The sequence below is a fragment of the Pseudobutyrivibrio sp. genome, from assembly GCF_015057185.1.
In the GTDB taxonomy this organism is placed as follows: Bacteria; Bacillota; Clostridia; order Lachnospirales; family Lachnospiraceae; genus Pseudobutyrivibrio.
Map to the genome: position 1 here is coordinate 1 of NZ_SVEV01000007.1, position 57,671 is coordinate 57,671.

Below are 57,671 nucleotides of genomic sequence, written 5' to 3' on the forward strand. Positions count from 1 at the left end.
CAGCTATATACTTCCTTGTTACCTAGGCGTATTCGGGACTTTCACCCGTTGGAGCGCGCCCATGGCGCGCAAACCATAAAAAAGGCGCCGAAATGGCGCCTTTTTAGACTGTATATTTATTTTGAATATGATGAAACGGTAATTGTGTATGAGCTTGTGCCTTCTACGTATACTGTGCCGTCTGTACCTACGATAGTAACTGTGTTGCCATCAGCATCTACGATTGTGCCATGGTTTGTGAGGCTTGTGAGGACTGAATCGCCTGTTACAACCCATTTACTTGTAGAATCGATAGTAAGATTTGCATAGCCGTCACCACCGTTGCCTGCAGCTGACTCATCATCGATGAATGCACCTGTAAGTACGCTACCATCTGTCATGTCAAAATCAAGTGTTGAGATTGAATCCCAGATGATGTCACCTTCCATTTCCTGGTTAATTGCTGAGAATGTACACTGAGCTCCGTTTTCTCCTGATGTACCCCAACCACGCTGGTTAGCATTACCTGTAACCTTGAGGAAGAAATCATTTTCATCAGCATATGTGATGTCCACGTTTTCAAGAACGAAGGTTGACTCTGTGTTTGTTGTATAGAACATGCCACCATTCTTTGCAGTGATTGAACCGCCTGTCATAGAGAATGTTGAGTTACCAACCTCTGAGTCACCTGACATTGACTGATAAAGAATGATGTTCCAATCGCAATCGTTCTGCTCGCTTGTTGGAATATTTCCTGTTAAATCGCAATCTGTAAGTGTAAGAGAGTTAAGACCCTCGATACATACAGCCTCAGCTCCTGTTGCTGTAAGTGTTGCATTTGAAATAGTAATATCTGCTGTACAGTAAACTGCTGGTGAACCTGAACCGTTTGATGTATATGTACCACCGTCAACTACCATTGTTCCGCCGCCTCTATCTGAACGAATTGCTGCAGAAGAACCACCGTTTGTTGTTACTGTGTTGTTTGTCGCGTAGAGTGTTCCGCCACCTGCTGCATGGATACCACCTGATGTATCCTGCTCAGTTGTGATTGTACAATTGTTTACGTATGCAACGCCATCGCCATATGCGAATACGCCAGCACCACCTGCTGAATCTGTATCAATTGTTGTGTTCTCAACTGTAAGTGTTCCGCCTGTTGTTAAAAGAGCGGCACCAACTCCGTAAAAGCTAGAATTGTCACCGCCCGTGCTGTCGTCTGAAGTTTTTGTGATTGTTGAATCAGTTACTGTCACATCACCGTCTGTTACAATGATTGCGCTCTCATCAGTGCCTGTAGAGGCGATTGTCTCGCCATCTACAGTTGCATCCTCTGAATACTCGTACATTGCAGAATATACGATATCAGCAGCTGATGTCATGTTTCCTCCTGGCTGACCCATTGCTGAGTCATTGCCACTGAGGATTTCTACAGATTCTACATTGCCATCTGCATCAAATGTTACTGCTACCTGAGTACCAACAGTAATGCTTGAAAGGGAAACCTCTGCTGCGCCTCCCATGTCTGCTGGTGCCTCACCATCTCCTGAAGGTGCTTCACCGCTTGGAGCCTCTCCGTCACCTGATGGAGCTTCGCCGCTTGGAGCCTCTCCACTTGGTGCTTCGCCGTCACCTGAAGGTGCGCCACCCTCTGGCTTGTCACCTGATGGTGCTTCGCCGTCTGGAGCTGCTGCCATTGTTACATCTTCCTCTACCATTGAAGTATCTTCTGAATCCTCTGTTGTCTCTTCGTCGGTAGTTTCCTCTGTTGTCTCTTCATCTGTAGTCTCTTCTGTTGTCTCTTCTGTTGTCTCTTCTGTTGTCTCATCTGTTGACTCTTCTGTGTTAGCATCATCTGGCTTGCTTGGGGCTTCGCCGCCTTCTCCTGACTGACCACCACCCATGCTCATTGTATAGACTGTATCATCTGTTACAGTAATTTCTGCAGTCTCATCTCCGAGAGTAAGCTCTCCGTCATCGTAGGTTCCTACTGTGATAGTAAATCCATCATCACTTGTTGCTGTTACCTCACCGTAGATTGTTTCACTTGCATAAGATGTTGTAGAGCTTGATCCACAGGCAATCAATGTGCCACAGGCCAACGCTGCTGCCATCATCAATGCAGTAACTCGTTTCTTCATTTTTTGTCCTCCATATTTTGGTTAATATTTATCGGCGCTCCAACCTCAGCGCCCTACGCATGATATTTAAACACCCCTATGTGTCAAAGCAGCGACATATTTGTGATGGGAATGTGTTGAAAAAGGGAAAGTTAAGAGCATTTGAGATGCCTAGGTTGTTTCGTCTCAAATACATCATCTAGCGAATTATCTGACAACGTGTGCTAAATATAGCGGGTTGTCAAAATACTTGACTTGTGGTAGTATGATAGTAACTATAAATATAGATATCTATGTCCCGGATTAGACAAAGGATTGTCGAAGGCTCTATATTCAAGGAAGAAAGGAGGGGCGTCTTATGTCACGCATAGATACTGCGTATAATTATTTCATGACTACCTATGGCGGAAGCATAGGTTCTAAGTATGAATCTCACAAAAAAAGTGAACTACGCGACACATACAATAAAATAATTAAGGCGAATAAAGAATCCCCTCTGTATAAGTTTAATAACACCGAGGATATTGGGCAGTTTGCCATCGACATTAAAGAGAGCGCTAATGCAGTAGCTTTGTCTATTTCTAATCTTGGAGCGGGAAAGGATGATATTTCTTCTGTTATGGAGAAACGCATCGCCAACTCATCACAGCCTGATTCTGTTGATGTTGTTTATGTTGGGGATTCGGAATCAGAAAGCGATAGCTTTACAATCGAGGTTGACGCTTTGGCTGAGCCTCAAATTAATAGAGGTAATTTCCTACCTGCAGATGGACATGATTTTGAAGAAGGTCAGTATTCTTTCGATTTGGATATTCGCAATCATTCATACGAATTCCAGTTTAATGTTAATTCTGGAGAGACTAATTTAAATGTACAGAACAAGCTTGTTAGACTTTTGAACACCTCTGACGTTGGTTTGAATGCGACGCTTCTACCAAATGGCCGCAATGGTAATGCTATTGAGATTACTTCAAAGGCTACTGGTATTTCAGAGAACGAGGATTTTTTATTTAATATATCCTCAACTATATCATGGAGAGAGTTGCATACTCTTGGCATTGACAATGTGGTTCAACAGCCTTCAAATTCCAGCTTTAAGCTTAATGGAAATCCACATGAATCATTGTCTAACACGTTCACTGTCAACAAAGCATTTGAGCTAAATCTCAAGGCTCCTAGCAATGGTATAATCGAGATTGGACTTATGAATGACACCGAGGCTCTTTCTAATGGTGTTGATCAGATGCTTAACAGCTACAACGGAATGATTGATGTTGGTCTGAGATATACGGATGCACATCAGAATCGTACATTATTTAATGAGATTTCTTCCATTGCCAAGAATATGGCAGGTAGATTGTCAGAGATTGGTATCAATGCTGATTCTCTTGGACATCTTTCTCTTGATAATGTGACACTTTCAGATGCTATTAACAATGGAAATAGAGAAAACACATTTGCCACATTAAATGAACTGAAATCGGCGATTCGTGGAGCTGCCTCAAAGGCCTCTATTAATCCAATGGCTTACGTTGATAAATCTATTGTAGAATACAAGAATCCTGGAAAGACTTTGGCGGCACCTTACGCAACCAGCCAGTACTCAGGAATGATGGTTAATTACGGATTATAAATACCAGCAACTCTTAGAGCTGAGACAACCTCAGCTCTTTTCTAATGCCTCATCAAAACTTAAATCTGTAAAACTTCTTGGGAAATGCCCACAACTTTTCGCGGCAAGACTCAGATTAAAGAATAGCAGCAGTATTTCAGCTATGGGACTGGCAAACCAGAAGGCGTCAATTCCGATTGTGTAGCCCAGAACAAGCATTAGAATTGAGTAAAGTACTACTTCCAATAAATAGTTTAGATGGGCATATTTTATAAGACCTATGGTTTCGTATAGACTACTGAACATATTGTTTATCAAGTAAAAGATAAAGTCAAAGCCGTTAATTATCAAGATTTTTAGGGCAATATCAAAAACTGCCTTACTTTCACCTTCTTCTATAAATAGATTCAAGATAGGCCAGGCTGTAAGCATCATGACAACTCCACCAATCAAGGCAATCTTAAGGATGATTTTTGCAACGGTGCTTATGTATACATGATATTTTTTCTGGTCTTTAGATCCAAAAGCCATTCCGATAGTAACAAGAACAGCGTAAAAAACAGCCGTTTGTAGAAGTTCTCCAAATTCTGCTCCTTCACTAAGAGTTACTGCAGCCAAAGCATCTTTATTGCTTATCCTAAGAATAATGCCATTCCTAAGGGCTGCAGACAGAACATAATAGCCCCAACAAAGAAGTTCTGGAAGTCCTGTTTTAAGGGCAGACTTTACCCCATCAAATCCAAACATTGGTCGAATATGGTAAAACATAGAAGCTTCATTCTTGTAGCTGATACTAAGCGCAGCAAGGATAATGGCATCTGATACAACCAAACTAATAACATAACCGCCCCAAATGCCTGCCATAGTAGGTAAAAGCCCAGATATAATAGCTGTTATAATGAACTGAACAAATATAGTAGAAATTCCCAAAATAACGGTAAATTTTCTTTTTTCATTAAAAAACATATTTGTGAGAAGGATTATAAGAGTACAAAAGAAAGGACCAGTAAGGGAACCTACAAGGAGAGCATCAGTACTTGCACTTCTAAGATATGCATATTCATCAGTTGCTCCAAGAACCGTAATCAATGGTTCATGAAATACCCAACATATCAACGTAAATATTGACAAAATGATAAATCCCCATGTAATACCCGTGCATAAGTGCTTGTGAGCGCTGACATTATCGTTATTACCAATATCCCTTGCACAAATAGCCTGCACTCCTGCTACAACCCATGCCATTAAAGCCATGACGATTGCGATGAGAGGATATGCTATTCCGAAGGCAGCAAGTCCATCACTGCCAAGATATCTTGAAATAAAGAAATCAAGCATCATTTCCTGCATAGACTGAACAATGTCTGCTATCAGCATAAATCTGAGAGCTTTATAGAATATTTTTTTGATTAGCTTTTCTTGATTGGTTGCTGTCATACTGTTCCTTTCTATTTTATTTCAAACACATTTCGGTTATAACTAAGCGCCAGAAAATGCATTTTTCTTGGAGAAATGTTTTCTGCCAGATTCGAGATTATATAGCTTCTAAGGGAGCATAATTTCATATCGCTATCTGTCAAGTCAAAGATTATTCCATCGTCCTTGATTATCAATTTTAAACTATCATCCATGAGAATTGAGCACTCTGCAAGAACGAGCTTCTCTGGGTTATTTTCTAGAATCATCATCAGCGTTTCTTCAATAAGTAACATTACTTTATTGATGATATCTTTGGTATATCCTTTCTCTTCTAAGGCCCTACCAATGTTATCCCTTGTAGTAATCACATTTTGGGGATTTAACTCCAGCTCGTAAAAGAGTGATTTTTTAGCAGCTTCTTTGCCTGCAATAAAAAGGGGGTAATTCTCCTTGCCATATCGCATCCACACATACATTACGGAAATCAGGTAGCTGAGAGGCTGAGCCAGCATAATGCCAATCACCATGCCATAAAGACCACCTATCCAGTTACCAATAATGGCCAAGGGAAGAGCCACAACAACGTCTCTAAGCGCACAGATAAGCACTCCCAAAGGAATTTTGTCCACGATTATGTAATAGGATGAGTCTAGATACAGACGGCAGGTGAATATCATACTAAGGGAAAGAATACGTATTTCCGTAACTGCAATATGTGCTGATTGTATGTCTGTAATACCAATAACTTTGATAATGTAGGGTGCAAATATCAGTATAAGGCAGGTAACAATCACGCTTTCAACGCGCTCTGTCCATTTTGCATGATGCCATATCTCGTGCACACCTTGGTAATTTTCTTCGCCAAGATAAATGCTAAGAATAGGTGAAATGGCTTCTCCAATTCCGTCAAATAGAATCTGAAGCTCTTTTACCAATATGATAACAGAAGCTAAAAATATCATGTTTGAATCATAGAAATGCATTACAAGACGATTACAGCAGATGGTAAAGATTGCTATAAACAAATAAGTGCTGGAATCTACAATGCTATATTTTACTATACTTTTAATTATTATCGGAGAATAATAAAGATTTAGATGGAGAGAATTACTCTTTTTTGTGAAATGGATAAAAAGAATGCTAAAGGTCACTATAACACTTAAAAAAGAAGCTAGTCCCAGACCTTCAATGCCTATCAAACGGCACAGAAAGATAGACAAAACAATATTACCAACACCAGATAAAAGCTCTGCTGAAGTGCTTATAACTTCGTCTCCATCAGCAAAAACCATACCTGAGATAAGAGCATCTAACGGACTTAGCATGATAACGAATTTCATCCACTTAAGATAGCCTCTGGCAAGGTCTAAAACCTCTGGTTCTGCGTTGTAGAACCTAAGATACATATCACCAAATAGAAATACCAGTAGAAACAGAGCTGCTCCTATGAATATAGTCATCAAAAGCCCTGTACCAAAGGCTCTGTCAGCTTCTTCTTTCTGGAAAGTGCCTACATGATGAGAATACAGAATGGGAACACCAATAGAAAAAATCAACGCAAAAAAGCTGGACAAGGAATACAGGGGCATAACAAGGTTGACGCCGGCAACTCCGCGTTCGCCAAGGACAACACCCGCAACAAAGGTATCTGCCATGACCACAACAGTAACAAGCAATGCAGATAATGTCCCTCCAGCTAGCATTGAATAGTATTTTGTTGAAATAAAGGTTTTATTATTTCGCATGTATTTATTATAACACTAAGAATTTGACGATTAAATACATGGCTCAAACTTCCAATATGCAGATGATTTAATCATCAAAAGCGGCAGTCCCATTTTTATTTACTGAACTTTTCTTTGATTTGTGGTCCCACAATCTGAATCATGATCACAATGATGAGGATGATTCCCTTGATTGCGTCATTAATAAGTGAATCCATTTTTAGGGCAACGATGATTTTGTCGATAACTGTGTAGGAAAGTGCACCGAAGAAGATTCCGAATACTCGGCCCTTTCCACCTGACATGCTGATACCGCCAAGTACAACGGCTGCGATGGCATACATTTCGTTGCTGTTACCTGTTGTGGCTGGGTCGCATGAACCGTTCATGGCAATCCAAAGGAATGCAGAAAGGCCAACGAGAATGCCAGTGATAACAAACACTGAAGTCTTTACAAGATTTACATTGATACCTGCCATTTTAGCACCGTTTTCATTGCTACCGATGGCATAAACTTTTTTACCGAATTTTGTGCTTGTTGTAAGGTAAACAAAAAGCGCTGTGATGGCAAGAAGAACCACACCTACTGTTGGGATTGTAGCGATTCTGCCGTTTCCAAAATCGTACAGACCTTGGTATGAATCAATGTCGCGGGACATTTTGTAAACAGAGCTTCCGCCTCCGATAAGCTCTTTATCCATTTGCTGGCAGAAATACTGGGCAAATGAGCGATAGATAAGCATTGTTGAAAGTGTAACAATGAAGGCTGGCATTTTGATGTAGCCCACTAAAAGTCCGTTGATAAGACCTGCGAAGGCTCCGAATAAAATGGCAAATAAGAATGTTAAAAATACGCTACCTGTCACGTTAAAAACAACAACTGCGAATCCTGCATCAAGCGCAAGCATTGAACCAACTGACAAATCAATTTCGCCAGTGAGACAAACAAGTCCCATACCAAATGCAATGATTCCTACGATTGCAGAATGTCTAAAGATATTCATAACACCAAGCCATGTAAGGCCATCACTGGTGATTACATATACTAAGAATATTAGTAAAAATACAATCACATAGCTGTATTTTCCGATTTGCTTCATTATATTTTTACTCATTTATAGCACCTCTTCTTTCATTGCATTTGTTGAGTAGAGCATAACCTTTGTCTCTTGGATTTCATCATGCTCTAGAATCTTTTTAATCCTACCGTCATAGAATACCACGCATTTATCTGCTACTCTCTGCAGCTCTGGTATCTCTAATGTGTTAATGATGATTGTTTTGCCTTCCTGGGCAAATTTTAAAATCAATTTGTAGATTTCCGCTTTGGCTCCTACGTCGATTCCCTGTGTTGGGTTGTCGAATAAGAGTACCTCTGCGTCTGTGTTAAGCCATCTGGCGATAAAAACTTTTTGCTGATTACCACCGCTGAGAGAAAGGATTGGAAGGTCCTCACTCTCAGCTTTTATGTTAAGCATTGCTTTGAATTTTGCGTATCTGGACTTTTCCTTGGCCTTTTTAATTGGAAGATGTCTGGCTGAAAGTGTTTGCTCTGCCAAGTACATATTCTCAAGGATTGTCATGTCTGGTATTACAGAGTTTTCTTTCCTGTTTGGTGGAAGCAATGCGATTTTGTGCTTCATGGCATCATGTATTGAGCCTGGTTTTACCTTTTTTCCATTTACGGTAAAGGTACCTGAGGTTGGAGTTAGGCATCCAAACATTGCATGAAGGAGCTCACTGCTACCGGCTCCCTGAAGTCCTGTAAGACCGATAATCTGACCCTTTTTAATATCTAAATTAATGTCCTTGAAGCCTGGTCCGCTGTATCCCTTGAGGGAAACTACTGTGTCACCAACCTGACGTGGCTCGTAGGTTTCTCCAGAAGAATATGCCTCGCCAACCATAAGCTTTGTGATGGACTCTGGGTCGGTGTCCTGTATTTTTCCTGTGGCAATGAAGCTACCATTTCGATAAACAGTGTAGCTGTCAGAGATTTTGAAAATCTCAGGCATCTTGTGGGAAATGAAAATAAATGAAATTCCCTCTGCCTTTAAGCCATTAATGATTGAAAACAGGTGGTCAACCTCGTCGTTATTAAGAGAGGTTGTTGGCTCGTCCAGAATAATGAGCTTTGCATTTTTAAATAAAGCCTTTGAAATCTCAAGGAGCTGTTTCTCACTAGGCTTGAGATTTGCAACCACCTCAGTAGGATTAATTGCAACTCCAAGGCGCTCAAACAAATCCTTTGCTTCCTTTACCATCTTTGATTTATCTAGAGTAATTTTCCCTTTTGTGTATTCTTTCCCAAGGAAAATATTGTCGTATACTGTCAAATCGTTGAAAAGATTTAGTTCCTGATGAACAAAGGCAATTCCATATTCCTCAGATTCATTTATGGTAATTTTTGTATATTCATGGCCGTCGAAGCTAATGTTTCCCTCATCGGCTACATAAACGCCTGTAAGAATATTCATAAGTGTGGATTTTCCGGCGCCATTTTCACCCAGGAGCGCGTGTACCTGGCCCTTCTCAACCTGCAAATCTACTCCATGGAGAACCTCAACCCCGTTAAAGGATTTTTTGATTCCCTGCATTTTTAGTAGGCTCATTATTCTACCTCCAAAATATTTACAGGGCTAGATTTTCATCCAGCCCTGCAATCTTCTCATTAATTGAATGAAGGATAATCATTCACGTTTTCACTAGTAACATTTTCGCATGTAATAACATGGTCCTGAGTTACATCCTTGCCATCAAGGTGATCAACCATATCCTGGATAGCTGTCTGAATCATTGATGGGCTATATGTAACTGATACTAAGCCAGAGCACTGATCAGCGATGTCTGTGTATGTCTCACCTCTGAGTACTGCGTAGAAATCCTCTAATCCGCCGCAGCCTGAGATTGCTGGGCTATTGCTTAAGAATTTTGTCTTTGTAGCTTCGTCAATTCCGCCACCGTCAAGGGCCTCAAGAATTCCCATTGCAAGCTCATCATCCTCAGCGTAAATCCACTTGATGTCTGCGTTTGAAGCGTCACCTAAAAGTGTCTCAAATGAGCTCTTTGTATCTGAACGGCTCCAGTTCATAGCACCTGAATATGTGATGCTTGAAAGGTCTGCCTCTGTCCACTTTGCGTCGTCTGCGATGTACTCACCGTTGTATGCAAGCTCGCCTGTAAGGTACTCTGTGAAGCCCTGGTCACGAAGTGTTGTAACTGAAGACGTATCGCCTTCGTAGATGTAAACTTCATCTCCTGGCTGAAGGCCAAGTGAAACGTAGTAAGCTGCACATGCTGCACCGATACCTTCGTTGTCACCCTTTACATTTGAAACTGCTGCATCTGAAACGCCATCGATAATTCTGTCAAATGCTACGTATGGGATGTCAGCATCTACAAGCTGCTGAATTGCTGACTCAACTGTGTCATCGATTGGCTGGATAACAACTGCGATATTTGACTCGCCCTTTGAAACGATGTCCTCAATATTTGTAATCTGCTCTGCTGCACTTGCTGAAGTGATAAGCTCTGCAGTGTACTTGCCACCATCGTTTACCTCTTGGATTTTTTCCTTTGCAAATGTTGCAACAGCACCTGTCCAGCCGTGATCCTCTGGAGCTGTAAGTACATAGATGTGTGTTGCATCTGAATTAGCTGCTGAATCGTTAGAGCCCTTAGAACCACAGCCCACCATTGATACAGCCATTGTTGCTGCAAGAAGTGTGCAAAGGCTCTTTCTCAATAAACCTTTTCTCATAATAAAACCTCCTAGTATATACATAAATAGCAATTTCGTTGCCTTTTCTTAACTTGCTATCATTGTACTTTTCTAGAAGGTCTTCAAATATCATCTTATTTCATTTTTTTTGTCAATTTTTGTTGCACTCTTCTTTTTTCAGTGAAGCATAGACAACAAATCATTCAACCTCTTTTCATAGGTGCAATTTACCTTCACAAATTCATAGCCCTGGGCAGCGATTTTGTTTCGCTCAGTGTCATGCTTTAGGTAGTAGTCAACTTTTTCATATAAATCACGCTGGTTATAATACCAAACCATATGCTTTTCATTTTCAAAAAACATAGGTAGCTCAGCCTGGAAATTGGTAATGCAAAAACCACCGGCTCCAAGGATATCGTATATACGAAGTGGTATACCGCTTTTGATATTTGGAATAGTCATGTTTAAATTGATTTTGGAATTTTTGAAAACAAGTGGCATTTCTTCCCAGTAGTCCACGCTTCCTCGGTAGTTTACGCGGATTAAATCCTGCACGTTTGAATTGGTGTAAATACTCACATCATGGTGCTTTGAAAGCTCTATCAGGATAGAGCGGCGCTGCTTTTCTGCGATTTTAAACCCAAGGGTTGTAACCGAGAATATGAGATTCAAATCCGATAAGGAGTCCTCTGATTTTTCCAATTCAAAGTAATTTTGTAGCTCCATGAGAATTTCCGGAGTTAGCATTCTATCGATGATGTTTATTCCCTGCAAATCCTTTTGGGCTTCCATTGTAGCCTCAAAGTAGCCACGAAGATATTCTGGCAGGGTGTATTCCATTTTGTCGTAGGAGTTTTTCTCATAGAGAGAGCCTACGAAGCTAATGTTGTTTACATATTTTTCCTGATTTGATGTGTTGGCAAAAAGATAATCCAGACGGTCTGTATCCACAGCCAACGGCAAATGAAAAATGTTATCCACACCCATGCCCTTGAATTCTTCAACATTTGTTAAATCAAACAGGAAAATGCGGTTAACATTGTTGAAAACTGATTTGTGATACATGGAAATTAGTGGATTATCGCAGCTCCAGCAGACGTAAAGCAGACCGCACTCTTGGCAAACGTTAGAAATTAAAGGGAAATAATTCACTGTAAAGAAAAAGTCGTAGGTGGTGGTTTTGATTTTCTGGCGTAGAAGCTCTGCGAACTCTTCGTCCACATCATAATTGAGGAGGTCCTGATAAACCTCCTCAACCTCAAAGCCAAGCTTGATAAATGTGTACTTTATGTCCTTGTAGTTGTAGGCTTTCCACCTATACATTAAAATTTTTTTCATACTATACTCAAATATGCAACGAATCAACTCCATATGCGTTACGTATGATTTCAACCAGCTGCTGATAGGTTGCGACGGCTTCGTCGGTTTTGCCGGCGACGTCCAGGTCTGCGATTTGTTTTAGAAGTGCTTCCTCTAGGTTGTACATCTCCTGGAATTTGACTGGATCATTTGCTTTGGCTTGCCTTACTTTGATGATGTCGGTGTAGAACTTTGAAAGATTTTTCAGCACCTCGTCCATCATCGGTCTGAGCCCCATAATATTCTTCAAAGAGGTTAGGGCTGCGGTGGCATTATCCTGAAGTTCAAAAAACTGCTTGATTCCATTTACCAGCTGAACCTCTGTTGGAGTAGCCGAATTGTCTTCCTCCTCGATCCACTGCTGGTGCAGGTCATACCAAGCGTCTACCAAATCAATATATTCGTTTAGCTTTTCCTGCAGCTCATCAATGGTAGCATATTCTTCGTAGTGGAATGCCCGCTCCATCAATCTAATATTAATGAACATGGACATTTCCTTTTTGCCGTCAGTCTGGTTAAATACAGCAAGCAAATTGTTCAGCTGCTCATCGGTTAATTGAGGCGCAGAATTGTCAATTTCTTTTTGGAGTACGTCTCTGAAACCTGGACGAATAAAGAATTTGTTCAGCACATCTCTGATTTCTCGCTTGTTGCCATACTCGCAGGCCTTGTCGATAAGTGTTATGACAAATCCGCGGTTGATTCGAACAACAAGAGAATTCCAACTGATTCTGCGGTAGTAGTGGACCAGCGGACCAAAATCATCATTTCTCATTCCACAGGTCATAATGTAGCAGTACATCAAGTTGGTGTGCAGTTCGTCGTAGGTATCATTAATGAAAATGCCGCCTTGTACAAACATCTGGCCACGATCCTTGCCAAATTTTTCATAGATGTCAAAATAATACTGAGCTGCTTTTACGCATTCCTCATTCATGTTTCGGGTGAACATAATTTTGGCTGCATAAATAGAAAATTTTGCCTTAGGGATTGGCATTATTTCATCCTTTGCCATCTGCTCATTATATAATTTTAGAATTTCATCGAATTTTTCCTTTGCTTCCAGGGCGATAACCATTCCAATCATAAATGGTCCGCGATATTGTAAGGATTCTCTTTCTTTGATATCAAAGGAATCGCAATATCCCTTGTGGCATACCTCATAGAGTCTTTCGAAATCCTTTATGGCTCTAAGCTCCTGGGCTAGCTGGTATGGCCAGCGGAGATTATCTGGCATCTCCTCCCACATCTCCTCTAGTAGTGGGATATTTCTCATGGAGTGGGCAATATTATCCTTCTCATCTTTATAAACATATCCAAAGTGTCCTGCTCTAGCATCCATAAACATGGCGTTGCCGAAGGATGGCTCGATATACTCATGAACCTTGCCAATAAAATGTGTTTCTGGAGTCACGGAGCACATGCGGACCACCTCAATGTCCTCGTATTCTTTTGCTTCGAAATCCAGATAGTTGCGCTGGAAATAACCTCCAAGATTGTATTCAAGGCATTTAGGATTTTTAAAAAATTCAATTATATATTTGGTATCCAAAAACCACTCGTCATCATCGATGAACAAAAACATTTTGCCATTGGCCTGATCAAGCTGGAAATTTCTGGCTGCTGCAAAATCCTTAATCCAGGTAAATTCAAATACCTCATCAGCGTATTTTTCAATGATTGCTCTGGTTTCTGGTTCGCAGCCTGTGTCAACAACCTGAAGCTCTGAATCTATTGCCTCGCGAATAGGCATAAGAGATTTGAGGCAGCGCTCAGTAGTTTCTGGTCTGCCACAGCAAAGTAAACCTATTGTAAGTAGTTTCGTTTTTGGCTTATTGTTCATATTGTCCCCGTCCTTTTAATCAGGAAAAGGCTCGTCATCTGACGAGCCTTACTTTTTAATTATTAATATGTTCCAACTACAAGTGGTCTGTACATTTCCTCACCCTCTGTAAGTCCAGGTACATTGCCAAGGCAGCTATCAATCAATCGATTGATTTCCTTGCTAACGATTGCCTTCTCACCTGGTGCATCAACTAATCCTCTGAAGTCGTAAATATCAATACTCTTTATTTCTATTATTTTTTCTTCGATGTCCTTAAGAATGTCGGTGAGAACTGTTTCGATATCAATCTTGTGATTAATTACTAAAACTGTGTCATCTAAGTTCTCACTTATATCGTAAATCATGTTGCAGTATTTTTCAAACTTTTCAACTATCTCTGAGTAATCCATTCCCATGGACTCGAGATATTCTCCAATTACTAAGGCTTTCTGCTGGCACTCAATCAATACTCTTAAGTCCCCTTGCATGTCGTCTGTCCCGCCATTTGCAAATCTGCTATTTGCTGAGTAAAGCTCCAAAACCATTGTTTCCAGTTTGTTTCTTGTAAAATATGCCATATGCCTTACCTCACTTTTTATATCTGAACCCTCTTTCGAGGAGCTGTATTCATTTTTAAGTTGCTATTTAGTTTTTCTTTTTAAAATCATCCCCACCCCTTTGAAGAGGTGGGGAGAATCTAATTTTTATGCTAAAAATTCTGCCAAGTAGGAATTGAAAAATGTTGATATATTTTCAATTCTACTGAAGGAGTGAAAGTACACCCTGTGTAGCCTGATTTGCCTGAGCCAGCATTGACTGTCCTGCCTGCTGTAGGATGTTGTTCTTGCTGTACTCAACCATTTCATCGGCCATATCTGTATCACGGATACGAGATTCAGCTGCCTCTGTGTTCTCAACTACGTTGTCGAGGTTCTTGATAGAGTGCTCTAATCTGTTCTGTACGGCACCAAGTTCTGCTCTCTGAGCTGAAACTCTCTGGATTGCATCTGCGATAGCATCAATTGCGTAGGTTGCAATCTTACCTGTTGCATCAGATACGTTAAGTCCTGCGATACCGATTGATTTAGCATTCATAGCTTCAAGCTTGATGTTGATCTTGTTTGACATCGCTGCGTCAGCACCAACGTGAAGGTTAAGTGTAAGTGCGTTCTGGATGTTTACATAACCCTTGCTCATTGAGAAGCTAACTGTTGTTGATGTAACTTCTTTACCATCGATAGTCTTTACAACATGTGCTGACTTCCAAATATATGCACCGTTTTCCTGTCCTGGAACTACATCGTATTTAGACTGTGGTGTTGTTGACTTTAATGTATCCATTGCAGCTGCGCCATCTGTAGCACCTACTGAAGAAGCTGCCTTAAGCTCGATTGCTACCATTCTGTATGCTGCTGTTGCCTTAATAAGAGTTACGTTAGCATCATCAATACCTGTTGACTTGTTGTATGATGTAGAGAATCTAGTTACTTCATTACCATTGTACTTAATTGTTGAACCTGCTGTGATGAGGTTGTTGAGGTATGCGTTTGTAACCTTTGCGTTAGCAACGTCTGTTGTATCTGCGATTGTGTATGTCTTTCCGTCGATGGAAATTGTATCACCTGATGTTAAATTCCATGTACCAGGATCGTCATCTGTTGCGCCCTTAGTATAAGCTGCGGTTAATAACAATGCTTTTGCTGCTTCGTAGTTGTTTGCAGCACCTATTGTGTACTGTGTTCCACCGATTGTGTACTTCTCACCAGCTTCAAGGGACTCCATAATAAATGTTGCTCTTGTTGTATTCTGTACAAGTGTTCCATCGAGACCTGCATCATGAGCGTTGATGTACATTTTTCTAAGTCCTACGTCACCTTTAAGAAGGAATGTCTCGTTGAACTTTGTTGTAGATGCGATACGATCAATTTCCTGTGTAAGCTGATTAATTTCGTTTTGGATGTCGTCACGATCTGACTCTGAGTTAGTTCCGTTAGCTGCCTGTACTGCTAACTCGTTCATTCTCTGAAGCATGTCGTGAACTTCTGTGAGGGCACCTTCAGCTGTCTGTACTGAAGATACACCGTCTGAGGCGTTTGTAGAAGCCTGGGTCAAACCACGAATCTGTTTTCTCATCTTCTCAGAAATTGAAAGTCCTGCTGCGTCATCGGCTGCTCTATTGATTTTAAATCCAGATGAAAGCTTTTCTGTACTCTTAGACTGAGAATCTGTTGTAATGTTTAGCGTTCTTGATGAGTTCGCTGCCTGCATGTTATGTTGTACTACCATAATAAATTCCTCCATGAGATTCTGCTAAATCCTTTTAGCATTTAAATCCGTTTTTTGATAGCCCAACATCCGTGTCTGGCCTTGGTTATTAAATTTGATTTTAAAATAGATTCGAATTCGATTTTGTAAGGTGAAATTGTTCCTTACACCTTATTTATCGTTTTTGTGTCCAAAAACTTTACCCCTTTTTTGAAAAAAGTTTCACAGTGTAACAATTTTCTCATTTTCTAGACAATATAAAAAACTCGCAGAACCCTTGATTTTACTGGGTTTCTGCGAGTTGAAATATTATCTGAAAATTTATCTAATTTTTTATATATTTTTATTAAAATTACTTCTTTTTGTCCAAAAATGCAGGGTCATTGGCCTTGTTATGGGCCATCATATTTCTATAATATGATGAAACTACGTCACCTGATTTTTTGATTTCTCTGACATCTTTTTTGATGTTTGCAAAACGTGTTTTGGCATACTCCTTATTTTTATATTCTGTTGCCTCCACATCTGCAGTTAGATCAGAAATCTGTCGAATTAAATCCTGCATGAGACGAATCTCATCAGCATATGTTTCTCGGTCCTCTTCGATTATGTCCTTTACACGATTGAAAAGTTGCTCGAAGCCCTCATCCAACATAATGATTCTGTCTATCAGCTCCGATTTCATATTCATGTTGCGCTCCAAATCATCTGGAGTAGTATTTGGATCCTGGAGGATGGCTGCTTGCTCCTTATTTCTTATAAGAAGTACGTTCAGCACATCAGCTTTCTTCTCCAAAGATTCTCGCAGCATTACTACATAGTCCATATTTTCCATAATAACCCCCATTTTTTAAATAATTAACTCCGCTAGTTACGGTCTCAAGCCTACATATTACTTCCGTTCGCTGACACGCTCACTTCAGTAACATGTAGAGCTTGATACCTACTAGCTCACCTAATTACCTTACCATTCAACTGAAACATGCTGACTTCAGCACTATAGAGCTTGATACCTACTAGCTCATCAAATTACTTTACTATTCATCTAAAACATGCTGGCTTTAGCATCAATAAAAAAGCTCCTCATTCGAGGAGCTTTTACGTTAGCCTGCTATGTCTGTTTGTCCATCAAGCTTTTTTCCGTTTGCGGTAAGCTTCATGACATCCTTCCAAGCATCTCGCATTGTACGAAGGTGCTTTAACACCTCCTGCAAGGTTTCTGGATCCTTATCTATCATAGCATGTCTTAAACAGCTCCTAAGATAAGAATATACTGCATGGAAGTCCTTTGCAACTGGATATTTGTCATCAAGGGTAATTTCGAACTCCTCGATGATTCTATCAGTCTTTCTTATATTGTTGTGAGCCTTTTCAATATCATGGTTCTCACAAGCTACAATTGCTATATTACAAAACTTTATCGCTCCCTCGTACAACATCAAGGTAAGCTCTGCTGGGCTCGCTGTGAGTATTCTATTTTTTGCGTAAGCATCATATCCATTCATTGGTGTCATATAAATCGCCTCCTGAAAAATCCTTTTATCCACGCCCAATACTTACTCTTTTTATCTATCATCCGCCTAACATTGACGTAATTGAAGATGAGTTGCTTTGTAATTGCGCAAGTGCTTTCTCCATTTGAGAAAACTTCTTATAATATGAGTCTTCCATTTCTGTAACTCTGTCTGCCCATGTTTGAATGAGCTTGTTGTAGTTAGAGTACTCGGAAGCCATTTCCTTATCGTTGTAAACAGTGTAAACAGATTTAACTGATGTTGACTTCATCTTTTTATCTAAGTCATTGTAAAGACCAGTTGTCATCTGCTTTAAGAATTCGATAACTGTCTCTGGATTCTCGGCAAGAGCTGCACGTAATTTTTCCTCATTGCCGGAAGTTTTCGAATCCTCAGAATCGCCGTCAATGTGATAAGCGTAGTTCTCATATTTTGCAGAATTAAGTGTTCCTAGTGTATGAATTCCAAAGGTTGACCATGAATAATCAGTACCATTAATGTTGTAGGTCTTCATCATTCCCATGGTCAGTGTGGAAATAATACTGCTAAGACTTGAATCACGTCTCAAAAGCGAATCTTTAATTTTCTGCTCCCACTTTTCAATCTCTGACTCTGACATCTCAGCCTTTTCATCATCAGTAAGAGGCTCATAGTCCTTTGCAGAATCAGCATTGTAAAGCTTTTGCATTTCATTAATCAGATTGTTGTAGCTGGTAAGGAAATCCTTTACCTTGTCATACAAGCTATCTGTATCTGACTGGACAGTTATACTAATTGGAGAATCCTCTGCCGTAACAGCCATTGCTTCAATTGTAAGACCATTTACAGTGATTGAATTAGTACTTCCTGAGTATTTAACACCATTAAGGTAAATCTCAGAGTCCTGACCATCAATTTTTTTAGCAGGATTATTTGTGGTCAAATCCACATTGTTATCTGCTACATTTGTTGCCAAATCAACTCGATAAAATACGCTATTTGCAAGCTCTAGGTTGTCACTTTGAACCCAGAAATCGCTATATTTATATTTGTCAGAATCAAGGGCGCCATCATTTTTAGCACCGAAGTTTTCTTCGATGTACGAAGCCCATTTGCTATTAGTTTCATCTGTCAAAACAGTGTCTATATCTGCCTTTGCTGCCGCAATAGCATTTTCTTTGGCAGCCTTTTCTTCGTCGGTATCCTCTGACATAGCTTGTGCTTTTGCAAGAGCTACATATTTATCTCTTACTGCATTAATTGCCGAGGTTAATTCCTGTTTTGTTGCTTCAGCAGCGGCCTCAGTATATGTAGCCTTGCCAAAAATCTCCTTGGCGTAGGTTGTGATATCGTCATCTGTAAGGGATGACCAATCAACACTCTTGGCATCCATGTATTCTGCTATTTCTTTATAAGCAGGTTCGCTGTCAATTGCATTTTGTGCAGTCGCCTTTGCATCGTCAGAAGAATCCTCGTCGTTAATAATATCCTTATATTCTTTGACCTTTTTAAGGATATTCGCAAATCCATCAAGATTGGTAACCACACTACCGTACTGCTTTTTAACTAGGTTGGTACTGGTAGATGTATTCTTTATAGAATCAATCTCCGAATCTGACAAAAGTCCCAGCTTCATAAGATCTGTAAGACCCTGAGTATTTGCTGCTGATATAGAGAAATCTCCTGCCTTACCAGATTGTTTTGCGCTGATGTAGAAACGGTGATTTTTCTCATCGAAATTAGCCTCAACCCCTGCATCCTTAAGCTTTCCTACAAACTGGTTTACGGTCATAGTCATATCCAAATCAATATTTGTGACCTTTGTGCCAGTGCGGACTGTGATTGTACCATGCTTTGCAGAGCCTGATACAATTCCAAGAGTTGAAAGATTTGACTCGCCGGTAATATTATCAGCGAGCTGTCCACCTGTGACATAAGCTGTTGTAGACAGCTTATTAATCTCAAGTGATTGTGTTCCGTTTATGGCTGTACCACTGGCTGTTGCTGTAGCCTTTGTAGAATCGCTAACTGTAGCCTTTTTCAAAGCATAGTTTGAAGAGTAACGCATGTTACCAATTTCGGTGTACATGCCGTATACCTTGCTATTCAAAGTAGACCAAGCCTCCTGTTTCCAAGAAAGCTTTGTCTGAGCCTTTGTATACTTTTCCTTTTTATAGCTATAAGCTGATACTAGCGCTCCTACGATAGCCTCAGTATCTAAGCCTGAAGACAAACCTGAAAGTCTAATAGGCATAAACTACCTCCTATTACTATCTCTTTTCATCAACCATTATTCCAGCAAGCTCCCATGCCTTTGCGATGAGGTCGAGAGTTTCCTCTGCTGGAAATTCCTTAATGACTTTTCTGGTTGTTTTATCAACCATTTTAATCATTACACGATTTGTGCCTTCGTGAATTCCGAATACTGCCTCAGCATTTCCCTGTGCAGAATTAATTTTGCTGATGGCCTCCTTTAGTGAAGAGGTTGCCTGTGCGCCGTTACCTTCCTCTTCTTCACCTTGCTGGTCAACTGTAGGGTTTTTATATTCAGACTCGCTGGCGCGAATTTCTTTTGCTGCAGTTGTAAAATCAACCGGTTTACTTTCCGATACCTGCTGTGCTGGCGCCGTCTTTACTGAACTTCCCTGTCCCTGGTAGTTGCTTACTGCACTACTTACTTCGCCTATTTTCATTTTCTTTCCTCCTTACGCCCTAGGGATTGGTCCCATTCCGTTATCCCGTCGGACAATTTACATCCTTGTAATATGGGAAATTTTCAAGTACTCAGCTGTTGTACTTGAGTGTTGTACTCAGTGTCGTTTCTTATATTTACCTTAAAAATACACATAGAAAACTTACACCTATACACTTCTATTTTGTTTATCGGATGATTGGTTTAAAAGTTTATAGGGGATTATAAAAAATTTTTTTATTTTATCGCAGCACAGGGGAGATGGTTGGGAGAATGGAGATTCTGCGATAATTTACTGGCCAATCATATTTGAAATTATCGCAACTCAACGAATTTATGCACTCTCACAGACAGTTTGCGATAGCCTATTTCACAAAATGTCTCTATTTTATCGCAAACTAACGTAACTATGCCGGATTAAAGACGTCTTGCGATAAAAAATCGCCAAAAATAGCAAATTTTTATCGCAAACCTTCTCACAGCCTGCATTCTTTCGTTCTGTTGCGATAAAATAATGCCAAATTGGTAGATTTGCTATCGCAAATCCCCTCGCAATCCGCATACTCTCGCAGGCTTGTGATACAAACCTGACTAATGCAGCTAAACTTATCGACAAATCATTAAATCACAATCACAGCTGTGGGGGATATATTTTATTTTTAGTCAAATTTAACCATGAAATTAATATTCTAAAATTAATCTTGAAAATGTATTTTTCAAATGATATATTAAATGCACTCTAATAAACATTTTTGTCTTTTTTCTAATGTGATTTCACACATTTTTCCGCTTTTGTTGATATTAATTTTATAGATTGAAGGGAGTGTCGAGTATAGAAAAATACTATAATTTGAAAATCAGAGCTATCGATAAAGAGATAAAGGAAATCGATAGAAAACTTAATAATTTGCCAGCTGGTGAGCTGATGGCGTACACCAATAATGGATCACATAGGTGGTATTATGTGAATAAAGGTGCAAGAAAATATCTATCAAGAGGAAATCGTTCGCTTGCCGAGAAGCTTGCATACAAGAAGTATTTATTACTTAGAAAAAATGAGTTACTCGAAGAAAAAAGTAATATAAATCAGCACTTGCTTTTATTTGATAAATGCGCTCATGCAGAAATTGAAAAGTTTCTAAATAACTCAAGCTACTTTGAATTATTATCAAAACACATTTGTACAGAGCATACTGGATGGATTAATGAGAAGTTTAACACAAATCCATTTTATCCCGAGCAAAGAACCGTACCATGTCCTTCTGGAAATATAGTCCGTTCTAAGTCTGAGGTTTTCATTGATATGGCTCTTACTCAGCATGGTATTCCATTTAGATATGAGTGCGAACTATTACTTGGAAAACAGGTTTATTACCCAGATTTTACTATCAAACATCCAGTCACTGGAGAAATAATATATTGGGAACATTTTGGAAAAATGGATGACCCTGAATATGCAAAAGCAGCTTTTAATAAGCTGCGCATTTATCATGAGAGTGGACTTATTTTAGGGAAAAATTTGATAGTAACATTTGAAACCAAATCAAATCCATTTACATTCAAAGAAGCTGAAGCAGCTCTAGCTATGATGAAATTATAATTACAGAACAATATAAAGGTGCGCCGGTAGGCGCACCTTTAAAAACAGAGGCTGCTAATAGCAACCTCTTAGAATATTTTCAACATCCTCTTCTGTTAATTTTACATATGCTCTTGATGATATGCCGCTGGTTCTGACAGCTTCCTTTGCCATTAGGTGGAAATTACTGTCGTCGATTCCTACTTGAGACAGCTTGGATGGCATTTCCAAATCTCCAAGGAACATTCTAAGGCATTCTATACCTTGTTTGGCAGCTAGCATATCATCCTGCTGAGCTACACCAAAGACTTCTCTAGCATATCTTGCGAAACGATGTTTGTTTTTGTCATCTAATACGTATTCCATCCAAGCTGGCGTTAATATTGCAAGACCTATTCCATGGGTGATGTCATAAAACCCACTGAGGACATGCTCTATCGGATGGACGGACCAAGCGCCTCCTTTGCCAACTGTTAATAAATGATTTAACGCTACAGTGCTGGCCCACATGAGATTAGATCTGGCCTCATAGTTTTCAGGATCATCCATAGCCACTACTGCATACTTTACAACAGTTCTCATGACTGCCTCACTGAGAACATCTGTAATAAATGCTTCATCATTAGGCTGAAAATATTGCTCCATCACATGAGACATTATGTCTACCGCACCAGCTGCTGTCTGAATTTTTGGCAATGTATATAAATATGTAGGGTCGCAAATGGAAAGCCTAGGATATAAGAGAGGCGTATTTATTTCTAGCTTTTCGTTGGTAGCTTCATTTGTAATGACAGCACCACAATTCATTTCTGAACCTGTTGCACAAATTGTAAGCACCACAGCAAATGGTAAAGCTGCCTTGACCTTGCTTCTATCTAATACCAAGTCCCAAGGATCACCGTCGTAGCAGGCGGATGCGGCAATATGTTTTGTTGCATCGATTGTGCTTCCACCGCCTACAGCTAAAATAACATCTATGTTATGGTCCTTGCAGAGCTTGGCTCCTTCTCTTACCGCAGATACTCTTGGATTTGGTGTAATGCCAGATAGCTCAAAAACTTCAAATCCACTAAGCTGCTTCATAACATCATCATATATTCCGTTTCTTTTTATGCTACCACCTCCATATACCAACAACACTCTGTTGCCATATTTATGTAGCTCTTCAGCCAGACATTCTATCTGTCCTTTTCCGAAACGTATGTCAGTAGGTATTTTAAAAGTAAAATTATTCATAATGTATCCTCGCCAATTTAGATCTTAGCTTTATATCTATCGTATCTTAATTCGTCCAGACTCACGTCAGTAACACCTGTCGTAATTAATTTTGCTAGTTGTTCACCTACTGCAGGAGCGATTCCAAATCCGTGTCCATTAAAAGCGCAAGCTACATATAAGCCTGGGATTTCATCTACTTTTCCTATGGATGGGACACCATCTGATGAAGCGTCCATCCAGCCGGCCCAAGTTCTAACTATTTTAGCATTTGCTAAATCTGGGAAATATTTCATGATACCTCGACAAATACAAGGTGCTGTCTTTGAGCTGTTTGAAACCATTCCATTATCCTTGTTATATCGCTCAAGGCCCGATGATCCTCCGAAAACAAATGAACCATGCTTTGTCTGATGACCATAGAAATCCGCTTCTGCTGTACCTAACATCTGATCAAACATATGTGGCTGAGCTTCCGTAACCAAACATTCCAGCAGAGAATTTGTCATTGGAATATCAATTCCAACACTAGTCAAAATATCTCTTGAGTCAAGCCCTGCTGCAACCAGAACATTTTCTCCTTCGTAAACATTATTTGGAGTGATTACTTTTCTAATCTTTCCTCTAACTACAGCTAAGCCTCTAACAGGCTCTCCTGAAATAAAAGTTACTCCCATTCGTCTAGCCATTTTGTAATAGCCAAGGGTTGTGGTCAGAGGATTGGCATGACCATCAGTTGGGCACCAGCTAGCACAAATCACCTCGTCGCTAAGATATGGGTTAATCTGCCTTACTTCGTCCCCGTCAATCATTCTTACATCAAGACCAACACCTCGTGCATTGTTTGCCAGCTTAGTCAGAATGTCTCTGTGCTTTTCAGTTTTTCCTAATCTAAGATTACCGTCTTGATGATATTCACAATCTACCTCAAGCTCCTCCGATAGGGTTGGCCATAGATTCTTGATTCCATACATAACAAGTGGTAGCTCTCTTACATCTCTTCCAGACTGTCTTACGCCACCGCCATTTCTCGAGGAGCCACCATTTCCAATATGGTCTGAGCCTTCAAGAACGATTACATTTCTTCCAAGCTTGGCAAGATAATATGCAGTTGCACATCCAATGATTCCGCCACCGATAATTATTACCTCTGCTGTTTTTTTCATATTTAATTCGCCTCCTTTTCTTCACATGCCTCACAGGCGAATATTTTCATTTCTATAGGTCTCATTGGAACACGGCTTGTGGCAGGCTCAAGCTCTGCTGGGCTGATACCAAGTTCTCTTGCCACAATGCCTTTCACAAGCTTGCTGCAGGTTTGTCCCTGACAAAGGCCCATTCCTGTTCTCAAATATCTTCTGATTTCTGTGAGAGTCCACATTCCATCATGAACTGCCCTTCTGATTTCACCCTTTGTGATCTCCTCGCATCTGCAAATGAGCATATCGTCGTCATCCATTGGGACAAATGGTCCGATGTCTCTGGTTCTATCGTTTACTGAATTCATATCCTAATCTCCTTTCAATTTAAGCAAACTTAATAAATCTCGCCTTCATTGCGTACTCCTTAGGCACTCTTATTGTCAAAAGATTAGTTTTGTCAAAGGCCTTGCTGGTTTTGATTGAAACAACCTCTGCCGCACAAACTGGCTTGCCGTCTCGTCCAAGTGCTGTTCCTTTTTTGCCTTCCTCTGGAAGTGGCAAAAATTCGTATGGCAATGTGACAGTTGCTGTTCCATCTCCACAGTCCTCATCCACTAGGAAAATTGCCTGTCCTGAGCAAGATGCTACGCACATGCCACAATTAATACACTGGCTTCCGTCCACTACAATAGGAAGAGAAGTAATATTGTTTCCTATAGAAATGCACCCTTTTTTACATGCATCCTGGCAAGGGTTGCAAGGAATATTCTGGGTACATTCCATTACTGGATGAATACCTACTTTATGTGTCACTCCAGGGAATCTTTCGATTTCATCATCAGCTACAAATCCCTTTTTGAGAAGATTGTTTGAAATATCGATTCCCTCTTCTGTTTTTTCTATAGCTTTGCCTCTATTCTTTGGAGCAAACATTCCCTGTCGAAGGCCATCTAAAGCCGCTGTCAATTCAGTTAGCTCTTTATCTCTTGATGTCTCATCTGTATAACCTAGGTACTCTGCTGCAACTACTCCAGCCATTCTGCCTTCGATCATTGCTGAACTGGCCTCCTCAATTCCGCTAACATCACCAGCTACAAATATTCCAGGGATTGATGTACGACCATATTCATCGCAGATTGGCACTTGTCCGCCGCGCTTTGGATTGTCTTCCATTTCACAGCCTGCCATTTTTAATAACTGACTCATAGGGGAAAGGCCAACTGCCAAGCAAATAGTGTCCACGTCAAAATGTTTTTCTGTTCCTGGAATAAATTTAAACTTATCATCAACTTTGGCAATTGCTACGCCTGTGACGTACTCATCACCTTCTGCTTCAACAATTGTGTGGGAAAGGTAAAATGGTACACCGCATCTAGCCACCTTGGCTGCATGGACACCATAACCACCTACTCTAGGTGCGGCATCTACAAGAGCCACAACATCACATCCACACTGCATTAGCTGAAACGAAACAACAAGTCCAACATTTCCAGAGCCTAGCATTAAGATCTTTTTGCCTGGCTGTATTCCGTGTAAGTTCATCATTGTTTGTGCTGCGCCGGCGCCGATTACGCCAGGAAGTGTCCAGCCCTTAAAGGTAACCATATTTTCTGCAGCACCTGTTGCAATAATGATGGAATCACCCTTGAAATGATTTACCTCTTCACCAATTTTAACAACCACTTCCTTGTCCTGATAGAGGCCAATTACTGTAGCGTTCAAAACTACCTGTACCCCAACCTTATCTGCCTCATCTAGAAGTTGCTGACCAATTACAAATCCTCTGACCTTTGCCCTGTGTTCCTTGGAACCAAAAAATTTATGTATCTGTTTAAAAAGCTGACCGCCTGGTTTCTCATTCTCATCAAAAACAACTACCTTAAGTCCTCTTTTTGCCGCCTCAATTGCTGCTGATAATCCTGAAGGACCTGCTCCAACTACTATCAAATCGTATCTTCTCATAGCCTATCTCCTTTTACATTTAATTTTCCTAAAAGGGTTTATCGCTTACGCCATATTGTGTTTTTACATCCATACCTGCCTTTAAAGGAGTGATGCATGTTCTTACATTTGGAACTCCATCTACAACCATTACGCAATCTGTACATCTACCAATGGCGCAAAAAATTCCTCTAGGCTTATGCTCCTTTGCCGTGTATCTATGAACCATCAAGCCTGCCGCCTTAAGAGCTGCTGCAATTGGTTCCCCCTCATATCCTTCAACCTTTTTTCCATCAAATGAAAAGCTAACTAACTTTCCTTTTTCCTGAACACCTAAAATTGGATGCTCTTTAATTCTCTCTGCCATATTTACGCCTCCATTAACTATGCTAAATTAGGTTTTTCCCAAAGATTAAGGGTTGTTCCAATTCCTAGCTTGATTGCCTTCTCATAACATTTCTTTCCCCATGCCACATCTTCAACTGGCATTCCACCTACCGAAAATACGATAATATCCTCATCACTTTCTCGGCCTTTTCTCTTACCGTAAATAATATCTCCCAAGTCAATCATCTCATCTTTATCAATAATTCCATCGTGAATCATATCTGTGAACTTGGAACCAATGATATTGTTTGCTCCAAATGATGGATAGGGAAACTCCTCAGCCCAGGCCTCATAAAGCATTGTGTTATCAACTACCAGCTTGCAATCCTTCATTTCATCTGAATCCATATCGAAGCAGCTAAGTCCAATAATTAAAGCACCGGGCTTTACCCATTCTTTCTTTACAAATGGATATGTGGATGGATCTGTGTTACCTGAATTTGCAAATGAGATAACATCTGTATCTCTTACTAATTCTTCAACAGTATCAACAGCCTCAACCTTTTTCACATCTGGATACTCCGCCTTTACGTATTCGACAAATTTATCTAACGAAGCTCTTCCTCTTCCTTTAACCTTAATTTCTCCAATATCCTTGCAAACTGCCATGATAGCTGCTAAGGAAGTCTTTCCCATTACTCCAGGCCCGCAGATACCACAAACCTTTGCATCCTTTCTAGCTAAGTATTTAGCTCCTACACCAGGTATTGCACCAGTTCTATATGCACTAAGTAGGTTTGCTGACATGAGAGCAAGTGGAGCTCCGGTATCTTTGTCATTTAACATTAAAGTAAGAATTGATCTAGGAAGTCCTTTTTGTCTATTTGCTGTATTGCTGCCGTACCACTTCATTCCCATTAAATCTATGGAGCCACCGATGTAGGCAGGCATAGCCATGAATCTTCTGTCATCGCCCTCATCAAGGGGCATATTAGGAAAAGGTGACTCCTTTGGAAATGAAACCTGACTGCCATGGGAATTGTGATTCTCTCCGCCCATCACGTAATCCCCAACGGATAAGCACTTCACTACTTCCTCCATGGTATCAATGCAGTTTGGCATGTCCTTCACCCCTGCTTTAATCATGTCCTCCTCAGATAAATACAAAAAATCTATTCTTGGATAATCCATGTCATCACCTCCAGCTATATAAAATAAAAAAAAGCAACGGAACTGTTTCGCAGCTCCATTGCTTTGTTGTACTTACTATAACTCCATAGTACTACTTCTACAATTACTCCTTTTTACCTTCTTTTTACTTATATTTAATTACATATACTACTTTTGGGTTATTTCATATACGGCTGGTGCCATAGATTTAAACTCTGCCCTACCCCCTTGGATAATGCCTTTTGGTAACAATCATAGCCCCATGATAAGTCCTCTAATGCCATGCCACCGATTGAACACATTACTATCTCGTCTTTGTCCTTACGTCCTGGTGCCTTCCCCATGACAATGTCACTGAGATTTACCACCTGCTCTCTTGGGATTACCCCTGTTTCCACAAGATGTACGAAGTGAATTCCCATTATCACCCATTCTCGTTTTTTTCCAAACTCATCAACAGGTCCTCTAGCCTTAAAATTGCTTAAGTATTTTTCGTACATTCCATAGTTGTCCACCACCATGGTTGTATTTAGAAAATCTTCGTATTTGCGATATAGGAATGAGCCCATGCTGAAAACTGTGGTCCCCTTTTTGAACCATTCTAGCTTGAACTCCTCCATATTTTCTTTTGTAACGGACATGGCCTCTGAAACCACATCTGCATCTCGACATGCCTCTTCTAAGCTACTACAGATTTCCACTTCCTCTATTTGTGGATATGTTTCTTCTATAAATTCTTTCATTGCCAAGGCTGTTTTAGAATGAACAGAGCTTCCTCTAAGCTTTATCTTTTTTATCTTTGGCAGCACCTCCATGTAACACATCAATGCGCATTTATTAATTACACCTGGACCAATAAGCGATAACACTTCTGAATCCTTATTGGCTAAATATGTAGCTGCCATTGCTGGCATTGCTCCTGTTCTCATGGCGGAAAGCAAATTGGCCGACATAATAGCCTTTGGTGCTCCTGTATCTACATCAGATAAAGTAACTGTCAAAATGGATCTAGGCAATCCAAGAGATGAATTGTGACTATTGGAGCCATAGTATTTCTGCCCTGCAATGTGGAACCTTCCCCCTAAGTATGCTGGCATTGCCATAAATCGTCTATCAGGACCATCATCTAGCGGAAAGCCTTCTATGTCAGATTTCTGAGGAAAATTCATTTGAAGACCATGCTCATTTGCTTTAGGTCCACCCAACAAATAATCGTGAATTCCAAATAGATACATAGTATCCCGCATTGTTTCGATACATCTAGAAGCGTCTAACACACCTGACGCGATCATATCTTCTTCATTCAAATATAAAAAATCTATATTAGGGTAACTCATAGTCTGCCTCCCTATTCCTTCAGTTTTGTCCACATATCATCATAGATAGCCAGAGTATCTGTATCTAAATAGGATAGAAATTCTCCACTGGAAATGACTTCAGCAGGAACATTTTTTGCTTCATTTGCAATATAATCGTCCCCCATCAACTCAACTGCTGATGTATTTGGACATAGATAAGGAAAATCCTGAATATTCAGCATTGCTGCATCGGTAGACAGCATGTAATTAATAAATTTCATTGCATTATCGTAGTTCTTTGCTCCCTTTGGAACGCACCAGTTATCCAAGAAAACATAGGCGCCTTCGGAAGGATAAACAAGTTCGATATCAGGATTTTCATCCATTGAAAGTGCTACCTCTGCTGACCAAATCATACCTACTGTGCAATCACCTGAAATTAATGCTGACTTTGGTGAATCCGAATCATATAGTTTAATGTTATCTTTTAGGGACAGCAGCTTTTCCTCAACCTGCGCAAGGGTTTCTGGATCAGTCTCATTCATGGAAAGTCCCATGGCTCTTTCTGTCATACCGATTACTGCACGGTAATCATCCAAAACCACAATCTGGTCCTTTAGACTCTCATCAAACAAATCCGCATATGAAGTTATTTCTTTATCAACTTTTGAGGTGTTTACTGCTATGCAGGCTACACCGCCTTCGTATGGAACTGAATATACATTTCCTGGATCAAAGGATTCATCCAGATACGCCTCATCTATATTTGATAGATTTGACAGCGCGTCTTTATCAAGTGCCTCTAATTTATCCTGCGCAATCAAGTATTCCACAGCATAATCACTAGGAAGGACTATGTCGTAGGTTCCTTCAGATTCTGATTTAAGCTTCGCAAGCATGTCTTCATTTGAAGAATATGTTGAAACGTTTACCTTGATACCATATTCTTCCTCGAAGCTTTCAATAGCTGATTCGGAAACATATTCAGTCCAGATAAAAATATTTAACTCTCCATTTTCTGCTGTTTCCTTCCCTCCGCAGCCTACAAACGAAGTAATACACAATGTCGCTGTTAATAATAATGCAAGCTTTCTTTTCATACGCCGTATCCTCCTTTTCTTCTTTTGAAAATGTTCCCCTGAGTTAACACAACAAATGCTATGGTCGCAAGTAAGATTAATGTTGATAGTGCATTAACATCTGGAGAAACTCCACTTTTTACACTTTCCATAACCTTGAGGGGATATGTCTTGGTTTGTCCATAAACAAAATAGCTTATGATTACATCATCTATTGATAATGTAAAAGCAAGAAGGGCACCTCCTAGGATTCCTGGCGCGAGAATTGGCAAAGTAATTTCAAAAAATGTTTTGAATCGATTTGCCCCAAGATCTAATGATGCCTCCTCGATGGAATTGTCATATCCAGCAAGTCTTGCTCTTACATTAAATATTACAAAGGGAATGCAAAAGGTTACATGAGCGAGAATAAGCGTAAGCATTCCCCTTGGAATATTTACATTGGAAAAAATAGTAAGTAAGGAAATACCAAGTACTATTTCCGGAATCACGACTGGAATATATAAAAGACCATCAATCAAACCTTTTCCCTTGAATTTGTATCTATACATTCCGATAGCTCCCAATGTGCCAATGATTGTTGCCAGGATTGTGCTAGTTATGGCAATTACCATGGTGTTGGAAATAGCTTCTAAAAGTGAACTGTTATCCCAGAGCTTTACATACCAGTCAAAGGTAAAACCTTTCCAGCTCATATAGGGCTTTGATGTTGTTGCGTTAAAGGAATTCACAACAATAACTGATATAGGCAGGAACAAAAACAGATATACTAATGTACAAAACCCAATTCTAAAGTTCTTTAATCTCTTCTTTTTTCTCTCCATACAAAACTCCCTTTATACTCCAAGCGCATCCATGTCTCCACCAAGTTTTTGATATATTTTTACAAGCACCAGGGTGACAATAATCAGGATAATTGATAGGGCTGCCCCCAGTGGCCAGTTGTTGCCACTTTGGAACTGTCTCTCAATCAGATTTCCAATTACGTCTGAGTTTCCACCGCCGAGAATATCTGCAACGAAGAAATATCCAAGGCATGGTATAAACACCATCAGACTTCCTGAAAAAATTCCGCTTGATGTGAGAGGCAATATTACTTTAAAAAATGTAGATACAGGTCGCGCCCCCAAATCTGCAGAAGCCTCTAATAATGTTCCATCTAATTTTTCTATTGCTGTGTACAATGGCAAAATCATAAATGGAATCAGGCAGTAGACCATACCCAGTACAGTGGTTCCGTTTTTATATAAAAGATCCAATGGCTCAGAAATGATATTTAAAGCCATAAGAGCCGAGTTGAGCCATCCACTTGTTCCAAGAAAGGTTCTCCAGCCATAAATTCTAATAAGTGAGTTGGTCCAAAAGGGAATAATGACTAGCATGTACAGAATCTTTTTCCTCTTACTTTTTGTTCTTGCTATGAAATATGAAAATGGATAGCCAATCAAAATACACATTACAGTTGTTAAGAATGCAATCAATAAAGATTGACCATAGATTTTAATGTAATCAGAATTCGCTAACCTACCATAATTAGAAAGAGTGAAATCTGAAGTGAGATTATAATATTCATCAATAGAGCAAAAACTCATAACTGCTACATAAATCAGGGGAACAGCCACAAGCAGCAGCATTATTACTGCCACAGGACCAACCATAATCATGGCCGGTAGTGCATTTGCTCTAAATTTATGATTTATCTTTCCTGCCATAATCATCCCCCTTTTTAAGCCAACTGAATATTATTTAACGCTTCGAATATGTAATAGCTTTCGTTATGAATAAGCACTGCGTCCTCTACGTTCCAATATGGGTAGCATTTGCTACCAATTTCTGGCAAATCCTGTCCTGCCAATCGCTCTATTTTTAGTTCATTACCATTAGGTAAAACCACGATGCATTTCAACACCGAGCCTACATATACGTAATCCTTTACCTGAGCTACCAACTCAAAGCCTTCAACCTTTTCCTTTGAAAACTTCATTTTCTCAGGTCTTACTGAAATTGTTGCGTATTCTAATAATTTAAAATCTGAAGGACAGCTAACAGATACTGCTCCATTTTCCAATGTTATAGTTGCTACACCATCATTTATGCTTGTGATGCATCCATCATATATATTTGTCTCACCAATAAATGTGGCAACGAACTTGGTTGTTGGATGCTCATATATTTCTGTTGGAGTAGCCAATTGATCAATTACACCATCATGCATTACTGCAATTCTGTCACTCATAGTCAATGCTTCTTCCTGGTCATGGGTTACGTAAATGAACGTAATGTTAAGCTTTTTCTGCAAGCGCTTTAGCTCCAACTGCATTTGTTTCCTAAGCTTTAAATCCAAGGCTCCCAGTGGTTCGTCTAAAAGAAGCACCTTTGGTCTATTAATCAAGGCTCTTGCTATTGCAACCCTTTGTTTTTGTCCACCTGATAATTGAGAAGGATATCTCTTTTCAAAACCATTAAGCTGCACCAGCTCCATCATTTTAAGGACTCTTTCTTTGATTTCTGCCTTAGGTACTTTTTTCATTTTTAGTCCATAGGCAATATTGTCGAAAATGGTCATATGTGGAAACAATGCATATGATTGAAATACCGTATTTACGTTCCTTTCATATGGCTCTTTATCCTCTACCTTTTCTCCTTCTACAGTTATAGTTCCTGTAGTTGGTTCCTCAAATCCGGCAATCATCCTAAGGGTGGTGGTTTTTCCGCATCCAGATGAGCCAAGCAGTGTTAAGAATTCTCCTTCATCAACTGTCAGGTTCAAATCTCTTACTACCTTATTGGAACCATATATTTTATTAACTCCCTCTATCTCAACAATTTTTCCCATAAAGCTACCTCGGTCGTTATAATGCTTTCAATCCACGTTCTCCAGTACGAATTCTTACAACGTCTACTACGTCTTTAATAAAGATCTTTCCATCTCCCACATGATCTGTCGCGCAGGTTTCTCTGACCTTTTCAATAATGGTTTCCATCTCAGTGTCTTCAACCACAACCTCTACTTTCACTTTTGGCAATAGATTGATTGTTGTTTTAAAACCCTTAAACTCATTAACTGCCCCCTCTACCGTTGTGATTCCCTTTTGTGTACCACAGCCCATAACAGTTGAAAGGGTCATACCGCCGCAATTTACTTCATCCAAAATCTGCTTAATTTCTTCAAGCTTTTCTGGTCTAATTACTATCTCTAATTCTTTCATGTATTCGCCCTCCTTAATAAATCACAAAGGGGCCTATCCGAATGGATAAGCCCCTTTGCTTGGTTTCGTCATTTATTTGTTTGTTAGAATATACTCCAAAAGTAACTCTACTTCAATTAACATTTTTTACCATAAATATTACCCAAAAGTAGTATTTATCATTCTGGAGTTCTATTCGTATTCTTTCACAAGCTTAAATAATTGTACTCTGCTATTGATACCAAGCTTTCTGTAAATATTTAATATATGTTTTTTTAACGTATTTGCGGTAATCATTTTTTCATCGCATATAACCGAATTGTCCTTACCTTCCATCAGAAGCTTTAGAATTTCTCCCTCACGCTTTGTTAATTCATATTCATTTACCGCCTCTGAGACAGTGTGTTTTCTCAGGCCTGTATCATTATTTTTCGTATATTGTTCTAGTCGGTATGCCATATGCTCCTTTAGCATGTCCAGCACAAAAATGTCGTCATAGTGAAAGTTTTCTTTGCCGATGGTCCTATAAAAGGTAATAGCCCCAAGGAATTTCTTATGTCTTGCAATTACCATCTGCAGGGCATAATGCCAATTATTAGGTTTATACACTTTTTTATAATAATCGGTTTCGATTCGAGCCTCGTCAGAAATGATGTCGGTTTCACGATAAATAAGTGTCTTTCCACTTGCAACAATTCCTCGACTGTAATCTATGTCCTCGTATTCAGCAGATAAATCCACATCACAATTATAGGTTACAGGATTACACAATAGCTTGCCTTCTTCCTGGGCGGCCATATAAAAATCTGCGCTGTCAAAATCGATTATCATTTTCAGTTCTTCCAGTAGGCTTTCACGCATTTCATTGAAATTAACCGTGGTATATATCTTGTAAATAATGTTGTTTAAAATAATCCAATCGTTAGTCTCTAGTTTTTTCATATGGTCACCTACCTCCCAAATTATGTGTCCTTATATCTCGTCCAACTCTTTAATCCATAGGGATACTGCTGCATCACTTGGCATTCTAAAATCTCCCCTTGGCGACAGTGTAACTGTACCTACTTTTGGCCCATCCGGCATGCAACTACGTTTAAATTGTTGCGTAAAGAATCTCCAATAAAATTTCTTGAGCCATTTTAGTATTGTCTCTGAACTATAGTCTTCTTTAAAGCTGTTTTCAGCCAAACGATATATCTTTCTCGGCGAAAATCCAAATCTTAGCATGTAATACAAGAAATAATCATGAAGCTCATATGGTCCTACCAAAGCTTCTGTTTTTTGTGAGATACTACCATCTTCTTCAGGCGGCAATAGCTCTGGGCTCACTGGTGTATCAAGTATATCTTTCAGCGTATCGCTGAGAATTCCTTTGGTTTTGTTTGCTTCATAATTTACAAGCCATCTAACCAAAGTCTTTGGAATTGATGCATTCACTGCATACATTGACATATGGTCCCCATTATATGTGGCCCAACCAAGAGCCAATTCTGATAAGTCACCAGTTCCAATGACTATTCCGCCAAGCATATTTGCCTTGTCCATGAGAATCTGAGTACGTTCCCTGGCTTGACCATTTTCATATGTTACATCATGATTGCTGATGTCTTGTCCAATATCTTCAAAATGCTGACTTACACTAGCTTTAATATTTATTTCTTCTAGTGTTGCTCCGTAAGCCTCAGCCAACCTGCAGGCATTTGTATATGTCCTGTCAGTAGTTCCAAAGCAAGGCATAGTGATGCAATGAATTCCACTTTTATCAAGTTCCAAATGCTCAAAGGCATGCACCGTAACTATAAGTGCCAGGGTGGAGTCCAAACCGCCAGACAATCCAATAACCACATTTTTGCAGCCAATGTGCTTTAATCTTGTAACAAGACCTATAGCCTGCATTGTAAGTATTTCCTCGCAGCGCTCATTTAAATCGCTTTTTTCCAATGGAACAAAGGGCGTTTTGGATGGAATGTAATCCAGACATGTATTTTCTATCTTTAGAGAAAAACAAGACTCAGTGGTTTTGCAATCCGTATTTACGGTAAATGTATTCATTCTTCTTCGCTCATGGGCAAGTTTATCTACATCGACGTCCGCAATTATCAAATCATTTTTAAAGGCCTTTGATTCGTTTATTATTGCACCATTTTCTGCAATAATATTATGTCCCGCAAACACCATGTCCTGTGTTGATTCCCCAACACCTGCATCTGCATATGCATATGCGCAAAGCAAGCTACCGGATTTTACTCTGATGAGATTTCTTCTATAGCTGGCTTTGCCTATCACTTCGTCACTTGCTGACAGGTTAAATATAATAGTGGCCCCTCTTTTTGCCAGCCCAACGGAAGGTGTATCTGGCACCCACAAGTCCTCACATATTTCTATTCCAAATTTTAAATTCTGTAATTCTTCACAAGCAAATAAGTGATTTAGTAATAGTTTTGTACTTCCAGCTCTTCCAAAGCTGATTTCTTCATCCAGCTCCTTATCCGCCGGAGTGAAATGTCTCAGTTCATAGAATTCACTATAATTAGGAATATATTTTTTTGCTGTGGCTCCAATAACCTTTCCGTCCTTAATTACAGCTGCTATATTGTACAGTTTATTTTTTACTTGGTAGGGCAGCCCAACAATGGAAACAATATCTAAAAGTGCTGTATCTTCTGCTATTTTTTCTACTGCCTCTATTGCACCGTTTAACAGAATATCCTGTAAAAATAAGTCTCCGCATGTATACCCAGTTATGGATAATTCAGGGAAACAAATTATCTTTACACCAAAGTTGTTGGCTTGTTTAATTTGTTCAATAATTTTTTTTGCGTTAAAATCCACATCTGCCACCTTCAAATCAGGTGTTGCACATGCAATTTTTATAAATCCATCCTTCATTTTTTACTTCCTATTTCGTGACTTCTTTCAAACAAAAAAGGCGCCTGCTAATAATTAGCAGACGCCTTCGTCTTTGTTAAACTTTACAACTTTTCTTTTAATAATTCAAGATTCATTACCTTAGAACTTCTTGAGGTCAAATTCAGGCTTACAGTTCAATTAATTCGTACTCAAGACTACCAACTCCCAGCTTTGCTGCAGTTTCTGGTGTGTGCTCACCGTTTCTTGTGGTAACGCGCTCTAGGAAATGGTCGCGGCCCACATCCTTTGATGCGTAAACCAAATCGAGGCAAGCTCTGTCAATAGCTACTGGGTCGAGGCTGGCAAGAATACCAATATCCTTGAGGCATGGGTCCTCTGCCACCGCACAACAATCGCAGTCAACTGACATATTTGCCATTACATTTATAAAGGCAATATTTTTTCCAAAATGGTCCACAACTGCAGATGCGGCCTCAGCCATACTTTCAAGGAAAGCGTCCTGCTCAGGCAAATCCGTCCATACAACATCCTGCTGGCTAGCCTGATCATATTTTCCTGCTGAATGGATTTTTACCTTGCCGGCACAGGAAGCACAGCCGATTGAAAGCTGCTTTAATGCTCCACCGTAGCCGCCCATTGGGTGTCCCTTGAAATGAGAAAGTACAAGCATGGAATCATAGTTAAGGAAATTCTTGCCCATGATATCTGTTTTTAAATGGGTGCCATTTTTTACTGGAATCTCAATATCAGGTCCCTCTGCATCCATCAGATCCACGTCGAAATATTCATTCCAGCCATGTCTTTTCAATAATTTAATATGTTTATCTGTGTAATTTCTCTCGCCCTCGTAGGCTGTGTTGCACTCAACAATAGTGCCATTTACATGTTCTACCATTGGTTTCCAAAAGGCTGGCTTGAGGTAATTCTGATTGCCCTCCTCGCCAGAGTGAACCTTGACAGCCACCTTGCCTGGTAGAGAAATGCCAAGTTTATCGTACATTTTTACAACTGCTTCAGCTGTAACATCTTTGATAAAGCAAACTTTAGAAGCCATAAATCCCCTCCTTTGCTATAGGTACATTGTATTATCTTTTTTATGTAAAAATCAATTAAAGAATTTTGTTTGAAAGCTGGTAACGAAAAAGTACCACGGGAATCCGCGGCACTTTTAGCTATTCATTTATTATTTAGTTGGTTCGAAATCTACATGAGACTGTGCAAAGTGCTTTGTTGTAGCGCCTTTGTCAGAGTCACTGCAGCAAGGGTCATCCTTCTTTGGTGCAGACTGCTTTGGAGCTGTGGTATCTACAGGTGTGTTGTTGCCAAATCCAAGCATCTCTGTTTTGAATGTAAGGTCTGATGCAGCACCGGCAAGCTCTGTAGGAACAACAATTTTTGTAGCACGACCATCCCCAAGCTTCTCAAGTGCTTCAAGCTTTTTAATGAGGAGAACTCGCTCGTCCATATTTGCAGCCTTGAGCATTTCGATACCCTTTGCCTCTGCCTCATATACAAGTCGGATAGACTCAGCCTGACCTGTTGCACGTGCGATAGCAGCATCTCTCTCAGCCTCAGCCTTTAAAACGAGAGCCTGCTTGTCACCCTCTGCTCTAGTGATAGAAGCCTGCTTGTGACCTTCCGCCTCGAGAAGAGTCTCTCGACGATCACGCTCAGCCTTCATCTGTTTCTCCATTGAACGCTGAATCTCTTCAGGTGGAATAATATTTTTAAGCTCCACACGGCCTACCTTGATACCCCATGGGTCAGTAGCCTCGTCAAGGATAACGCGCATCTTTGAATTGATGTTGTCGCGAGATGTAAGTGTCTGATCAAGCTCCAACTCACCAACCAAGTTACGAAGTGTAGTTGCTGTAAGATTCTCAAGTGCAAGGATTGGGCGCTCAGCACCATAAGCGTAAAGCTTTGGATCCTGAACCTTGAAGTAAACTACTGTATCGATTTTCATGATAACGTTATCCTTAGTGATAACATCCTGTGGTGGAAAATCTGCAACCTGCTCCTTCAATGAAACACGCTTTGCAACGCGATCAATAAATGGGATGATTACGTGGAAACCTGGCACTAAAGTGTTGTGATACTTTCCAAGTCTCTCAATTACGAATACGTATCCCTGAGGTACAATGCGGATACCAAATCCAATTACAACTAAAAGAATCGCTAATAAGGCAATTATAAATTCCATAAAATGTCCTCCCTTGTGTATAAAAACATCTATTACGTTTATTGTAGTCTATTAGGGATTATGTTGCATCATGTTTTTTCTTCCAAGCGTACCACCCCATTACTGGTATTCCATTAAGCTCCAACAAATAATACAAGTCTTCTTTATTAAGTATATTGTCATCAACAGATATTCTTATTTTCTTTTTCGAATCTTTAAAACATAGACTCAGAATGTCTATTCTCACACCTCGACCATGGAATTCTCTTAAAATCGCTTTATCAAATTCATGCCAGCTATATTTTTCCCTAGGGAATAATAGTCCCTGCCAAATGTATTCTTCATTTATGTAAACAAAGCTTCTGTTGAACCACCAAATAATTGCTATGGCGAGAATACTAAATATACAGTACATAATTATTTCTGAAAGCTCATATTCCGCCCTTGCCACATGATCTCTAGCGCCAAATATCACGCCAACTAAAATGATAATAGCTAGAGCAAAACAGATAAATCGAAATAGCAGCGCATACCATTTTGGTCTAACCGTAATATGCCCTTTATTTCTCATTCTTGCGAAAATAACATCATCCGAAAAATGAATGCTGTTTTCACTCAATTTTTCAACAAATGCTCTCTTACCTGTGGGAATGATAGCCTTTTTATCATCATGCTCAATTATCGTCCCTACAAAATCCACACTATAAATGCTTGTCACAGCGGATTTTTCAAATTCAGTACATCTGCCAAGCTTTTTGATAGTTATTATCTTGTCATCAGTATCCAAGCTGTAAAAGAACCATCTTGCAAACTGCAGAAGCATAAGCAGGATTACTACGGATAGGAATTTCACGTATCCAATATCGAAAAACATTCCTTTCTGGATAACATCTACACGAATATAGCTAACCACCATAGCCACCAAAAATAGTGCAATTCCAAGATATATTAAGCCAACAATTTTTCCAGTGATATGACACTTTTTATTTACTTTTTTCAAATCTAAATAACCTCTATGATTCTTTCTCTAATCATTGCTGCTACATGCTCAGAGATTGTGATCGTCTCTTCGTCCATGTTTGTTTTTACATGATTCCAGTTATTATCAGGCGTTGTGAAATCGAATGCTTTCAGGAAACTGTCGCTTGGAAGTTTGTCTGTTATTGTTTTTGTGATGGTCATTGCAACAAGGTAATCTCCGATTGGAGATGCATGGGTGCCATCCTTATAGTACAAATCAATTTCTGAGTCGTTTAGGATTTCCTTTTGAACAGCGCTCCAAATTTCACCAATTGGTGCGATTTTTACATTCTCGTCGGTGGCGATTTTTCTGTATCTGCGATTCATTTCTGCCTGATTCTCCGGTTTCTTCTTTTCAGCCCAGGTTTCGAATATTACAGGAGCTGTACCGACTTGTTTGCAGAGTTCGATAATCTCGTGAGTATACTTGATAGTGTCCTCGAAATCTGTCAGTGGGTGGGCGCATTCTTGGATGACGCAATAGTCATAATGACCATGTAGAATGTTGAATCTCTCTGAGAAGTATTCCTCTTTCATGTGCCATTTCAATGATTTCCCTGAATAGGCAAGCATGAACACCTGGGTTTGCTCGCCTGTAGCGTTTTCTATCATTTGTCTAGTGAGCTCCGGCATGTCATTCATATATGTGTGGCTGTTGCCTATAAATAATATCTTCATCAATTAATCCACCTATATTTTCTAGTGATATTTTAACTGAAATATACACGGCAGACACGAAGATTTAATGTTCTTTCATTTCTTCATGTCGATTTGTGGTCCGGCTGACACGTGAATACGCTGTTCTCTCTATTCTTCGTGTCATCTGGCGCTCCAGTGGACACGTAAATGCACTGTTTTCTCTATTCTTCGTGTCATCTGGCGTCCCAGCAGACACGTAGATTCTCTGTTTTCTCAATCTCTCGTGTTGATTTAACGCTCCCTAGGCACGCAAATGTACCGCTTCCTCATTCCTTCGTGTCTGGTTTCAGTTTAATAAACACGTAGATTCAATGTCTTCTTAATTTTACGTGTCATTTTGCAATCTAACAAGCACGATAATCCGCTGGTTTCTCATTTCTTCGTGTCAATTTGAAGTCTGGCAAACACGAAAATTCACCGCTTCCTCTATTCTTCGTGCCAAACTCCATCACAACGGACACGTAATTTTACTACATCCTCACTTCTTCGTGTCATTTAGCGCCCCGGCGGACACGTAAATGCGCTCGTCTCTCTGTTCTTCGTGTCAATTGACGCTCCAGCGGACACGTATATGCGCTGTTCTCTCTGTTCTTCGTGTCATTTACCGCTCCAGTGGACACGTAAATGCGCTCGTCTCTCTGTTCTTCGTGTCATTTGACGCCCCAGCAGACACGTAGATGCGTTGTTCTCTCTGTTCTTCGTGTCATCTGGCGCTCCGGCGGACACGTAGATTTACACTTCTCTCACTTCTTCGTGTCATTTGACACCCCAGCGGACACGTAGATGTGCTGTTCTCTCTGTTCTTCGTGTCAATCCACCATCCAGAGGCTCCTGCCTCCTCTAGAACCTGTGGCTCCCGCCACAGTCCCAGTTTCAAACCTGCTTGGCTATCCCATATCAGTAAGCTGGCGCAGAGTCAAGAGGCGAAGCGCCGCAAGGCCTTGCTCTTGACGCAAGTCAGCTGCTGATATGCTGTAGCTAGCAGGTTAAAACTGGATTCCAGTTTTTCTGAGGAAAAACAGGAATCTATGCCATACTTCACTCCCTACTTCTCTATTACCACTACCCCAGAGCAGTAGCTCTTTGGTACATACTTAATTCCTGGGAAATGTGCCTTCAATTCATCAACTACAAAATAGATTTCATCCTCATCCCAGCGCAGACCTTCGCCAACTTCGCATTGCTCAAGCATTTCACGTGTTTCAAAGGCAACATCACCAAATAGAATCTTTCCACCATCATTTAGCAAGCCAAGAAGCTCCTTTATAAACACTACCTTCTGCTCATCGTTCAAATGATGAATAGAATAAGTGCCAACGATGAAATCATATTTCTGTTCACAAAGCTCAGGCACGAGCCCTTGGGTGATATCCCCCTGATAAAGCTTGGCTTCTGGCATCTTCTCTTGTGCAAGCTCAATCATACGCGAAGAGAAATCCTGACCGTAAACATCGCACCCCTGCTCATAAAGCTTAGAGGTGAGAGTCGCTGTGCCAAAACCAATATCAAGAACTGCACTTCTATCAGTAGCATCTTTCTGCTTCGACCTAATCACTTCATAAATATATCCCAGCACATCTTTATAACCAGCAAATGGATAGACATTGCTCTCCTCTGATAATCCAACCGACTTATCATATCCATCCGCCCATAAATCAAAGCCTTTGTTATCTAACATATTCTGCCTCCTCATTGTTGTCTTTTATGTATCAAATAAACTTTATCAATTCACATTCGCAAAGTAAATCTATATTACACTATATAAATATTTTTATAACTACCTCCCTTCAAAACATGCCCTCGTAGCTCATGATTATACTAAGGACTTCGATTATCCCATAACGCAAAAAATCCCACCAGTGCCGCTCACTGATGGGATTGTCTTTTATTTATCTAAAATTGTATCAAATATAGCGTTTGCTACGTCATCCTTTGACATGATAGGTAATTCCCAGCTTTCGTCCTTCATAATCAACGTTACTACATTAGTATCCGTTCCGAACCCTGCCCCCTTAGTACGAAGATTATTCGCTACAATCATGTCTACATTCTTTCTTTCAAGCTTGGATTTGGAATTCTCAAGCATGTTCTCTGTCTCCATTGAGAAGCCACAGATGAACTGACCTTCCTTTTTGTGTGCTCCAAGATATGAAAGAATATCCTCTGTTCGCTCAAGCTCGATGCTTGATTGCTCCCCGTCCTTTTTCTTGATTTTCTCAGCTGCAACAGTCTTTGGTCGATAGTCAGCTACTGCTGCGCTCTTTATAATGATATCGCACTCCCCGGCCCTTGATTTAACAGCCTCTGCCATTTCTGCAGCGCTACGAACATTTACCACCTCAACAAACATTGGTGGCTCTATAGCAACGGGACCTGAAACTAATGTAACCTCCGCGCCTCGCTCCATAGCAGCCTTGGCAATGGCATAACCCATTTTTCCAGTGCTGTGATTGGTGATGTAGCGAACAGGGTCAATAGCTTCCTCAGTAGGTCCAGCTGTGACTAACACCCTTTTTCCATTCAAATCATGTTCGTGTGCCAACTCCCTAAGGATATATTGAAGCAATACTTCAGGCTCAGGCATCTTTCCTGCACCTGTATCCCCACATGCTAAATATCCGCTGGCAGGCTCTATTATTTCAAAGCCATATTTTTTTAAAGTTTCAAGATTGTCCTGAACAATAGGATTTGTAAACATATTTGTATTCATAGCTGGGCTAACTAGCTTTTTGCATTTAGCTGCTAGAATAGTTGTTGTGAGCATATCGTCTGCGATGCCATGGGCCATCTTGCCAATGACATTGGCGCTGGCAGGTGCCACCATAAAAATGTCTGCACGCTTTGCCAATGCTACATGCTCAACGTTAAATTGAAAATTCCTATCAAATGTATCAACAAGACACTTATTCGATGTTAATGTCTCGAAGGTAATAGGATTTATAAAATTGGTGGCGTTTTTTGTCATGATTACATTAACGTCTGCTCCAAGCTTTACCAGTGCTGACGCCAATGATGCAGTTTTATATGCTGCGATAGAGCCTGTTACTCCAAGAACTACGCATTTACCTTTTAACATAATTACCTCCGAAACCATTTTTCATATCAATTAATGATTGCTGTCATCTTATTCTCACTTACTTTAATAGGGCTTTCTTATAAAGCCATCTGTTTATCTGTATCCTGTGCTGATACTGCCTTGATTTTCATTTCATTGCCTGAATATACTCCAGCAGGCTTAATCTTATCAAGAACAATACCTACAAGATAAACGATAATTGCGCCAACTACAGCCTCAATTACACCATTAAAGCTGATAACGCCAGCAATCATTGTCATAAGTGCATCTGGATCTACACCAACAGCCTCTGCGTATGGAATTCTGTAGAATACATAGATGCTTCCCATAACAAGAAGTGTATTTGTCATAGCGCCTGAAATACCTGCTGTGACAAAAGCAAGTGTCTTTGCATTTTTATTCATAAATAAATACTCGATAGCTGCAAATACTACAACACCAAGGACTGCACCAATTACCTTTGCTACTGTTGCTGAGAATCCTACGTTTCCTTCACCAACCATCTTATTTAAAAAGGCATATACGCCAAATCCGATGATAAATGAAATCACTGCGTTTATGATTGAACCATAAACAGCTTTCTTCTCAGAAGAAATAGCCTTTTTGATTCCGATGTACACAAAGTATGGTACAACGCCAATGAGGATTCTAGGTACTACTGGAATGAATGTACTCTTGAGCACGATTGCGATTGTCTCCCCAATAGAATCATGTGGAAGCATCTGAAAAGCTGCAACTGGTGAAAATACGAATGCTGATAATGATCCGCCAGCTACAGAGCTCTTGTACAAACTAGTAAGTCCAAATACTCCGCCAAGGAATCCGCCCTTCTTTGGTCCTAAGAATAATGAACCAAGAATAACTGGGATATGAAGTGTTGTTGCATTAATAACTACGAGTGGAATATATCCGAGTGGTGTGAATGCCATAACGATAATAATGGCCATGAATAACGCTGTGAGCACGAGCTCATAGGTCTTAGAATTTTTGCTTTGCATATTGTTCCTCCTTTTGGTAGAAGCCACTATGGGTCTCCTCCTGCTAAAAACATAGCAAGCGTTAATAATTTAACAGCAATTGCATTCTATCATTAATTATCGGATTCAACAACTAATTTCTTATGCATGCACGCAAAAATATTCTACAAATTATTCCACTACCTTTAGGTAACTACTAACACAATAGAGCACCTGGCCCTCGTATTCTACTCGTGACCAGCCGTATTCGTTATTGATGCCTGTACGAGGAATGTTTGTACCAGCGTAGAGTGTGGCCACAACCACAGAATCCTCGTCTGTAACGCTTGGTTTAGAGCGAAGATTTACCATTTCTTTTGCGGTGACAGTATCGCTGACATCTGTAAACTTAGTCCTAAATCCAGAGGTTGTCGTCTCTGTAGTTTGTGTAGTGCTTTCAGTTGTCTGGGCTGGCGCACTTATGTCTGTGGTCAAATAGCTGGACACTGCATAATACGTTGCTCCATTGTAAACAACGCGAGACCAGCCGCTTGTGCTGACACCGGTGCGTGTAGCAGTCTGTCCATTCATTAGGGTGACCATTACTGTGCTGTCTGCTCCCTGGCTAGGTATGTCTCTAAGGTTAGTCTGGCTCTTGGCAGTTACTGTCTCATTCACCTCGGTGAAATTCATAAGTACCTCAATATCAGCAGTTGCATCTTCTCTCTCCGAGGTATCCTGAGCTGTGGCGGTTCCATCGTATCCAAAGTAGGCAACGTCCACATCTACCTTTTGTCTAATACCAGCTACTGTGCCCTGGTTAGTGTATTGCCACATGGCGCACTTTCCATCGTAGGCTGGACCATTTGCAATGTTGCTAGTGTCCTGATTGTACCATGCCATCCAGATTTTATAGCTTTGCTCCAGGGTGCTTGTTTTCCATTTTGCATCACCTGCCAATTCATTTTTTGATGCATAAAACATAGGAGTATAGCCCTTTGCGCTGACTTCATTTAAAAAGGCTATGGCGATGTTACTTCTTTCATCTACAGACAATCCATACTGTCTGCTGGTGCTATTCTCAAAGCCCTCGCAATTAAATCCCACTGGATATGTGATGGAATACTGAGAAATAATGTCTGCAACCCAATCAGCCTCAGCGACTGCTTCATCGGTTGTAATCGCTGTTGAGAAAAAGTAAGCCCCAACTTTTATGCCGTTTTTCTCAGCTTCCTGCATGTTGTATTTTGCATTTGAATCTTCTTTGATTTCTCCTGTGCTAGAATCTCTGTATCCCACACGAATCATTGCAAAATCAATTCCAGAGCTGGCAACCTGAGCCCAGTCTATAGTGCCCTGAAATCTTGAAACGTCGATTCCGTAGGTAACAGAAGAATTCTCTCCTGCGCCACTGGCTACCAAGTCAGAAACCTCGAGAGCCTCTCCCGATTCAACTGTCACAGTAATCTGTGGATCTGTCTGACTGTCCTCGTCATCTACGACAACTTCTATAGTGGCATCCTCGTCCGCTGTATCCTCTATAGACTCATCTGTTGTGGTTTCCTCTGCAGCTTTCGTTTCGTCACTCTTTGGTGAGACTAATTTTTTCACCAAAATAAGTCCTCCAACCAATATGACAATTACGGCTACCATCATACTGCCAAGGATTATTCGTCTCTTGATAATTTGCTTTTTTCTTCTTTTATGTCTTCTCTGAGACCTAAGTTTTTCTATATCATCATATTCCCTTTTCATATGCATTCTCCCTACAGAAATACCATTAACGTATTTACGAATAATTATAATCCTAATGCACTCAAATTAAAATAGATAGCATGGGTAAGCGTCTTTTCAAGAATGAACTTTTTTACAAAGTGTTTTTCAGTAAAAGGACACTTTGCAAAGAGCATCCGTGCCACCCTAAGGATGGTTATGCCTTAATCATATCTTTACTCATCTTTCTTTGATTACATAATTTTGAGGTAAAAAAATAGCACCCTACTTTTTAAGTGCATTTCTAAGCCTGTACAATTTTGCAAAGCTGTTTTCTGTAGGTGGACACCCTATTATTCTATAAGCTTTGTATATCACAGTGTCCACCTACCATAAAACAGCTCTGCAGTTTATTTAAAGAATTCCATTTCGTGATTCAATCTCTCAGCAACATCTCTTAAATTGCTTGCAGAATCCGCAAGACTCGTTACAGTAGCTGATAACTCCTGCACTGATGCACCAGTTGTTTCTGATGATGCTGCATTCTCTTCTGAAATTGCAGAAAGTGAAGACATTGCATCTGATACCACGTCGTTGGACTTGACACAAGTAGTTGCACCGATGGATATACGTTTAACCCCAAGAACTGTCTCCTCGATATCGGAAAGCATTCCATTTACAGAGCTAAGGGTCTCACCTAATGCCTCTTGCTGCTCGATGTTGCCTTGCTTTACAAGTCCAGCTGCTGCAACGGCTTCCTCTGCCTCCTGTAGGAGAACATCCATAACCTGTCTGATTTCCTGAGCCATATTCTCTGAATCATCTGCAAGCTTTCTGATTTCCTCGGCAACTACAGCAAATCCCTTACCAGCCTCACCTGCTCTTGCCGCCTCAATAGAAGCATTAAGAGAAAGTAAATTGGTCTGGGCAGCGATTCCTGAAATGCCTTCAACTCTTTCGTTAATATCTGATACTGCCTTTTGTGTAGCGCCAATTGTTCTAGCTATTTCCTCAATCTTGGCCGTCATCTCGCTAGATGAATCCTGAAGATTTGACAGAGACTTGCTTGATGCCTCAGATGCTTCTTTCATTTTCGCAGCCAACTCTTCCATGTCGTCTGTTGAGCTTTGAACACTACCAACTGCATCTGTGATTCGACCAACGTTTTCTGCAGCCTGCTGGATTTCGTCTGCCTGCTGAGCTGCACCAGTAGCGATTTCTTGGACAGCACTAGACACACCTTCTGTTGTAGCGGCAATTTGTGAAGCCGTATCCGATAGCTCCTCCGAAGAATCTCCAACCGTAATCGCCGATGTCTTAATATGTCCAACAATCTCATCCAGCTTCTCAATAACAGAATTTGAACTTCGTACTATCTCACCAACTTCATCTTTTCGTTTTGTATAGCCTTCTATCTTTTTAAATCCGCCATCAGCCAATTCAGCTAGAGAATCATTTACTGCATGAATAGGATTTGCAAAACTGTTTGCCAGAAGTACCGAAATGATTGCAACAATAATAAGTAATACAACACCGATGCCAATTACAATGAACGCAGATTTTCTAGCGTCCGACATAATTAATTCTTCTTTTTTTGCCACACAAATGGTAAATCCCGATACCGTATTCTTTGCATAGGAAAGATACGTTGGATATCCTGCAGCTGTTGATTGATATGATCCCTCTATATCATCACTATTCATGTAAGGTGATGCGCTAAAATTTGCAACCTCATCCCCTGCGTTAATCTCGTACTGAGAATGAGCAACCATGTCACCATTTCTGTCTACAAGGAAGCCCTCGTCACATTCTGCCTCTAAAATCAAATGAAAATCGTTAACGTTATAATTTCTATGAACAGTTCCTATAACTTTATTGGTTTCAGGATCAAAAACAGGTGCAGCCATAGAAATACTTCTAATACCTGTAGATGAGCTTTCAATAACATTTGAAATAGAAAACTGCCCGCTCATTGCCTCTTGGAAATACTCGCGTTCGCTTATATCCACTAACGCTCCATCATCATCTCTTATTTTCATCATACCATCGGCACCAGTAAGTACAAGCACATTCCCATCATCCAAATATTCATCGATGGACTGCATCTGCGCCTTTAATTCATTTAAATCTACTTCCTCGCCCTTCATATAAGCGATTACTGTTGGAGACTCAGCAAAAGACGTAATAGAAGCCTCATTATTGGTAAAAACAGCTCCTATTGCTGCTTCTACATACCATGCCTGCCACTCCAAGCTGTCTACCGCATCTGCAACTGCTTTTGTAGTGGATGTGTAATAGCTTATTGACACTGCTATAACAAGTGGTATTGCTGCAACTAAAAGCATAGCTACAATAAGCTTTGTCTTAATACTATCCTTTAAACTAATAGTACTCTTCTTTTGGCTGTTTTGCTTCTTTCCCATAATCTCTTTACCTCCTATTGCAGATATATATTTCCAATATTCCACAAATTAAAAAATTTGATGACTCCTTAATCCTAATATTAGTCTAAGGAATCATCAAATTTGTGCTAACTATGTGAAAAAAATAGTAAAAAAATGTTACTTATTCAACGCCGATACCATAAAGTAGCTTTTGCTCGTCCCCAAGCTCCTGGTCACCATAGCGTCTGTGGGCTTCTTCTAGCAGCTCCTCTGCATCCTTGTAATGGAAAATCAAAATCTCTGAGCCAGTACCGCTGATTATCAATCCCTTTTCAGGCACGAAAATTCTACCGCTGTCAATGTAAGCCAACAGTCCTACTGCATTTTCATCAATCAAATACATGTCCCTAGTAGTTGTAACAGCAAGTACTCCTGTTGCCTCGTCATAATCTGTACGTCGGATTTTTGAAGTAATGGCATCTGACACAAGAACCATTTGCTCATCTTCTATATCGTAAATACGGAAGTAATTGTTGGATGACTGGGTGTAGATATATTTCCCGTCGTCGGAAAAGCTCATATAGCCATCTACGTCCGCTATGTAATCAAAGCTGGTTTCCTCTTTTTCTGTATCAATATTGATAATTCTAAGTGTATTATCATCACAGTTAAGAGCCATGTATTTATCATCAGGGCTAACCTCAAAGGAAATAATCTCATAGTCCAAATCTATGGTTTGTTCTGTATCATCAGCAAGATTTTCTATTCGGATTGTCCCGTGCTCGTCAACTGTGTAAACCATGTCTCCCGTAGATGAAACACTGCATAGAGCAATGTCCGTTGAAAGCTCCTTATGGTGGCAAAGCTCCCTAGTCTCTAAGTCGTATACATCAACAAAATCATAGCTGAAAACTGCAACATACTTTTTGTTTTCTGAAATTGACTCACCAACTTCCTCTGCACCGTGAACGTCAATCTCCATCACGTCCTTCTTTTGTTTCTCAACAGAATAGAAAACAAATTTATAGTCTACAGTTGGGACGAATAAAGTGTCATTATCAATAAACTGAATTCCAGTGAAAAATGTGGTTTGAGTGGTAAAAGTGCCAACCTCATTATAACTATTTGTATCGTATATCGTGTAAAGAATTTCCTCTGAATCTTCCTCTGGGCTAGAGGCAATCATGTAGTATTCTCCATCAGGGCTGCACACACCGTCCTTGCTATGGCCATCGATAGTGATGCATTTGTCATAACGCTGCATGTCGTCACTGTAGTACACTCTCACCTCTGAGTCGGAATCTCCACAGACTGCAAGTCGAGTCTCGGTAAATCCAAACCTTGTCACTTCATTTGCAATAGTCTGCTCATAAAATGGATTGGTCAGCCCCTGGGAATAGGTGTAGGTACGGAAATTGCCTGATAGGGTCATCAATACAAGATTCTCTCCGCCTGTGAGAATCTGGCTGATATATGAATCTGAATTAACCTGATCTAATAATTCTCCAGTCCTATTATCAACGATATAAATTTTGCGCCCCGCTGAAATAGCTGATAATGTAAATGTCTCAGAGCTGCCATCATCAAATGGCTCTATCTGGTAGCTACCATCTATGTAGTCTGTGACGTAATAGTCCAGCTTAGTTGACCACTGGGCGGCGCCGTCCACCAGGTTGAAGTACTGTACTGTTGCTGAAATAACATCACCGTTTATATCTTCGTCTTGAGAAGCTGATGTAACCATTAATCCATAGCTATCTGTAAAGGCAAAACCCATAGAAATAGTGGCTTCTTTTTCAACAGGAAGCTTTCTGTAGTTGCTCTCTTCAAGTGGGCAATAAACAGATACGTAATTGTCAACGTCAGAGGCAACCAAGTGCCCTACCGCAATTACGGAACCTGTTGTATCAAATGTGACTACATCCGAGTAAGGTGCTTCTGTCTCACTATGATATATTGCCTGCTCAGTTCCATCTACTGGATTGAGAATGGCTATAGTATCTGGATAATAGTCTTCTCCATTTTGAGCATATTCCAAGACTACGCAGTTTTTGTATTCTGATACAGCTGCTCCAAGCAAATATTGTTCAGGCTGATATTCATATACCATTTCACCGCTATTGTCATAGCCTCTGACTGCATCATCGTATATTACACAAACGGTAGAGGCATCATCAGTTAAGCAAATATCAAGGACTTCTGTTTTAATGCCGTTATTTATTTCAGCCTGAATCTCATAGAGCATCTTACCCCTGTTTAGATTCCACACGTAAACATTTCCATTGGCATCCAAAATGGCAATGATATCTGACTCGCTTGTGGTGCAAATTTTTTCTACCGCATAATCGGTATGAATCAAGGTATCGTTGGCAAGCATTGTGGATTTATCGTAAACACCAAGTGCCATGGAAAGAGCGTACAAGGACTCAGGAACCAATGGGCGCTCTCCGTCCTTTGGCATTCCCTCCATTGCAATCAATGCTGCGGTTTTAGTGTCACCTGTCTCGAAAACATCCTGAGACTTGGCGGCCAAAACCTTAGATTCGTTAATAAGCTTTTGCTGATATTCCTCATTTATACGTGCAAAATTGTAAGCAGAAAATGTTGCAAATGCTAAGCTGACTGCTGCAACTCCAAGAACAATAGACATGTTTCGCTTTATCTGGCGCTCGCGCTGGCGTTGTCTCAGGTCATCAAACTCAACGCCTATGATGGCGGCAGCAACACGCAAAATTTCTACCTTGAGCTTTTTATCTACTTCTTTTTTTGTGGCGCCGCGGACATCTGCTGCAAGTGGCTCTACCTTGCGACCTTCCTCGTCAGTTAATAGCTGTGGTGGAAAGGATTCCTCCGGTTCTCCATCCACCAGCACTGGCAGAATCTTTTTCCTACCGTGAATTTTGATGAAGGTGTCGATTTCCTTCATTACCCATTTGCTCTCCTTGGTCTCTGGAGAACAAATTACAACAAGGAAATCTGACACTAAAAGAGCAGCCTCAATGTTGATGCCTAAATCGCCAACAACAGGAAGCTCCTCCTGGTCTCTAAATACTCTATTTATTTTCTTTCTGCCAAGCTCCTTTTGCAATTTTCTAGGAATCCTGACAGTCTCCAAGCCCTTATGTACTTTCTTAGCCACATACATATCCCGCTCCAAATGCCTGTAGCTAATGAATGCATCGTATTTCATAATCATTATCCCAATTATATAAAAATATTTAACTACATTATCTATAAAATGGGGATGTTGGACAAGAGTGAATTTCTGTTATATTCTTCTTGCAGCCACGATACTAAAGTATTATAATACTACTCAGCAACTTGGGTATTTATATCGCAAATACCATTACTGGAAGGAATTTACTATGAAAGACAAATGTACTAAAATACACAAATATATTACCTTTGTAGGTTCATTGATGGCTATAGGTTTTATAATTTCATTTATATTATTTATGTTATGTTTATGCTACATAACCGAAGCTGAGACCGTTGAAGAATCATCGATGTATGTTTGTATATACATTTTCATTCCCATGATTTGTTTGGGAATATACTATCTGGGAAATGAATTTATAAAAAAGGGCAGAGCAAGATTCGCAAATGAAGTGATAACACCGATACTAAAGAACTATTTACCACGTGCCACCTTTGAGGCATATCAATCTGATTCCATCTTAGGAGATTTTGTAGCATTAGATTTGGTAAAAACTGCTGCCTATCCTAGAGTGACAAATTATTTTAAATCCAACGATAAAAATGAAGTAGAGTCATTTTCACTATTTTGTAAAACTGGCGGTAAACATAAGCACATTGTTTACGAAGGCACACAGATTGTATTTAAGCATGATTTAAAAGTTGATGGGGTTGTTCGTATCTTATGTTCAAATCCAATTATTGGCAGCTACGAATCAACCTTTGTTCCTAAACAGTGTGATGTAACCCCTACGAAAATCGATACTGGAATTTTTAAATTGGATGATAATTTTGAAATATATGCAAGCGATGCTCACTCGGGATTTTATGTTTTGAATTCTTGTGTAATCGAAAAGCTAATTGAAATGCGTGAGATGTTTGGAGAATATGCCCTTGCTATTACTCCACGCTATATTTTTATATCTTTGAAGGGATTGGATCGATTTATCCACGTTCCAGATTGTACAAGTGATATGACTGAGGAGTATCTAATAAATACCCGTAAGCAATTTCTTGATATGTATGATGCGATACTGACTATTAAATACACCATTTCGCATTCGAATAATTAGGATTATAGGAAGCCACGACCAATCAGTCAGAGCTTTTATATTAACAACAAAGGAGATTAATAAAAATGAATTTAGTAGGAATTGTAGGAATAATTATTGTAGCTGTATTAGTATTTGTAGGTTGGATTGTAAGTGTATACAACTCAATCATCGTAAAACAGCAGGCTCTCGATGAGGCCAAAGCAGATGTTGAAGTATACATGGTAAAGCGCTACGACGTGATTATGAACAGCTACAAGATTGCAAAGCAATACATGGACCATGAGAATGCTGTATTTACCCAACTGTCTCAAATCAGATCTGGTATGTCGATTTCTGAATTGGGTCAGCAAGGTAAGCTTCAGAATAATGCCAGCAAGGCAATCTGGGGAATTGTTGAGAGTTATCCTGAGCTGAAATCAAATGAAATTGTTCTCAAGCTTCAGACTCAGCTGGAAGACCAGAATGAACACTATGCTGCTTCAAAACGTTTATATAACTCAAATGTAAACCTTTACAATCAGTACATCCTCACCATGCCTAACAACATTATTGTCAACTGCTTCGGCGCCTCAAAGGCTGATTATTTTAATGATGACACTGCAGATTCAAAGAGGAATGTAGCTATTTAATATCTTCATTTAACACGCTGCAGATTTCGATACACTTATCGTAATGCGCAGCTAAGTTTTCTTTTGATATAAAATGATCTACTATTTTGTCGTACTTGATTTTTTCGTTCTTTTGAAAAAGAGATGTAGTATCCATTAAGTCAAAATTGGTGTCACAAGTCACGCCTATGCATTCTTTAAATTGAATGTCTTTTTTATTTTTTTGTATGATGCAGGTGTCACGTAAAGTCACATCCAAGGCGTCTTCATCAACCTTGCTGACTATTACTGTGGCCTCATTGTTTTCAATTTTGTATGATTCCGATGGCTCAACTTTGACTACATATCTATCTAGTTCTATTCCTTCCTGAGTACGCTTAACATAAATCTCTAAATCAGGTTGTTTAATAAGAAATTCCCTGTTGTCAAAAGTAATTACGTCTCCATCTATTTCTTTAAACTTTTCATCTAATTTTTTCATTCATTATCTCTCTTTTATATTTTCCTGTTGATTCCAATCTCACAATAACATCTGCAATCTCGCCTAAAAAGGACCCGATTTTTCCTTGCTATCCTAGTCATTCTGTAAATGAATCTCAATCGGGTCGCCTTCGGCTCCATATCCTGATCTGAAATATGTCAATCCCTTTCCCTTGGTCCATTCATACTCAGAATAAAATCCACTTTCGGTTAATGTATTACTTAATAAGCACCTACATGTATCACCATCATTTGTTATCGTCACTTTCTGTCCATCAATATTTTGCTCGATATCTGCTGAACAGATTATGTTGCCACTTTCCACAAATTCATCCACAGTTGGTATGTCTGTTCTATCAAACAATACATAGATAGCCTCATCTGTTACATAGAAGGTTCCGAGATTAAATCTATCGCTAGTTTCCCAATAGTATCTGCCAGGACAATCATCATAGTTTATGTTTACCGAGTATACGTTACCATCTTCATATGAATCTAGCTCTTTTACTACAACCGACACATCGGATACATCCTCATACAAGAATTCTGTAACGTTATATGTGTACTCATTATTTTCTTCATTAAAAAAATAATCTTTATAAGAACCTGTCAAATTATCGTCTGTATCCTCTGTATCTTCTGGCACTTCCTGTTCAACGTGAGATTCTTCTTCCTGAACAGTATTTTGCTCACTCTCTACCATATTTGTTTCATTTTTTTCTTCTGCCGCACATCCACAAATGGTCAAGGAAATTATGCAACTTATCAACATTAGTTTTCTTTTCTTCATCGTTTTCCCTTGTAGTCATCTAAGTTTCTTTAATCCTGATTCCATACTTTGAATTATAGGCTGGATTCTATTTTTCATAATCACTACCTCTTTATGATTCTATCTCTCAAAAATATATGTCTGAAAATCTATACCAATTTCGATATTGGGGTTATCTTCTAACCCTGTATATGCCATGCCGCCAAAGTCAAATATCTGTACTAACTTGTCATCTTCGTTATATAAATAGTATGTATATCTAGTACCGCTTGTTACGTAGTATTCCTTATACAATGGTCTACCACTATTATCATAAAATAGTTCACCTGAAGAATTATACGTGCCATATTTTTCTGCATCCATAGTGTATTCTACTTTTACAATCTCATCATTCTCATCTTTTGAATATGTTTTATCTTGATAATCTAATAGGGGTTTTATCAAATCTAATTTTTCATATTCTGAACCATCTAAGGAGCTAATTGAATCAAACACTGAATCACCTTCTTTGGATGCATCAAACTGAGCCTCTTCTATAGCTTCGCAGGAAGAATAGTCAATCCGTATGCATATTTCGGAAAATCCGCTTCTCCTACCTTGAATAAAAAAACTACTTCATATTCATTATCATTTGTTCCAAGATATACTTTTACCCTAGATTCCTCAATTACTTCCTGATTATCAGATTCAGGAAAAAAGTATGTTAAGAAAACTTCCTGTTCTGTTTCATCATGTACCAGTGTACCCATACCTTTTTGTAATGATGAATCATCATTTAAATTATAGGAATCTGATAAATCTATGTACTTAATTTCACCTTCGTTTTCTGCCTTTTCATATTTATCTTCATCCGACTTTTCTTTTGGTTCTTCAAAATATTCTTGGATTTTCTCAGTATTATCACTCTCACCATCTAGATAGGGAAATATATATATGAGCAGTCCCACCAAAACAATAATTATTGAACATATAATTAGTACTATCTTATTCTTATTCATCTACTCTCTTTGTTCCCTCCGTAGTAATACAGCTCTATCATTGATTCAAACTCCAAAGAAACAATTTCATCTACAAACTTTTGCATTAGATAACGCTATGGAATCTACTGGATCATCTTATCGATTTCATCAATTGTAAATTCTTCTGTAATAGCGCTCACTTCTTCTTATTTTTATTGATTATTATTCTTTGACAGATTTCCACTCTTCTAGTGCATCAACTACATCTTGGTAATCCATCCTGCGATATACATGAGGATATCCATTATCCATTAGATATTCGTTGAATTGGTCGCCATATTCCATAACAATGTCGCTGCCACCATGCCAAAACCAAGAAACATATTTTTCTATATTCTCAGGACATGAAAGAATTAAAGGCTGTCCATCTTCAGCAAATTCATTTCCTAGATATTCAACCACTTCATCTACAGTAACAACGTAATCAGATTGAGATTCATTAAAAGCCTCTAAATCTACAACAACTTCTTGCAATTTTAAATCATCTACACCATGAAAATAATATGACTCTGCATCATTACTCAAATGAAATGCTTTATTCTGGTATTTGTATAAAACTTCAAGTTCATCTTGGTCTTTTGTTTCTTGAGCTATCTTTGTATGCCAGTATATCGCTATAAGTGATACTCCTATCAATATTGTTAAAATAATAGTTATTAAAGATTCTTTTTTCATTTGCTCTATCATTGATTTAAACTCCAAAGAAACAATTTCATCTACAAACTTTTGCATTAGATAACGTTATGTAATCTAATGGGTCCCAATAGCTCGCCTCAATTTGTACTTTTGTATCAACATATTGGTCAATATCTGAATCATCTGTAAACATAACCCTGATTCTGTTTACATTATCATTGTGATTATTCTCTTCAACTAAATAATATGTCGAACCACCGTATATATTTTCTTTTATTAAATATGCGCTTATTGAAAAACTAGTATTTTTATAAAGCAACTCACACTTTTCATAAAAGGCATTAACGTCGATGTATTCTGCATTCTCATCACGTGCAGATAAATTCTTACTAGTGCTATCATAAAGTTCAAGTCCATAGCAGTAGTTTTGGTCTTCATCTTTCGTGCAGCTCATATCTCCTTGCACAAATACTTCCTGGCCTACATCCAAAGATTCTATGCTTTTTGTCGTATAGACATTTATTACATAATCACCTTTTTCATCTCCAACTGTAATATTATGCTCATCTTTTATTTCAGCTACATACCCATGTACAGAAACACCCTTATAGTATCTGTACAGATCATTATTAAACTGCCTATATTCTTCAATTGTGCAATCTGTATCGTTTCCTAAATATTTATCAATATTAGTAACATCCGAATTATTATCCTCTTTATTTACTTCTGAAATTACTGATGTACTTATCATTTTTGCTATAAAGATTCCTAAAAACAAAACCACTACTAGCAAATATACTTTTTTCATACCATTCTCCGTAGCCTTACAATTCATACAAACACTGAATTGGGTCCTTTCAGACCGTAATCACATGTCATGTATACTATTCCTGGTATACTATCCCGTCAGCCGACTCTGTCTTCTGTTGAAGATCAGCTTCCTCATCTTCTGTCATTACCCTAAAATCAACACCGTTTTCCTTGCAGAATTGCTCTATATATGAGCCCTCGGGTGCTACTAATGTTCCTTCAATATATTCAGGGTCTAATCCGTCAACCTCATTCGTTCCAAATAATACTTCTGTATCCTTTCGTATAACTAAATCTGCACATTCCACAGTGTCTGAAATATATATTCGTTTTACATCCGCACTTACTCCTGGGTAGATACTCCAAGTGAACTGTTTTACTCCCTCTGGTATAACAATTTCATCAGGCTGACCATTATAGAATAGTAAGACTCCATCCCCCACAACATAATACTGGTCAGACGAATGATTTTTCTCAAAGGCTGTATCTGGAAATGCGTTAAATGTAATGTAAGTTACTCCCTGTGGTATAGTTACATCTTCCAAAGCCTTTGCTCCAAAAAAGGCACAGGACATATTTTCGAGACTATCTGGAAAAGTAATATTAGAAATATTCTCACATTCTGTAATAAAGCCATTTACCTTTGTAGTACCTTCTTCAAATACCACCTCTTTTAGGTTTTCATTTCCAGTAATATCAATGTACTCAATTTCTTTTGGTATAATGATTTTTTCAATGGTTGCTGTATCGTAAATATCTGATACTGCTTTGACTCTAAATCCAAGTATTTCTGTTGGAATTGTTATTTCCTGAGAATTCCCACGATATTCCCTTAAGTGAACCTTCTTTTCTGATGGAACGAACATGCATTTATAGTCACCTATCCAAATACCTCCATTTACGGCCTTATAGGCTATCAATCCAACTGCCACAAATCCAGCAACTAGGACAACGCAGATTCCAATTAAAATATTCTTTCTCATAAGTAAATCTCCTATTATATATGCAACATCACTTCAATCTGAGTCTCTATATGAGTTGCATTTGCCT

50 protein-coding genes (1 of these 50 running past the window's edge) are annotated in these 57,671 nt (G+C 39.5%); 4 read left to right on the forward strand and 46 right to left on the reverse strand.

Annotated features, from left to right (window positions below; all coding sequences use genetic code 11):
• Nucleotides 1–116: 116 nt before the first annotated feature.
• A complete protein-coding gene (locus E7276_RS04105) occupies nt 117–2,120 on the reverse strand; it encodes a right-handed parallel beta-helix repeat-containing protein (protein WP_294214067.1) in 2,004 nt (667 codons plus the stop codon).
• 337 nt (nt 2,121–2,457) lie between these two features.
• On the opposite strand from E7276_RS04105, the gene E7276_RS04110 reads away from it, so the two are divergent.
• On the forward strand, nt 2,458–3,732 hold the full coding sequence (locus E7276_RS04110; protein WP_294214069.1) for a flagellar capping protein: 1,275 nt from the start codon (nt 2,458–2,460) through the stop codon (nt 3,730–3,732).
• A 30-nt stretch (nt 3,733–3,762) separates the two neighbouring features.
• On the opposite strand, the gene E7276_RS04115 is transcribed toward E7276_RS04110, so the two are convergent.
• The 13 genes from E7276_RS04115 to E7276_RS04175 form a co-directional block, all read right to left on the reverse strand.
• Nucleotides 3,763–5,148: an MATE family efflux transporter gene (locus E7276_RS04115; RefSeq protein ID WP_294214072.1), complete on the reverse strand. Its 1,386-nt coding sequence runs from the start codon at nt 5,146–5,148 to the stop codon at nt 3,763–3,765.
• 11 nt (nt 5,149–5,159) lie between these two features.
• Nucleotides 5,160–6,875: an MATE family efflux transporter gene (locus tag E7276_RS04120; protein ID WP_294214075.1), complete on the reverse strand. Its 1,716-nt coding sequence runs from the start codon at nt 6,873–6,875 to the stop codon at nt 5,160–5,162.
• 95 nt (nt 6,876–6,970) lie between these two features.
• Nucleotides 6,971–7,969 carry an ABC transporter permease gene (locus E7276_RS04125; protein ID WP_294214077.1) on the reverse strand — a complete coding sequence of 333 codons (999 nt, stop codon included), beginning with the start codon at nt 7,967–7,969 and terminating at the stop codon, nt 6,971–6,973.
• Entirely contained in the window at nt 7,970–9,466 is a 1,497-nt protein-coding gene (locus E7276_RS04130) for a sugar ABC transporter ATP-binding protein (protein WP_294214080.1), read from the reverse strand.
• Nucleotides 9,467–9,525: 59 nt separating this feature from the next.
• Entirely contained in the window at nt 9,526–10,614 is a 1,089-nt protein-coding gene (locus E7276_RS04135) for a substrate-binding domain-containing protein (protein ID WP_294214082.1), read from the reverse strand.
• Nucleotides 10,615–10,752: 138 nt separating this feature from the next.
• Nucleotides 10,753–11,913 (reverse strand): CgeB family protein, encoded by a 1,161-nt coding sequence (locus E7276_RS04140; RefSeq protein WP_294214084.1) that lies wholly within the window; start codon nt 11,911–11,913, stop codon nt 10,753–10,755.
• Nucleotides 11,914–11,920: 7 nt separating this feature from the next.
• Nucleotides 11,921–13,777 carry a glycosyltransferase gene (locus tag E7276_RS04145; RefSeq protein ID WP_294214087.1) on the reverse strand — a complete coding sequence of 619 codons (1,857 nt, stop codon included), beginning with the start codon at nt 13,775–13,777 and terminating at the stop codon, nt 11,921–11,923.
• 62 nt (nt 13,778–13,839) lie between these two features.
• A complete protein-coding gene (locus E7276_RS04150) occupies nt 13,840–14,337 on the reverse strand; it encodes a hypothetical protein (protein WP_294214088.1) in 498 nt (165 codons plus the stop codon).
• A gap of 181 nt (nt 14,338–14,518) precedes the next feature.
• A complete protein-coding gene (locus tag E7276_RS04155; protein ID WP_294214091.1) occupies nt 14,519–16,045 on the reverse strand; it encodes a flagellin N-terminal helical domain-containing protein in 1,527 nt (508 codons plus the stop codon).
• A gap of 331 nt (nt 16,046–16,376) precedes the next feature.
• Nucleotides 16,377–16,859, reverse strand: a complete 483-nt coding sequence (locus E7276_RS04160; RefSeq protein ID WP_294214093.1) for a flagellar protein FliT — start codon at nt 16,857–16,859, stop codon at nt 16,377–16,379.
• A gap of 268 nt (nt 16,860–17,127) precedes the next feature.
• Entirely contained in the window at nt 17,128–17,538 is a 411-nt protein-coding gene (fliS, locus tag E7276_RS04165) for a flagellar export chaperone FliS (RefSeq protein ID WP_294214096.1), read from the reverse strand.
• A 58-nt stretch (nt 17,539–17,596) separates the two neighbouring features.
• On the reverse strand, nt 17,597–19,771 hold the full coding sequence (gene fliD, locus E7276_RS04170; protein WP_294214099.1) for a flagellar filament capping protein FliD: 2,175 nt from the start codon (nt 19,769–19,771) through the stop codon (nt 17,597–17,599).
• Nucleotides 19,772–19,787: 16 nt separating this feature from the next.
• Nucleotides 19,788–20,210 (reverse strand): flagellar protein FlaG, encoded by a 423-nt coding sequence (locus tag E7276_RS04175; protein WP_294214101.1) that lies wholly within the window; start codon nt 20,208–20,210, stop codon nt 19,788–19,790.
• Nucleotides 20,211–21,032: 822 nt separating this feature from the next.
• On the opposite strand from E7276_RS04175, the gene E7276_RS04180 reads away from it, so the two are divergent.
• A complete protein-coding gene (locus tag E7276_RS04180; protein ID WP_294214104.1) occupies nt 21,033–21,809 on the forward strand; it encodes a hypothetical protein in 777 nt (258 codons plus the stop codon).
• Between the two features lie 54 nt (nt 21,810–21,863).
• Here E7276_RS04180 and E7276_RS04185 read toward each other — a convergent pair whose 3' ends face one another.
• The 24 genes from E7276_RS04185 to E7276_RS04300 all read right to left on the reverse strand — a co-directional run bounded on the left by E7276_RS04185 (nt 21,864) and on the right by E7276_RS04300 (nt 51,239).
• On the reverse strand, nt 21,864–23,024 hold the full coding sequence (locus E7276_RS04185) for an iron-containing alcohol dehydrogenase (RefSeq protein ID WP_294214106.1): 1,161 nt from the start codon (nt 23,022–23,024) through the stop codon (nt 21,864–21,866).
• A 17-nt stretch (nt 23,025–23,041) separates the two neighbouring features.
• Complete coding sequence (locus E7276_RS04190; protein ID WP_294214108.1) at nt 23,042–24,169, reverse strand: NAD(P)/FAD-dependent oxidoreductase; 1,128 nt, start codon at nt 24,167–24,169, stop codon at nt 23,042–23,044.
• A 2-nt stretch (nt 24,170–24,171) separates the two neighbouring features.
• Nucleotides 24,172–24,510 (reverse strand): (2Fe-2S)-binding protein, encoded by a 339-nt coding sequence (locus E7276_RS04195; protein ID WP_294214111.1) that lies wholly within the window; start codon nt 24,508–24,510, stop codon nt 24,172–24,174.
• Between the two features lie 19 nt (nt 24,511–24,529).
• Nucleotides 24,530–26,107 carry an FAD-dependent oxidoreductase gene (locus E7276_RS04200; protein ID WP_294214113.1) on the reverse strand — a complete coding sequence of 526 codons (1,578 nt, stop codon included), beginning with the start codon at nt 26,105–26,107 and terminating at the stop codon, nt 24,530–24,532.
• A gap of 28 nt (nt 26,108–26,135) precedes the next feature.
• Nucleotides 26,136–26,453 (reverse strand): (2Fe-2S)-binding protein, encoded by a 318-nt coding sequence (locus tag E7276_RS04205; RefSeq protein ID WP_294214116.1) that lies wholly within the window; start codon nt 26,451–26,453, stop codon nt 26,136–26,138.
• A gap of 17 nt (nt 26,454–26,470) precedes the next feature.
• On the reverse strand, nt 26,471–27,604 hold the full coding sequence (locus E7276_RS04210; RefSeq protein ID WP_294214117.1) for a tyramine oxidase subunit B: 1,134 nt from the start codon (nt 27,602–27,604) through the stop codon (nt 26,471–26,473).
• Nucleotides 27,605–27,762: 158 nt separating this feature from the next.
• Nucleotides 27,763–28,920: a tyramine oxidase subunit B gene (locus E7276_RS04215; RefSeq protein WP_294214119.1), complete on the reverse strand. Its 1,158-nt coding sequence runs from the start codon at nt 28,918–28,920 to the stop codon at nt 27,763–27,765.
• Nucleotides 28,921–28,931: 11 nt separating this feature from the next.
• Nucleotides 28,932–29,981, reverse strand: coding sequence for an ABC transporter substrate-binding protein (locus tag E7276_RS04220; protein WP_294214121.1), 1,050 nt, complete (start codon nt 29,979–29,981; stop codon nt 28,932–28,934).
• Nucleotides 29,978–30,784 carry an ABC transporter permease gene (locus E7276_RS04225; protein ID WP_294214124.1) on the reverse strand — a complete coding sequence of 269 codons (807 nt, stop codon included), beginning with the start codon at nt 30,782–30,784 and terminating at the stop codon, nt 29,978–29,980. The genes E7276_RS04220 and E7276_RS04225 overlap by 4 nt, the downstream gene beginning before the upstream one ends.
• 12 nt (nt 30,785–30,796) lie before the next feature.
• Nucleotides 30,797–31,672: an ABC transporter permease gene (locus E7276_RS04230; RefSeq protein WP_294214126.1), complete on the reverse strand. Its 876-nt coding sequence runs from the start codon at nt 31,670–31,672 to the stop codon at nt 30,797–30,799.
• A 14-nt stretch (nt 31,673–31,686) separates the two neighbouring features.
• Nucleotides 31,687–32,796, reverse strand: a complete 1,110-nt coding sequence (locus tag E7276_RS04235) for an ABC transporter ATP-binding protein (RefSeq protein WP_294214129.1) — start codon at nt 32,794–32,796, stop codon at nt 31,687–31,689.
• A 16-nt stretch (nt 32,797–32,812) separates the two neighbouring features.
• Entirely contained in the window at nt 32,813–33,169 is a 357-nt protein-coding gene (locus E7276_RS04240; protein ID WP_294214132.1) for a P-II family nitrogen regulator, read from the reverse strand.
• A gap of 171 nt (nt 33,170–33,340) precedes the next feature.
• Complete coding sequence (locus tag E7276_RS04245) at nt 33,341–34,090, reverse strand: LuxR C-terminal-related transcriptional regulator (protein ID WP_294214134.1); 750 nt, start codon at nt 34,088–34,090, stop codon at nt 33,341–33,343.
• Nucleotides 34,091–34,120: 30 nt separating this feature from the next.
• Nucleotides 34,121–36,037 (reverse strand): NAD(+) synthase, encoded by a 1,917-nt coding sequence (locus E7276_RS04250; RefSeq protein WP_294214136.1) that lies wholly within the window; start codon nt 36,035–36,037, stop codon nt 34,121–34,123.
• Between the two features lie 148 nt (nt 36,038–36,185).
• Nucleotides 36,186–37,073: a DUF362 domain-containing protein gene (locus E7276_RS04255; protein ID WP_294214137.1), complete on the reverse strand. Its 888-nt coding sequence runs from the start codon at nt 37,071–37,073 to the stop codon at nt 36,186–36,188.
• 129 nt (nt 37,074–37,202) lie between these two features.
• Entirely contained in the window at nt 37,203–38,222 is a 1,020-nt protein-coding gene (locus tag E7276_RS04260) for an SPFH domain-containing protein (RefSeq protein WP_294214139.1), read from the reverse strand.
• A 58-nt stretch (nt 38,223–38,280) separates the two neighbouring features.
• Nucleotides 38,281–39,201 (reverse strand): hypothetical protein, encoded by a 921-nt coding sequence (locus tag E7276_RS04265; RefSeq protein WP_294214140.1) that lies wholly within the window; start codon nt 39,199–39,201, stop codon nt 38,281–38,283.
• Nucleotides 39,202–39,203: 2 nt separating this feature from the next.
• The gene (locus tag E7276_RS04270; RefSeq protein WP_294214142.1) at nt 39,204–39,899 is read right to left on the reverse strand and encodes an SGNH/GDSL hydrolase family protein; all 696 of its coding nucleotides are present in this window, start codon (nt 39,897–39,899) and stop codon (nt 39,204–39,206) included.
• Nucleotides 39,900–40,965: 1,066 nt separating this feature from the next.
• Nucleotides 40,966–41,598: a class I SAM-dependent methyltransferase gene (locus tag E7276_RS04275; RefSeq protein WP_294214145.1), complete on the reverse strand. Its 633-nt coding sequence runs from the start codon at nt 41,596–41,598 to the stop codon at nt 40,966–40,968.
• A 207-nt stretch (nt 41,599–41,805) separates the two neighbouring features.
• The gene (gene coaBC, locus E7276_RS04280; RefSeq protein WP_294214147.1) at nt 41,806–42,996 is read right to left on the reverse strand and encodes a bifunctional phosphopantothenoylcysteine decarboxylase/phosphopantothenate--cysteine ligase CoaBC; all 1,191 of its coding nucleotides are present in this window, start codon (nt 42,994–42,996) and stop codon (nt 41,806–41,808) included.
• A 77-nt stretch (nt 42,997–43,073) separates the two neighbouring features.
• Nucleotides 43,074–43,994: an ECF transporter S component gene (locus E7276_RS04285; protein ID WP_294214149.1), complete on the reverse strand. Its 921-nt coding sequence runs from the start codon at nt 43,992–43,994 to the stop codon at nt 43,074–43,076.
• Nucleotides 43,995–44,144: 150 nt separating this feature from the next.
• Nucleotides 44,145–45,707, reverse strand: coding sequence for a glycoside hydrolase family 25 protein (locus E7276_RS04290; protein ID WP_294214152.1), 1,563 nt, complete (start codon nt 45,705–45,707; stop codon nt 44,145–44,147).
• A 368-nt stretch (nt 45,708–46,075) separates the two neighbouring features.
• Nucleotides 46,076–48,088, reverse strand: coding sequence for a methyl-accepting chemotaxis protein (locus E7276_RS04295; protein WP_294214154.1), 2,013 nt, complete (start codon nt 48,086–48,088; stop codon nt 46,076–46,078).
• A gap of 142 nt (nt 48,089–48,230) precedes the next feature.
• Entirely contained in the window at nt 48,231–51,239 is a 3,009-nt protein-coding gene (locus E7276_RS04300; protein WP_294214156.1) for a toll/interleukin-1 receptor domain-containing protein, read from the reverse strand.
• 175 nt (nt 51,240–51,414) lie between these two features.
• Here E7276_RS04300 and E7276_RS04305 point away from each other — a divergent pair, with 175 nt between their 5' ends.
• On the forward strand, nt 51,415–52,317 hold the full coding sequence (locus tag E7276_RS04305) for a DUF3137 domain-containing protein (protein WP_294214158.1): 903 nt from the start codon (nt 51,415–51,417) through the stop codon (nt 52,315–52,317).
• A 65-nt stretch (nt 52,318–52,382) separates the two neighbouring features.
• The gene (locus E7276_RS04310; RefSeq protein ID WP_294214160.1) at nt 52,383–52,928 is read left to right on the forward strand and encodes a LemA family protein; all 546 of its coding nucleotides are present in this window, start codon (nt 52,383–52,385) and stop codon (nt 52,926–52,928) included.
• Here the strand turns inward: E7276_RS04310 and E7276_RS04315 are convergent.
• The 8 genes from E7276_RS04315 to E7276_RS04350 all read right to left on the reverse strand — a co-directional run.
• Nucleotides 52,921–53,388 (reverse strand): hypothetical protein, encoded by a 468-nt coding sequence (locus E7276_RS04315; RefSeq protein ID WP_294214162.1) that lies wholly within the window; start codon nt 53,386–53,388, stop codon nt 52,921–52,923. The two genes, E7276_RS04310 and E7276_RS04315, sit on opposite strands and share 8 nt — an antisense overlap.
• Nucleotides 53,389–53,481: 93 nt before the next feature.
• The gene (locus tag E7276_RS04320; RefSeq protein WP_294214165.1) at nt 53,482–54,177 is read right to left on the reverse strand and encodes a hypothetical protein; all 696 of its coding nucleotides are present in this window, start codon (nt 54,175–54,177) and stop codon (nt 53,482–53,484) included.
• A gap of 99 nt (nt 54,178–54,276) precedes the next feature.
• A complete protein-coding gene (locus E7276_RS04325) occupies nt 54,277–54,651 on the reverse strand; it encodes a hypothetical protein (RefSeq protein ID WP_294214167.1) in 375 nt (124 codons plus the stop codon).
• Between the two features lie 38 nt (nt 54,652–54,689).
• Nucleotides 54,690–55,154 (reverse strand): hypothetical protein, encoded by a 465-nt coding sequence (locus tag E7276_RS04330; RefSeq protein WP_294214172.1) that lies wholly within the window; start codon nt 55,152–55,154, stop codon nt 54,690–54,692.
• 183 nt (nt 55,155–55,337) lie between these two features.
• Complete coding sequence (locus E7276_RS04335; RefSeq protein ID WP_294214176.1) at nt 55,338–55,862, reverse strand: hypothetical protein; 525 nt, start codon at nt 55,860–55,862, stop codon at nt 55,338–55,340.
• Between the two features lie 25 nt (nt 55,863–55,887).
• Nucleotides 55,888–56,619: a hypothetical protein gene (locus E7276_RS04340; RefSeq protein ID WP_294214178.1), complete on the reverse strand. Its 732-nt coding sequence runs from the start codon at nt 56,617–56,619 to the stop codon at nt 55,888–55,890.
• Nucleotides 56,620–56,695: 76 nt separating this feature from the next.
• Nucleotides 56,696–57,604: a leucine-rich repeat protein gene (locus E7276_RS04345; protein WP_294214180.1), complete on the reverse strand. Its 909-nt coding sequence runs from the start codon at nt 57,602–57,604 to the stop codon at nt 56,696–56,698.
• 14 nt (nt 57,605–57,618) lie between these two features.
• Nucleotides 57,619–57,671, reverse strand: partial view of a hypothetical protein gene (locus tag E7276_RS04350; protein WP_294214185.1) — the 3' end only. 2,401 nt of this gene lie beyond the right edge of the window; the window shows 53 of its 2,454 coding nt (coding positions 2,402–2,454); its start codon lies off the right edge, out of view; its stop codon occupies nt 57,619–57,621.

Coding starts and splice junctions, on each gene's coding strand:
- E7276_RS04105 (WP_294214067.1), bottom strand. CDS start 2,120: ATGAAGAAACGAGTTACTGCATTGATGATGGCAGCAGCGTTGGCCTGT.
- E7276_RS04110 (WP_294214069.1), top strand. CDS start 2,458: ATGTCACGCATAGATACTGCGTATAATTATTTCATGACTACCTATGGC.
- E7276_RS04115 (WP_294214072.1), bottom strand. CDS start 5,148: ATGACAGCAACCAATCAAGAAAAGCTAATCAAAAAAATATTCTATAAA.
- E7276_RS04120 (WP_294214075.1), bottom strand. CDS start 6,875: ATGCGAAATAATAAAACCTTTATTTCAACAAAATACTATTCAATGCTA.
- E7276_RS04125 (WP_294214077.1), bottom strand. CDS start 7,969: ATGAGTAAAAATATAATGAAGCAAATCGGAAAATACAGCTATGTGATT.
- E7276_RS04130 (WP_294214080.1), bottom strand. CDS start 9,466: ATGAGCCTACTAAAAATGCAGGGAATCAAAAAATCCTTTAACGGGGTT.
- E7276_RS04135 (WP_294214082.1), bottom strand. CDS start 10,614: ATGAGAAAAGGTTTATTGAGAAAGAGCCTTTGCACACTTCTTGCAGCA.
- E7276_RS04140 (WP_294214084.1), bottom strand. CDS start 11,913: ATGAAAAAAATTTTAATGTATAGGTGGAAAGCCTACAACTACAAGGAC.
- E7276_RS04145 (WP_294214087.1), bottom strand. CDS start 13,777: ATGAACAATAAGCCAAAAACGAAACTACTTACAATAGGTTTACTTTGC.
- E7276_RS04150 (WP_294214088.1), bottom strand. CDS start 14,337: ATGGCATATTTTACAAGAAACAAACTGGAAACAATGGTTTTGGAGCTT.
- E7276_RS04155 (WP_294214091.1), bottom strand. CDS start 16,045: ATGGTAGTACAACATAACATGCAGGCAGCGAACTCATCAAGAACGCTA.
- E7276_RS04160 (WP_294214093.1), bottom strand. CDS start 16,859: ATGGAAAATATGGACTATGTAGTAATGCTGCGAGAATCTTTGGAGAAG.
- fliS (WP_294214096.1), bottom strand. CDS start 17,538: ATGACACCAATGAATGGATATGATGCTTACGCAAAAAATAGAATACTC.
- fliD (WP_294214099.1), bottom strand. CDS start 19,771: ATGCCTATTAGACTTTCAGGTTTGTCTTCAGGCTTAGATACTGAGGCT.
- E7276_RS04175 (WP_294214101.1), bottom strand. CDS start 20,210: ATGAAAATAGGCGAAGTAAGTAGTGCAGTAAGCAACTACCAGGGACAG.
- E7276_RS04185 (WP_294214106.1), bottom strand. CDS start 23,024: ATGAATAATTTTACTTTTAAAATACCTACTGACATACGTTTCGGAAAA.
- E7276_RS04190 (WP_294214108.1), bottom strand. CDS start 24,169: ATGAAAAAAACAGCAGAGGTAATAATTATCGGTGGCGGAATCATTGGA.
- E7276_RS04195 (WP_294214111.1), bottom strand. CDS start 24,510: ATGAATTCAGTAAACGATAGAACCAGAGACATCGGACCATTTGTCCCA.
- E7276_RS04200 (WP_294214113.1), bottom strand. CDS start 26,107: ATGAGAAGATACGATTTGATAGTAGTTGGAGCAGGTCCTTCAGGATTA.
- E7276_RS04205 (WP_294214116.1), bottom strand. CDS start 26,453: ATGGCAGAGAGAATTAAAGAGCATCCAATTTTAGGTGTTCAGGAAAAA.
- E7276_RS04210 (WP_294214117.1), bottom strand. CDS start 27,604: ATGGATTATCCAAGAATAGATTTTTTGTATTTATCTGAGGAGGACATG.
- E7276_RS04215 (WP_294214119.1), bottom strand. CDS start 28,920: ATGAGTTACCCTAATATAGATTTTTTATATTTGAATGAAGAAGATATG.
- E7276_RS04220 (WP_294214121.1), bottom strand. CDS start 29,981: ATGAAAAGAAAGCTTGCATTATTATTAACAGCGACATTGTGTATTACT.
- E7276_RS04225 (WP_294214124.1), bottom strand. CDS start 30,784: ATGGAGAGAAAAAAGAAGAGATTAAAGAACTTTAGAATTGGGTTTTGT.
- E7276_RS04230 (WP_294214126.1), bottom strand. CDS start 31,672: ATGGCAGGAAAGATAAATCATAAATTTAGAGCAAATGCACTACCGGCC.
- E7276_RS04235 (WP_294214129.1), bottom strand. CDS start 32,796: ATGGGAAAAATTGTTGAGATAGAGGGAGTTAATAAAATATATGGTTCC.
- E7276_RS04240 (WP_294214132.1), bottom strand. CDS start 33,169: ATGAAAGAATTAGAGATAGTAATTAGACCAGAAAAGCTTGAAGAAATT.
- E7276_RS04245 (WP_294214134.1), bottom strand. CDS start 34,090: ATGAAAAAACTAGAGACTAACGATTGGATTATTTTAAACAACATTATT.
- E7276_RS04250 (WP_294214136.1), bottom strand. CDS start 36,037: ATGAAGGATGGATTTATAAAAATTGCATGTGCAACACCTGATTTGAAG.
- E7276_RS04255 (WP_294214137.1), bottom strand. CDS start 37,073: ATGGCTTCTAAAGTTTGCTTTATCAAAGATGTTACAGCTGAAGCAGTT.
- E7276_RS04260 (WP_294214139.1), bottom strand. CDS start 38,222: ATGGAATTTATAATTGCCTTATTAGCGATTCTTTTAGTTGTAATTGGA.
- E7276_RS04270 (WP_294214142.1), bottom strand. CDS start 39,899: ATGAAGATATTATTTATAGGCAACAGCCACACATATATGAATGACATG.
- E7276_RS04275 (WP_294214145.1), bottom strand. CDS start 41,598: ATGTTAGATAACAAAGGCTTTGATTTATGGGCGGATGGATATGATAAG.
- coaBC (WP_294214147.1), bottom strand. CDS start 42,996: ATGTTAAAAGGTAAATGCGTAGTTCTTGGAGTAACAGGCTCTATCGCA.
- E7276_RS04285 (WP_294214149.1), bottom strand. CDS start 43,994: ATGCAAAGCAAAAATTCTAAGACCTATGAGCTCGTGCTCACAGCGTTA.
- E7276_RS04290 (WP_294214152.1), bottom strand. CDS start 45,707: ATGAAAAGGGAATATGATGATATAGAAAAACTTAGGTCTCAGAGAAGA.
- E7276_RS04295 (WP_294214154.1), bottom strand. CDS start 48,088: ATGGGAAAGAAGCAAAACAGCCAAAAGAAGAGTACTATTAGTTTAAAG.
- E7276_RS04300 (WP_294214156.1), bottom strand. CDS start 51,239: ATGAAATACGATGCATTCATTAGCTACAGGCATTTGGAGCGGGATATG.
- E7276_RS04305 (WP_294214158.1), top strand. CDS start 51,415: ATGAAAGACAAATGTACTAAAATACACAAATATATTACCTTTGTAGGT.
- E7276_RS04310 (WP_294214160.1), top strand. CDS start 52,383: ATGAATTTAGTAGGAATTGTAGGAATAATTATTGTAGCTGTATTAGTA.
- E7276_RS04315 (WP_294214162.1), bottom strand. CDS start 53,388: ATGAAAAAATTAGATGAAAAGTTTAAAGAAATAGATGGAGACGTAATT.
- E7276_RS04320 (WP_294214165.1), bottom strand. CDS start 54,177: ATGAAGAAAAGAAAACTAATGTTGATAAGTTGCATAATTTCCTTGACC.
- E7276_RS04330 (WP_294214172.1), bottom strand. CDS start 55,154: ATGAATAAGAATAAGATAGTACTAATTATATGTTCAATAATTATTGTT.
- E7276_RS04335 (WP_294214176.1), bottom strand. CDS start 55,862: ATGATAGAGCAAATGAAAAAAGAATCTTTAATAACTATTATTTTAACA.
- E7276_RS04340 (WP_294214178.1), bottom strand. CDS start 56,619: ATGAAAAAAGTATATTTGCTAGTAGTGGTTTTGTTTTTAGGAATCTTT.
- E7276_RS04345 (WP_294214180.1), bottom strand. CDS start 57,604: ATGAGAAAGAATATTTTAATTGGAATCTGCGTTGTCCTAGTTGCTGGA.